53 protein-coding genes (2 of these 53 only partly in view) are annotated in these 56135 nt (G+C 73.2%); 31 read left to right on the plus strand and 22 right to left on the minus strand.

The genetic code is table 11. The features are described 5' to 3' along the window. A protein-coding gene (locus IAG44_RS37260; RefSeq protein ID WP_187751475.1) for an FAD-dependent monooxygenase crosses the window boundary here: on the minus strand, positions 1-90 show its beginning. The gene continues 1056 nt to the left of window position 1, outside the view; only the first 90 of its 1146 coding nucleotides appear in the window; it begins with the start codon at positions 88-90; the stop codon falls past the left edge of the window. Between the two features lie 157 nt (positions 91-247). Here IAG44_RS37260 and IAG44_RS37265 point away from each other — a divergent pair, with 157 nt between their 5' ends. Beyond that, a complete protein-coding gene (locus IAG44_RS37265; RefSeq protein ID WP_187751476.1) occupies positions 248-844 on the plus strand; it encodes a TetR/AcrR family transcriptional regulator in 597 nt (198 codons plus the stop codon). Positions 845-847: 3 nt separating this feature from the next. On the opposite strand, the gene IAG44_RS37270 is transcribed toward IAG44_RS37265, so the two are convergent. Then, positions 848-2083: an MFS transporter gene (locus IAG44_RS37270; protein WP_187751477.1), complete on the minus strand. Its 1236-nt coding sequence runs from the start codon at positions 2081-2083 to the stop codon at positions 848-850. A gap of 161 nt (positions 2084-2244) precedes the next feature. Between IAG44_RS37270 and IAG44_RS37275 the strand changes: the two genes are divergently transcribed. The 3 genes from IAG44_RS37275 (at position 2245) to nicT (ending at position 5054) form a co-directional block, all read left to right on the plus strand. Then, entirely contained in the window at positions 2245-2667 is a 423-nt protein-coding gene (locus IAG44_RS37275) for a YybH family protein (RefSeq protein ID WP_187751478.1), read from the plus strand. Positions 2668-2808: 141 nt separating this feature from the next. Beyond that, positions 2809-3759 carry a lysylphosphatidylglycerol synthase transmembrane domain-containing protein gene (locus tag IAG44_RS37280; RefSeq protein ID WP_187751479.1) on the plus strand — a complete coding sequence of 317 codons (951 nt, stop codon included), beginning with the start codon at positions 2809-2811 and terminating at the stop codon, positions 3757-3759. 143 nt (positions 3760-3902) lie between these two features. Continuing rightward, on the plus strand, positions 3903-5054 hold the full coding sequence (nicT, locus tag IAG44_RS37285; RefSeq protein WP_246562377.1) for a Nickel transporter NicT: 1152 nt from the start codon (positions 3903-3905) through the stop codon (positions 5052-5054). Here the strand turns inward: nicT and IAG44_RS37290 are convergent. The 5 genes from IAG44_RS37290 to IAG44_RS37310 form a co-directional block, all read right to left on the minus strand. After that, entirely contained in the window at positions 5012-5878 is an 867-nt protein-coding gene (locus IAG44_RS37290; protein WP_187751480.1) for an aminoglycoside phosphotransferase family protein, read from the minus strand. The genes nicT and IAG44_RS37290 overlap by 43 nt on opposite strands. 66 nt (positions 5879-5944) lie before the next feature. Beyond that, a complete protein-coding gene (locus IAG44_RS37295; RefSeq protein WP_187751481.1) occupies positions 5945-6904 on the minus strand; it encodes a hypothetical protein in 960 nt (319 codons plus the stop codon). A 214-nt stretch (positions 6905-7118) separates the two neighbouring features. Then, positions 7119-8576, minus strand: coding sequence for an APC family permease (locus tag IAG44_RS37300; protein WP_187751482.1), 1458 nt, complete (start codon positions 8574-8576; stop codon positions 7119-7121). A gap of 306 nt (positions 8577-8882) precedes the next feature. Further along, positions 8883-10286: a Si-specific NAD(P)(+) transhydrogenase gene (gene sthA / locus IAG44_RS37305; RefSeq protein WP_187751483.1), complete on the minus strand. Its 1404-nt coding sequence runs from the start codon at positions 10284-10286 to the stop codon at positions 8883-8885. A 352-nt stretch (positions 10287-10638) separates the two neighbouring features. After that, entirely contained in the window at positions 10639-10824 is a 186-nt protein-coding gene (locus tag IAG44_RS37310; RefSeq protein WP_187751484.1) for a hypothetical protein, read from the minus strand. Between the two features lie 270 nt (positions 10825-11094). Between IAG44_RS37310 and IAG44_RS37315 the strand changes: the two genes are divergently transcribed. From IAG44_RS37315 to IAG44_RS37325, 3 genes are all read left to right on the plus strand, one after another. After that, a complete protein-coding gene (locus tag IAG44_RS37315; RefSeq protein WP_187751485.1) occupies positions 11095-12000 on the plus strand; it encodes a GNAT family N-acetyltransferase in 906 nt (301 codons plus the stop codon). Between the two features lie 41 nt (positions 12001-12041). Further along, positions 12042-12359 carry a hypothetical protein gene (locus tag IAG44_RS37320; RefSeq protein WP_187751486.1) on the plus strand — a complete coding sequence of 106 codons (318 nt, stop codon included), beginning with the start codon at positions 12042-12044 and terminating at the stop codon, positions 12357-12359. A 109-nt stretch (positions 12360-12468) separates the two neighbouring features. Continuing rightward, positions 12469-12942: a carboxymuconolactone decarboxylase family protein gene (locus IAG44_RS37325; protein ID WP_187751487.1), complete on the plus strand. Its 474-nt coding sequence runs from the start codon at positions 12469-12471 to the stop codon at positions 12940-12942. Between the two features lie 93 nt (positions 12943-13035). Here the strand turns inward: IAG44_RS37325 and IAG44_RS37330 are convergent, their stop codons facing one another. Further along, the gene (locus IAG44_RS37330) at positions 13036-13923 is read right to left on the minus strand and encodes a Gfo/Idh/MocA family protein (RefSeq protein WP_187751488.1); all 888 of its coding nucleotides are present in this window, start codon (positions 13921-13923) and stop codon (positions 13036-13038) included. Between the two features lie 146 nt (positions 13924-14069). Between IAG44_RS37330 and IAG44_RS37335 the strand changes: the two genes are divergently transcribed. Further along, positions 14070-14540: a hypothetical protein gene (locus IAG44_RS37335; protein WP_187751489.1), complete on the plus strand. Its 471-nt coding sequence runs from the start codon at positions 14070-14072 to the stop codon at positions 14538-14540. Positions 14541-14554: 14 nt separating this feature from the next. On the opposite strand, the gene tgmB is transcribed toward IAG44_RS37335, so the two are convergent. The 3 genes from tgmB to IAG44_RS37350 form a co-directional block, all read right to left on the minus strand. Further along, a complete protein-coding gene (gene tgmB, locus IAG44_RS37340; RefSeq protein ID WP_187751490.1) occupies positions 14555-15535 on the minus strand; it encodes an ATP-grasp ribosomal peptide maturase in 981 nt (326 codons plus the stop codon). Position 15536: 1 nt separating this feature from the next. Beyond that, positions 15537-15728 carry a putative ATP-grasp-modified RiPP gene (gene tgmA, locus IAG44_RS37345; protein WP_187751491.1) on the minus strand — a complete coding sequence of 64 codons (192 nt, stop codon included), beginning with the start codon at positions 15726-15728 and terminating at the stop codon, positions 15537-15539. A gap of 206 nt (positions 15729-15934) precedes the next feature. Beyond that, on the minus strand, positions 15935-16207 hold the full coding sequence (locus IAG44_RS37350) for a YkvA family protein (protein WP_187751492.1): 273 nt from the start codon (positions 16205-16207) through the stop codon (positions 15935-15937). A 259-nt stretch (positions 16208-16466) separates the two neighbouring features. On the opposite strand from IAG44_RS37350, the gene IAG44_RS37355 reads away from it, so the two are divergent. Beyond that, a complete protein-coding gene (locus tag IAG44_RS37355) occupies positions 16467-17678 on the plus strand; it encodes a hypothetical protein (RefSeq protein WP_187751493.1) in 1212 nt (403 codons plus the stop codon). Positions 17679-17744: 66 nt separating this feature from the next. On the opposite strand, the gene IAG44_RS37360 is transcribed toward IAG44_RS37355, so the two are convergent. Further along, on the minus strand, positions 17745-18851 hold the full coding sequence (locus IAG44_RS37360; RefSeq protein WP_187751494.1) for a hypothetical protein: 1107 nt from the start codon (positions 18849-18851) through the stop codon (positions 17745-17747). A 336-nt stretch (positions 18852-19187) separates the two neighbouring features. After that, positions 19188-19715 carry a hypothetical protein gene (locus IAG44_RS37365; protein ID WP_187751495.1) on the minus strand — a complete coding sequence of 176 codons (528 nt, stop codon included), beginning with the start codon at positions 19713-19715 and terminating at the stop codon, positions 19188-19190. Between the two features lie 271 nt (positions 19716-19986). Here IAG44_RS37365 and IAG44_RS37370 point away from each other — a divergent pair, with 271 nt between their 5' ends. Further along, positions 19987-20349 (plus strand): PadR family transcriptional regulator, encoded by a 363-nt coding sequence (locus IAG44_RS37370; protein WP_187753021.1) that lies wholly within the window; start codon positions 19987-19989, stop codon positions 20347-20349. Next, the gene (locus IAG44_RS37375) at positions 20346-21344 is read left to right on the plus strand and encodes a hypothetical protein (protein ID WP_187751496.1); all 999 of its coding nucleotides are present in this window, start codon (positions 20346-20348) and stop codon (positions 21342-21344) included. Before IAG44_RS37370 ends, IAG44_RS37375 begins: the two co-directional genes overlap by 4 nt. Here the strand turns inward: IAG44_RS37375 and IAG44_RS37380 are convergent. The 3 genes from IAG44_RS37380 to IAG44_RS37390 all read right to left on the minus strand — a co-directional run bounded on the left by IAG44_RS37380 (position 21315) and on the right by IAG44_RS37390 (position 26586). Continuing rightward, complete coding sequence (locus IAG44_RS37380; protein ID WP_187751497.1) at positions 21315-22277, minus strand: DUF1152 domain-containing protein; 963 nt, start codon at positions 22275-22277, stop codon at positions 21315-21317. The two genes, IAG44_RS37375 and IAG44_RS37380, sit on opposite strands and share 30 nt — an antisense overlap. A 73-nt stretch (positions 22278-22350) precedes the next feature. Beyond that, positions 22351-23715, minus strand: coding sequence for an FAD-dependent oxidoreductase (locus IAG44_RS37385; protein ID WP_187751498.1), 1365 nt, complete (start codon positions 23713-23715; stop codon positions 22351-22353). Between the two features lie 141 nt (positions 23716-23856). Continuing rightward, positions 23857-26586, minus strand: coding sequence for a SpoIIE family protein phosphatase (locus IAG44_RS37390; protein ID WP_425508495.1), 2730 nt, complete (start codon positions 26584-26586; stop codon positions 23857-23859). Positions 26587-26932: 346 nt separating this feature from the next. Between IAG44_RS37390 and IAG44_RS37395 the strand changes: the two genes are divergently transcribed. Further along, the gene (locus tag IAG44_RS37395) at positions 26933-28360 is read left to right on the plus strand and encodes an alkaline phosphatase family protein (RefSeq protein ID WP_187751499.1); all 1428 of its coding nucleotides are present in this window, start codon (positions 26933-26935) and stop codon (positions 28358-28360) included. Positions 28361-28825: 465 nt separating this feature from the next. On the opposite strand, the gene IAG44_RS37400 is transcribed toward IAG44_RS37395, so the two are convergent. Continuing rightward, on the minus strand, positions 28826-29497 hold the full coding sequence (locus IAG44_RS37400; protein WP_223006818.1) for a lipoprotein: 672 nt from the start codon (positions 29495-29497) through the stop codon (positions 28826-28828). A 281-nt stretch (positions 29498-29778) separates the two neighbouring features. Here IAG44_RS37400 and IAG44_RS37405 point away from each other — a divergent pair, with 281 nt between their 5' ends. The 5 genes from IAG44_RS37405 to IAG44_RS37425 all read left to right on the plus strand — a co-directional run bounded on the left by IAG44_RS37405 (position 29779) and on the right by IAG44_RS37425 (position 35150). Next, positions 29779-30681 (plus strand): hypothetical protein, encoded by a 903-nt coding sequence (locus tag IAG44_RS37405; protein WP_425508496.1) that lies wholly within the window; start codon positions 29779-29781, stop codon positions 30679-30681. A gap of 184 nt (positions 30682-30865) precedes the next feature. Further along, the gene (locus tag IAG44_RS37410) at positions 30866-32539 is read left to right on the plus strand and encodes a hypothetical protein (RefSeq protein WP_187751500.1); all 1674 of its coding nucleotides are present in this window, start codon (positions 30866-30868) and stop codon (positions 32537-32539) included. Positions 32540-32651: 112 nt separating this feature from the next. Then, on the plus strand, positions 32652-32825 hold the full coding sequence (locus IAG44_RS37415) for a hypothetical protein (RefSeq protein ID WP_187751501.1): 174 nt from the start codon (positions 32652-32654) through the stop codon (positions 32823-32825). 119 nt (positions 32826-32944) lie between these two features. Further along, entirely contained in the window at positions 32945-34318 is a 1374-nt protein-coding gene (locus IAG44_RS37420) for a diacylglycerol/lipid kinase family protein (protein WP_187751502.1), read from the plus strand. Between the two features lie 259 nt (positions 34319-34577). Continuing rightward, positions 34578-35150 carry a phosphatase PAP2 family protein gene (locus tag IAG44_RS37425; protein WP_187751503.1) on the plus strand — a complete coding sequence of 191 codons (573 nt, stop codon included), beginning with the start codon at positions 34578-34580 and terminating at the stop codon, positions 35148-35150. 103 nt (positions 35151-35253) lie between these two features. On the opposite strand, the gene IAG44_RS44600 is transcribed toward IAG44_RS37425, so the two are convergent. Further along, complete coding sequence (locus IAG44_RS44600; protein ID WP_343075758.1) at positions 35254-37761, minus strand: NlpC/P60 family protein; 2508 nt, start codon at positions 37759-37761, stop codon at positions 35254-35256. A gap of 338 nt (positions 37762-38099) precedes the next feature. On the opposite strand from IAG44_RS44600, the gene IAG44_RS37435 reads away from it, so the two are divergent. From IAG44_RS37435 to IAG44_RS37465, 7 genes are all read left to right on the plus strand, one after another. Continuing rightward, on the plus strand, positions 38100-38708 hold the full coding sequence (locus tag IAG44_RS37435) for a flavin reductase family protein (RefSeq protein ID WP_187751504.1): 609 nt from the start codon (positions 38100-38102) through the stop codon (positions 38706-38708). A gap of 46 nt (positions 38709-38754) precedes the next feature. Beyond that, complete coding sequence (locus IAG44_RS37440) at positions 38755-39099, plus strand: hypothetical protein (RefSeq protein WP_187751505.1); 345 nt, start codon at positions 38755-38757, stop codon at positions 39097-39099. Positions 39100-39231: 132 nt separating this feature from the next. Continuing rightward, on the plus strand, positions 39232-39750 hold the full coding sequence (locus tag IAG44_RS37445) for a hypothetical protein (protein ID WP_246562379.1): 519 nt from the start codon (positions 39232-39234) through the stop codon (positions 39748-39750). Then, entirely contained in the window at positions 39717-41153 is a 1437-nt protein-coding gene (locus IAG44_RS37450; protein WP_187751506.1) for a hypothetical protein, read from the plus strand. Before IAG44_RS37445 ends, IAG44_RS37450 begins: the two co-directional genes overlap by 34 nt. Further along, the gene (locus IAG44_RS37455; RefSeq protein ID WP_187751507.1) at positions 41150-42526 is read left to right on the plus strand and encodes a VWA domain-containing protein; all 1377 of its coding nucleotides are present in this window, start codon (positions 41150-41152) and stop codon (positions 42524-42526) included. The genes IAG44_RS37450 and IAG44_RS37455 overlap by 4 nt, the downstream gene beginning before the upstream one ends. A 20-nt stretch (positions 42527-42546) precedes the next feature. Then, the gene (locus tag IAG44_RS37460) at positions 42547-43659 is read left to right on the plus strand and encodes an ATP-binding protein (protein ID WP_187751508.1); all 1113 of its coding nucleotides are present in this window, start codon (positions 42547-42549) and stop codon (positions 43657-43659) included. Beyond that, positions 43656-46838, plus strand: coding sequence for a DUF5682 family protein (locus IAG44_RS37465; RefSeq protein WP_187751509.1), 3183 nt, complete (start codon positions 43656-43658; stop codon positions 46836-46838). Before IAG44_RS37460 ends, IAG44_RS37465 begins: the two co-directional genes overlap by 4 nt. 12 nt (positions 46839-46850) lie before the next feature. On the opposite strand, the gene IAG44_RS37470 is transcribed toward IAG44_RS37465, so the two are convergent. Beyond that, complete coding sequence (locus IAG44_RS37470) at positions 46851-47657, minus strand: alpha/beta fold hydrolase (RefSeq protein ID WP_187751510.1); 807 nt, start codon at positions 47655-47657, stop codon at positions 46851-46853. A 93-nt stretch (positions 47658-47750) separates the two neighbouring features. Here IAG44_RS37470 and IAG44_RS37475 point away from each other — a divergent pair, with 93 nt between their 5' ends. From IAG44_RS37475 to IAG44_RS37485, 3 genes are all read left to right on the plus strand, one after another. Continuing rightward, positions 47751-48857, plus strand: coding sequence for a hypothetical protein (locus IAG44_RS37475; protein ID WP_187751511.1), 1107 nt, complete (start codon positions 47751-47753; stop codon positions 48855-48857). Further along, entirely contained in the window at positions 48850-49503 is a 654-nt protein-coding gene (locus IAG44_RS37480) for a GNAT family N-acetyltransferase (RefSeq protein WP_187751512.1), read from the plus strand. Before IAG44_RS37475 ends, IAG44_RS37480 begins: the two co-directional genes overlap by 8 nt. Before the next feature lie 65 nt (positions 49504-49568). Beyond that, a complete protein-coding gene (locus tag IAG44_RS37485) occupies positions 49569-49907 on the plus strand; it encodes a hypothetical protein (RefSeq protein ID WP_187751513.1) in 339 nt (112 codons plus the stop codon). A gap of 73 nt (positions 49908-49980) precedes the next feature. On the opposite strand, the gene IAG44_RS37490 is transcribed toward IAG44_RS37485, so the two are convergent. Next, a complete protein-coding gene (locus IAG44_RS37490; RefSeq protein ID WP_246562381.1) occupies positions 49981-51255 on the minus strand; it encodes an ArgE/DapE family deacylase in 1275 nt (424 codons plus the stop codon). A 169-nt stretch (positions 51256-51424) separates the two neighbouring features. Here IAG44_RS37490 and IAG44_RS37495 point away from each other — a divergent pair, with 169 nt between their 5' ends. The 4 genes from IAG44_RS37495 to IAG44_RS37510 all read left to right on the plus strand — a co-directional run bounded on the left by IAG44_RS37495 (position 51425) and on the right by IAG44_RS37510 (position 54971). Continuing rightward, positions 51425-51862, plus strand: coding sequence for an Lrp/AsnC family transcriptional regulator (locus tag IAG44_RS37495; RefSeq protein WP_187751514.1), 438 nt, complete (start codon positions 51425-51427; stop codon positions 51860-51862). Between the two features lie 314 nt (positions 51863-52176). Then, positions 52177-53217 (plus strand): FecCD family ABC transporter permease, encoded by a 1041-nt coding sequence (locus tag IAG44_RS37500; RefSeq protein WP_187751515.1) that lies wholly within the window; start codon positions 52177-52179, stop codon positions 53215-53217. A gap of 5 nt (positions 53218-53222) precedes the next feature. After that, a complete protein-coding gene (locus tag IAG44_RS37505; protein WP_187751516.1) occupies positions 53223-53978 on the plus strand; it encodes a heme ABC transporter ATP-binding protein in 756 nt (251 codons plus the stop codon). Between the two features lie 21 nt (positions 53979-53999). Then, positions 54000-54971 carry an ABC transporter substrate-binding protein gene (locus tag IAG44_RS37510; RefSeq protein ID WP_425508548.1) on the plus strand — a complete coding sequence of 324 codons (972 nt, stop codon included), beginning with the start codon at positions 54000-54002 and terminating at the stop codon, positions 54969-54971. Positions 54972-54981: 10 nt separating this feature from the next. On the opposite strand, the gene IAG44_RS37515 is transcribed toward IAG44_RS37510, so the two are convergent. Further along, positions 54982-55857: a peptidoglycan-binding domain-containing protein gene (locus IAG44_RS37515; protein ID WP_187751518.1), complete on the minus strand. Its 876-nt coding sequence runs from the start codon at positions 55855-55857 to the stop codon at positions 54982-54984. Between the two features lie 142 nt (positions 55858-55999). Then, positions 56000-56135: the final stretch of an NmrA family NAD(P)-binding protein gene (locus IAG44_RS37520; RefSeq protein ID WP_187751519.1), read on the minus strand. It continues 698 nt past the right edge of the window; the window shows 136 of its 834 coding nt (coding positions 699-834); its start codon lies off the right edge, out of view; its stop codon occupies positions 56000-56002.

Consider the following 56135-nt stretch of genomic DNA (forward strand, 5'->3'; position numbering starts at 1 on the left):
CTCGACGACGGTGACGGCGTGGCCGCGTCCGCCGAGCTCAAGTGCCGTGGCCAGACCGGCGATTCCGGCTCCGGAGATGAGCAGGTTCACGTGGGTGCTCCAGGGGTCGTGGCGGGTTCGGGTGGACGGCTCCCGCCTTAAAGAAACAAGCCGTCGCTTTTAGCGAGCGTACTGACCATCGGCTTGCATCGCAACGAACCCCCTGGCGACAATCGGCACCCCAGCGCAGAACGTGAGGTGAGAGCCCGTGTCGCAGTCCCGGCCGGCCGCGCGGCGCCCCGGCGGCCGCAACGCGCGGGTACGGGAGCGGATCCTCGCCGCGACCGTCGAACTCGTCGCCCGCGACGGCATCGCGGGGTTCCGGTACGAGGAGGTCGCCGAGTGCGCGGGCGTCCACCGCACGAGCGTGTACCGCAACTGGCCCGACCGCGACGACCTGGTCGTCGAGGCGCTGCTGCACTACGTCGAGGACCTGGCCTCCGTCGCCGACACCGGCGATCTCCAGCGCGACCTCGTCGACTTCCTGCTCGCGCTCGCCGCCGTCCTGGACACCCCCTTCGGGCAGTCCCTGGAGCAGGCCATCCACTCCGCCCGCCAGACCGAGGCCGTCCAAGCGCTCACCAAGGTCCTCGACCAGCGCGTCGCCGCCATGCGCCGCCGGGTGGACTCGGCCGTCGAACGCGGTGAACTCCCGCCCGTCGACAGCGGGTTCCTCGGCGAGATGATCTCCGGGCCCGTCCATCTCATCGTCAACCGCGGCGTGCGTCCCTTCGCGCGCGCGGACGCGGAACGCATCGTCTCCGTGATCCTCGCCGGAATCCGGGCCACGGCGCCGGAGGGCTGAGGTTCAGTCCGGCGGACGGTCGTCGGACCGGGTACGCGTACGGCGTTCCGTCGCCAGGCACAGCAGCGCCGCCCCCGTCGTCGCGAGCCCGCCCAGCCACAGGCCCGAGCGCGCGCCGAGCACCCCGGCGAGGCCGCCGACCAGCAACGAGCCCAAGGGCGTGGTCCCTTGGAGGATCAGTGTGTAGAGGGCCATCACCCGGCCCCGGTAGGCGGGGTCGCTGCCGAGCTGGATGCGGTGGTTGGCGGCCTGCGCGAAGTACGTGGAGGCGAGACCGGTGAGGAACAGCGCCACCATGGCGAGCCCCAGCGTCGGAGCCCACCCGGCGACGGTCTCCAGCACCCCGAACCCGAGCGCCGACCCGGCGACCAGCCGTCCGGACGGCCGCTCGCGGCGTGCCGTCCCCGCGAGCGCGGCCAGGAGCGAGCCGGCGGCCAGCGCGGTCGTCAGCAGCCCGAAGGTCCTCGCGTCGGCGTCGAACACCGTACGGGCGATCAGCGGCAGCGTGACCTGGAAGTTCAGCCCGAACAGGCCGACGGCCGCCACCAGCGCCAGCGGTAGCGTGAGATCCCGCCGGGACGCGACGTGCCGCAGCGCGTCCACCACCCGGTGCGGACCGCGCCCCGGCGCGCCGCGCAGCAGCTCACCCGGCCGCATCAGCAGCAGCCCGGCCACCGGGGCGACGTAACTGACCGCGTTGACCAGCATGACCGGCCCGGTGCCCAGCCACGCGATGAGCGCCCCCGAGGCCGCCGGGCCCACCACGCGCGACACGCTGAAGTAACTCACGCTGAGCGCCGAGGCGTTGGGCAGCAGCGCGGGGCCCACCAGCTCGCTGACGAACGAGATCCGCGTCGGCGTCTCGACCGCGTTCACCGTCCCGAGGCACAGCGCGAAGAAACAGAGGTGACCGAGCCGGACCGTCCCGGTGAGCGTCAGCAGCGCCAGCAGCAGCGCGAGTACCCCGGCCGTCAGGTTCGCCCCCAGCAGCAGGACCCGCTTGTCGTACCGGTCCGCGAGCCGCCCGCCGTACAGCGTGAGCAGCAGCATCGGCGTGAACTGGAGCGCCGTCACCAGCCCCAGCGCGCTGCCCGAACCGTCCGTCAGGGACAGCACCAGCCAGTCCTGCGCGGTGATCATCATCCAGGTGCCGGTCACCGACACGACCTGGCCCGCCGCGAAGAGCCGGAAGTTGCGGATCGCCAGGGAACGGAAGGGGGACGCGAGGGCCGAGGTCACCCCGCATTTCTCTCACGCCCTCCTTGGGCCGGGCCTTGGCACGGCTTGAGAAGCCTCTGTGACGCACCCTACTCAGACCGGCGTTATCGGAAGGGAACGGACGTGCGGGAGCGAATCGTTGGAAGAGGTGCGCCAACGTGAGAGAAAAGGGAGCGTCCGCCGTGAGCCCGAGCCAGGTCTTCGCCGCCGTCGACGACGACGAGGCACACATCCGCGCGCTGATCGCCCGCTGGGCCCGGTCCGTGCACCGGGGCGACATCGACGGAGTGCTCGCCGGACACGCCGAGAAGCTGACGATGTTCAACGTCGCCCCGCCCTACGAGGGCATCCGCTCACGCGCCGCCTACCGTGTCATCTGGCCGCCCCTGTTCGCCTGGCAGGCCCTTGGCGCCCGCTTCGACATCGAGTCCCTCGACGTGACGGCGGGTACGGACGTCGCCTACGCGCACGCGCTGGTGCGCTGCGGCACCCCGGGGGAGCTGGCCGAACGGCCCGAACTGCGACTGCGGCTGACATTCGGGCTGGTCAAGGAGGACGGCGAGTGGGTGATCGCCCACGAACACCACTCGTTCCCGCACGACTGAGCCGTCTGCCGCGTTCTGGCGTGAACCCGCCTCCGCCGCCTGGGGGAACCGGAGACGCCGGATCGCCCCACCGCGGGTTACGTTGACGAGGGTTTCCGCACCCTCAGTGACAGTCGCCGGCCAGGGAGAGGTGCAGCGCGCATGACGTCCGAGCCGTGTGCCGTGGCCGCGACTCCCACCGCGCCCGTCCGCCGCCGGGTCCCCTGGTCGCTGCTGGGCTCGTTCGCCGTCCTGTTCGGCGTCGGCTGGCTGGCGCGGCGGCACTGGTCGGTGGTGTCGGACGGCGCAGGACGGCTCGCCGTCGCGGACCAGGGCTGGCTGCTGTGCGGCGCGTTCGCGACCGTCGGCACCTGGGGCTGCGCGGCGCTGGCCCAGCAGGGCGCCGCCGCGCCGAGCCTGCCGCGCGGGCGGCTGGTCGCGGCGCAGTTCGCCGCCTCCGCCGCCAACCATCTGCTCCCGGCGGGCCTCGGCGCGAGCGCGGTGAACCTGCGGTTCCTGATGCGTTGCGGCCTGTCCGCGCCCCGCTCCGCGACCGCCCTCGGCGTGAAGGCGACGGCCTCCTGCGTCGCCAGGATCACCCTGATCGCCGTCCTCGCGCCGCTCGCCCCCGGGGTGCTGCGCGTGCCCGAGGTCCCGGCGCCGGTCGCCCTGGCCGTCGTCGCCGTCGTCCTCCCGCTTCCGGCGCTGCTGCTGTGGGCGCGCTGCCGCCGGGCCCTGTCGGCGGTCGCCGCCGACATCCGCGACGTCCACGCGCGCCCGTGCCGGGCGGCGGCGCTGTGGGGCGGGTCGTTCGCGTTCGCCACGCTGCACGCGTGCGTGCTGATCGCCGTCACCCGCGCGATCGGCCTCACGCTCTCGCCGGTCCACGTCGCGCTGGTCTACCTCGCCGCGAGCAGCGCCGCCGCCCTGCTGCCGACGCCGGGCGGCATCGGCTCGCTCGACGCGGTGCTGGCGCTGTCGCTGGCCGCGACGGGCGCGCCGGCCGTCGAGGCGACGTCGGCGGTGCTGGGGTACCGGCTGCTGACGGTGTGGCTGCCGCTGCTGCCGGGGCTGCTGGTGCTGGGGGTGCTGGTCAGACGGCGGGCGCTGTAAGCGGGTCGGCTTCGTCACCCCCTTGGCCAAGGCATGGCGAAGATCTGTCGCGGGCTTTACTGCACATGATGTGCAACTGGGAGAGCATGGCGAATGCTGGCCCCACCGGGTCACGCGCCGCTCGCGACGGAAGGCACCACCCGATGACGATGACCCGGCGGGAATGGACCCGCCTCGCCGGAATGGCCGCGTTCATCGTCGCCCTGCACGTCGTCGGCTGGTTCACCCTCGTCGCGATCGTCGCCCCGCACCACTACAGCATCGGCGAGAAGACCTTCGGCATCGGCATCGGCGTCACCGCCTACACCCTCGGCATGCGCCACGCCTTCGACGCCGACCACATCGCCGCGATCGACAACACCACCCGCAAGCTGATGGGCGAGGGCCAGCGGCCCCTGTCCGTCGGGTTCTGGTTCTCCCTCGGCCACTCCAGCGTCGTCTTCGCCCTCGCCCTCCTGCTCTCCTTCGGCGTCAAGACCCTCGCCGGGCCCCTGCGCGACGACGACTCCAGCCTCCACGACGTCACCGGCCTGATCGGGACGGCCGTCTCGGGCACGTTCCTGTACGTCATCGCCGTCCTCAACCTGGTGATCCTCGCCGGGATCTGGAAGGTGTTCCGGCGCATGCGCACGGGCGAGTTCGACGAGGCCGAACTGGAGGAGCACCTGAACAACCGGGGCTTCATGAACCGGCTCCTCGGGCGGGTCATGAACGCCATCACCAAGCCCTGGCAGATGTACCCCCTCGGCCTCCTCTTCGGCCTCGGCTTCGACACGGCCACCGAGGTCGCGCTGCTCGTCCTCGCCGGGTCCGGTGCCGCCTCGGGGCTGCCCTGGTACGCGATCCTGTGCCTGCCGGTGCTCTTCGCGGCCGGGATGTCCCTGCTCGACACCATCGACGGCTCGTTCATGAACTTCGCGTACGGGTGGGCGTTCTCGCAGCCCGTCCGCAAGGTCTACTACAACCTCACGGTGACCGGTCTCTCCGTCGCCGTCGCCCTCCTCATCGGCACCGCCGAACTCCTCGGCCTCGCCGCCGAGAAGCTGTCCCTGCACGGCGCGTTCTGGGACTGGGTGGCGGGGCTCGACCTCAACACCCTGGGGTTCGTGGTGACGGGGATGTTTGTCGCGGCGTGGGCGATCGCCCTGGTGGTGTGGAAGGTGGGGCGGATCGAGGAGAAGTGGAGCGTGCGGCCGGCCCAGAACAGCGCCGCCGCCCAGCCCGACCCCGCCGCCCAGCCCGACCCCGCCGCTCAGACCGGCTCCGCCAGCACCCTCTCCAGCACCAGCCGCTGAGCCCCGTCCACGTCCGGACTCGACAACCCCGCCAGCACCACCAGCGCCTTCCACAACGCCCACCCCCGCGCCCGCCGCCACACCTCGTCCGGCAGCCCCACGGCCTCCCGGAACACCTTCCGCTCGGCCCCCTCGAAGTACGTCCACGCGATGACGAGGTCGCACGCCGGATCACCCGTCCCGCACGTCCCGAAGTCGATGACGGCCGACAGCCTCCCGTCCTCGACGAGGAGGTTGCCCGCCGACACGTCCCCGTGGAACCACACCGGCGCCGACGGCCACACCGACACCAGCGCCTCGCCCCACACCCGGCGGCACGCGGCCACGTCCACGACGTCCGCCAGCGTCACCAGCGACTCGGCGGCCTGGTCCCCGTACACGCTCGGATGGCACCCCCGGTACCAGGAGTGCAGCCCCGCCACCGGCCCGCCGTCCGCCGGGACTTCACGCAGCCGGCGCAGGAACTCGCCCAGATCCCGGGCGAGTCGGAGCCGGTCGACGGCGCCGGAATCGACGCTCTCGCCGGGCAGCCAGCGCCGCACCGACCAGGGGAACGGGTACCCGGACGCCGGGCGTCCGACGGCGACCGGCGCGGGCACCGGCGTCGTCAACTCCCGTGCCAGGAACGGCAGCCAGCGGTCCTCCTTGGCGACCGCCGCGACGTACCCCGCCGCGCTCGGCAGCCGCACGGACAGCTCCTCGCCGAGCCGGAACGTCCGGTTGTCCCAGCCCTGGCGCTCCACCGGCCGCACCGGCAGCCCGGCCCACTCGGGGAACTGCCCGGCGATCAGGTCCCGGACGAGGCCGGCGTCGATGTCGGTCATGGGGGCAGTCTGCGCGAACGCGGACCGGGGTGTCCTCACCTTTTCGCTCCTCCCCTTTTCCGGTCCTCACCTTCTCGCGAGGTCCGCCCGGCACCGGACGATCTGCCGCGCCGGGTCCCCCGTGTACAGCCACGGCGCCGGTGTCGCCCGCCGCCCCATCAGGTCCAGCAGCACCCCGGCGATCTCCGCCTCCCCCGCCTTGCAGGCCGCGTGCGCGAGATGGCTGACGTCCCTGAGCTCGGCGGGGGAGACGGCCGGCCCGACCGGACGCCCGGCGAGCCAGCGGTCCCAGGTGCGGCGGACGTCGCTGACGGCGCCGTCGTCCGTCCAGTGCTGGGCGATGCCGACGGCCGTGGGGCGGTCGCGGGTGAGGTCCAGGGTGTAGCGGTACTCCTCCACGCGCGCGTACTGCACGAGCACCGGCAGCGGGCAGCCCGGCGGGGCGACGCCGGCGGCGTCGCGGGCGAAGTCGTACATCAGGCCGTGGGTGCCGTGCCAGCGGGCCGAGTAGTAGTGCAGGACCTGGAGGTGGCCCTCCATGCTGTACGGGTCGCGCTGGTGCAACTCGTCCCACCAGCGGGCGAGTTCCGGCCGGCGCACGCCCGCTGGGTACAGCCGCGCCACCGAGATCAGCGACACCCACGGCGTCGGGTCCGCCGGGTACGCCTCGCTCGCCGCGCGGCACGCCAGCACCGCCGCGTCCACCCGCCGGGGGTCGATCGGCGCGCCCCGGCCCGCCTCGATCGCCAGGTTGAACGCCCGTGCCGTCTCCGTCGCCGCCCGCAGCACCCGGGCGTCCGCGCTGGACGGCTCCGCCGCGAGCCACGTCTCCACCGTCGACCCGCCCGCGCACACCTGCGCCAGCCGCCGCACCCGGTGCCCGCGCGCCGCCCAGTCCCGGCCGGTCGCCCCCAGCAGATCTCTGAGGCCGTGCCATCTCCCGATCACCACGTCCGGCCGCGTCGCGGTCAGCTCCTCGTCACCGCAGTCGGGATCGAAGTCGGGCGAGAAACGGTCGCGCGCCATGGGGGCCTGCCTCGGGTCGGTGCGATGCGGTGGGGAGGGGGCGGGGAGCGGGCTCGGGCGGAGGGCGAGTACGGGGTCGACGGGAGGGGAGCGGGTCGTGGGGTGTTACCGGTGGGGGTCTGCGGGGCGGCCGGTGGAGGGGCCGGGGCGGAAGACCCGGACCGGCCGCTCCCAGAGCCGTCCGGGAGCCTCGTCCGCCGGGGAGGGGCGTCGCTCAGAAGTCCGTCGGTACGCCCTCGTACGCGCCTCTGTGTCCCGGTACCGCGTGCGCGGTGATCGTGCGGGAGGCGTCGAGGCGGGGCGGGTGGTAGTAGTCGCTGCCCTTGGCGCGGTACCGGAGGAGGGGGACGAGGCCGAGGGCGAGGCCGCCGAGACCGATGGCCACCGCGGCCCCGCTCAGCTCGCCGAGGGATTCCGCGAAGATCCAGAACATGAAGAGCGCGCCGCACAGCGGCCAGACGCCGCCGAGGAGGAAGGTCACCGGCGAGGACAGCAGCAGACGGCGGTAGGCGACGACGGCGGCGAGGCCGGTGAGACCGTAGTACAGGGCGATCTGGAGGCCGATCGCGGAGATCGCGTCAGCCAGGATCTCCCCGACCGAGCCGAGCGCGTTGGCGGCGACGAGCAGCGTGAGCGCGACCGCGCCGACGGCGGCGACGGCGACCCAGGGCGTGTTCCAGCGCCGGTGGACGCGGCCGAGCGCGGCCGGCATCGTCCCGTCGCGGCCCATCGAGAACAGCGTGCGCGTGACCTGGATGAGGGTGGTCTCCAGCGTCGCGATCGTGGACAGCATCACCGCCACCACCAACAGTTTCCCGCCCCACCCGGGCCACACGGCCTGCCCCAGCGCGCCGAGCACGTTCGCCGCGTTCCGCTCGACCTGGTCCTCGGTCAGCACCACGTTCACGGTGACCGTGTAGACCTCGAACAGCAGGAAGACGACGCCGAGCCCGATCAGCCCCGCGAGCCCGGTCGTACGGCGGCTGTCGCGGGTCTCCTCGCTGAGGTTGCTGGTGACGTCCCAGCCCCAGTAGCAGAACGCGGCGACCAGCGCCCCCGACGCGAACCCGGCGACCCCGTCGAACTGCCCGGGGGAGAACCAGGACCAGTCGAAGGCCCGCGCGCTCCCCACATGCCGGAACGCCAGCACGGCGAACAGCACGAGGATCGCCAACTCGACGCCGGACATGACCAGTTGCGCCCGCACGGTGAGCCGCGCCCCGCCGAGGACGACGCCCAGCATGAGCAGGAACCAGCCCGCGCCGACCGCCGTCGACCAGGCCGTGCTGTCCGCGAGCCCGTCGTCGAGGAGCGCGAGGGTCAGCGAACCGGCCGGCAGGGACCCGGCGACCATGAACAGCGTCGTCGAGACCACCAGCGCCCAGCCGCTGAGGAACCCCAGGAACGGGTGGAGCGTGCGCCCCACCCACGAGTACGCGGCGCCCGCGTTGACGTCGATCCGGTTGAGGTGGCTGAACGCGAGCGCGATGCCCAGCATCGGCAGCGCGCAGTACAGCAGGGCCGCGGGGCTCGCCAGGCCCACCGCGCCCACCAGGACGGCCGTCGTCGCGGCGATCGAGTACGCGGGGGCGGTACCCGCGATCGCCATCACCGCCGTGTCGAACGTGCCGAGGACGTTCGCCTGGAGCCCTCGACCACTGTTGTCGCTCATGGTGCGCTGCTTTCCGTCGTGCACACCGCGCGGCGGGAACTGCCCGGCGGCGCGTGGGGGGAGTGGGGGGTGGCACCGCCGGACGTCCACGGGGGTGGCCCTGGACGGTGGCGGAAGGAGTCGAGCGGAAACGTGACTGTCGAACGGAAACCGGCATGCGGAACGGGGCGTGCCATCGCTCCGTCGATGGCCGGTCACACCGAGTGTGCGAGTGATGATAGTCGGAACGATTTACCTTTCAAGATTGACCGTCCGGTAACCTCTCGACGCGCGTACGTCCCGAACTCCCGTACGGGACGGGGCGGTTCAGTCGCCGAGCCGGTCCAGGCTGCGCAGCCGGTTCGTCGCGTCCAGCGCCGCGACCTTGTAGGACTCCGCCAGCGTCGGGTAGTTGAACACCGCGTCGACCAGGTAGTCGACCGTGCCTCCGCACCCCATCACCGACTGGCCGATGTGGATCAGCTCCGTCGCCCCGCTCCCGAAGCAGTGCACCCCGAGGAGGCGCCGGTCGTCCGGCGACACCAGCAGCTTCAGCATGCCGTGCGCGTCCCCGATGATCTGACCCCGCGCCAGCTCCCGGTACCGGGCCACCCCCACCTCGAACGGCACGCGCTCCTCGGTGAGTCGGTCCTCCGTGCGGCCGACGAAACTGATCTCCGGGATCGTGTAGATGCCGATCGGCTGGAGGTCGTGCGTCCGCCCCACGGGCTCCCCGAACGCGTGATAGGCCGCCGCCCGGCCCTGCTCCATCGACGTCGCCGCGAGCGCCGGGTACCCGATCACGTCACCGACCGCGTAGATGTGCGGGACCTGCGTACGGTAGTGCTCGTCCACCGCGATCCGGCCCCGCGCGTCCGCCGTCAACCCCGCCTGTTCCAGGGCCAGTTCATCGGTCAGGCCCTGTCTGCCCGCCGAGTACATCACCGCGTCCGCCGGGATCTTCTTGCCGCTCTCCAGCACCGTCAGCGCGGTGTGCCCGTGCTGCTCGACCGCCGCGACCGTCTCCCCGAACCGGAACGTCACGGCCAGGTCCCGCAGGTGGTACTTGAGCGCTTCGACGATCTCGACGTCGCACATGTCCAGCATCGCCGGACGCCGTTCGACGACGGTCACCTTGCTGCCGAGCGCCGCGAACATGCTGGCGTACTCCATCCCGATCACCCCGGCGCCCACGATCACCATCGAACGCGGGACCCGCTCGATGGTGAGCACATTGTCCGAGTCCAGGATCGTCCGCCCGTCGAACTCCACGCTCGGCGGGCGCGCGGGCCGGGTGCCGGTCGCGATGACGACGTACTCGGCCGTCAGCACCCGCTCGTGCCCGGTGACGTCGCGCAGGGCGACCGTGTGCGGGTCGAGGAAGCGTCCGGTGCCGGCGAACAGGGGGACCCGGTTGCGGGCCAACTGGCTGCGGATCACCTCGACTTCACGGCTGACGACATGCTGGGTGCGCGCGGTCAGGTCGGCGACGGTGATGTTCTCCTTGAGCCGGTAGCTCTGCCCGTACAGATCCCGCTGGGTGAGCCCGGTCAGATACAGCACCGCCTCCCGCAGCGTCTTGGACGGGATCGTGCCGGTGTGCAGCGAGACCCCGCCGACCATGTCCGCACGGTCGACGACGGCGACTTCGCGGCCGAGTTTGGCCGCGGCGATGGCGGCCTTCTGGCCACCGGGACCGGATCCGAGCACGAGCATGTCGACATCGGGCACGGGGGGAGTGTGACAGCGGGGCGGGCTCGGGGGAAGGGCGCGTGGGCCTCACGGCGACGGCCGCCGGGCACGGCTCTGACGGGCGGGGCCGCTCGGGTCGCGCCTGACGGGCAGGCGGCGCGGGGCCGGTCCGGGGCGCGGCGTCGGCGCGGGTTTCCCGGTGCCGGTGTGCCGACGGGAGCTCGTCGGTGCCGGCGGGGTTTGTCGGGGCCGGCGTGGTGGTGCGGGCTTGTCGGCACAGGATCGACGGTGGAGGGCGCGGTGCCGTCCGGCAGCGGGGCTTTGCCGACGCGGCCCGGTGGCAGGGGAGGCCGGTGCCGTCCGGCGCGGCGGGAACGTCCCCGCGTCGGCCCTACGGCAGCAGTTTCTCGATGGCCGCCGGGCCTTCCTCGGCCAGCTTGCGCCGTGCCCACTCCAGGGTGGCCGGCGTGATGTCGCGGCCGGCCGCGAGGACAAGGTCCTCGGGGGTCACCTCGGTTCCGGTGCGCGTGTGCAGCAGGGCGTCGGGGGTGGCACGGTCCTCGGAGGGGTTCGTCATGGCCAGGACTCCTCGTTGTGCGGTCGTCGCATCCACTATCACCACTCATCGCGCGGCCCGCATGTGCGCGTGCCCGCGCCGGGCGCCGGAAAACTCTTGGACATCGACGCGGTCGCTGTCATATGGTCTGACCGCACGCCCGAGACGAACGGAAGGAGGCGAGTGCCATGCAGTCCCAGAAGACCCCGCGCTCCCTCCCCGCCGCCGTCGCGTGCCGCGTCTGACCTGCCCGGGAGCGCTGAACAAGAGTTCCGCTACCTGGAGGATTCCGTGACCGCCCCGGTCATCCGCGTGCTCGACGAGAGCGACGCACACCTTTTCGACACCCTGCCCGACCCCCTGCGCGCCGGCGAGATCCTGCGCGCGGCCGCCGACCGCCCCGGCTGGAAGCGCGTCGCCCTGCGCGACGGCCGCGTCGTGGCCCGCGCCTCCTGGTGGGGCGGCCCCGACGACGCCGAGCCCCTGACCGTCGAACGCTTCGACGTCGCCGACGGCGAGGAGGACGCCGGCGCGGCCCTGCTGCGCTCCGCCCCCTGGAAGGTCGGCCTGGAGCTGAACCTGCCCGGCGGCTGGCGCGACGACCCCGTCCTGAAGGACGCCGCCGAGGCCCGCTTCGAGGCGGCACGCCGTGCCGGACAGCACCTCCTCGTCGAGCGGTACGTCTACCGCTGGACCCCCGAGTGCGGGCTCCCGGACCGGCCCGGCCGGCTGGAGTTCGCGCCCGAGCCCGACGACGCCGTCTTCTTCGACGCCCTGCGTCGCATCCACTCCGTCACCCTCGACGCGCACGCGCGCAAGGCGATCGAGGAGGGCGGCCTCGACCAGGCCGCGCAGGAGGAGATCGACTTCTTCCGCTGGTGCCCGTCCCCGCGCGCGTGGTGGCAGGTCGCCCGCACGCCCGCCGGGGAACTCGCCGGCATCCACATCCCGGCCCACAACCCGAGCGGGCCCTGCGTCGGCTTCATCGGCGTGGTGCCGGAACAGCGCGGCCACGGGTACGCGTACGACCTCCTCGCCGAGTGCACGCACTACCTCGTCGAACAGGGTGCGGAGTTCATCGCCGCGGCGACCGACCAGGGGAACTTCCCCATGGCCGCGCACTTCGCGAAGGCCGGGTATCCCGTGGCGCGCGAGCGCGTGCACTTCGAGTACCCGGGCGTTGTCGGTGGCGGGTGACAAGCTGGGGTGAGACCGGCTGACTGAGAGGAGCGGGGCCCATGGGGTTCGACGGTGAGGTGTGGCGGGTGGCGTGCGGCGCGGAGGAGGTCGGGACGATCGCGATCGACGACGGCGACTTCCCCTGGCTCTCCGGCCGCTTCACGCCCGGCCCGGCGTACGCGGCCGTCGAGCCCCTGTTCACGCGCGAGCTGGCGCTGCTGAACGAGGGGTGGACGCAGGAGTGGGAGGCGGTCTACGACGAGATCACGCGCCGCGTCTCCCTCGCGTCCCCCGAGGGCCCCGTTCCCGAGTTCCTGCTGCACATCGAGGGGGAGCGGGCCTGGTTCCGCTGGAGCGACGAACCCTTCGAGGAGTAGGCGAACCCTTCGAGGAGTAGGTGACGCGGGTCACATCCAGGGCTGTCACACTTCCGTGCCGTGCGCTGTCTAAGGGGTGTACCCAACGGCAACGGCACAGGAGAACGCCATGGAAGCCCGCCTCAACCTCTTCGGCAGCCCCCTCTTCGGCAAGGTCCTGCGGCACGTCAACTCCGCGGGCAAGGCCGTCTCCGACTCCCCCCTCCCCGCGGCCACCCAGGAACTCGTCAAGATCCGCGCCAGCCAGATCAACGGCTGCGGTTTCTGCACCGACATGCACACCAAGGACGCCACCGCCGCCGGTGAGGACGCCACCCGGCTCCACCTGATCGCGGCCTGGCGCGAGGCCACGGTCTTCACCGACGCCGAGCGCGCCGCCCTCGCCCTCACCGAGGAGGGCACCCGCATCGCCGACGCCCATGGCGGCGTCTCCGACGAGACCTGGGACAACGCGGCCAAGCACTACGACGAGGAGCAGCTTGCCGCCCTCGTCTCCCTGATCGCGCTGATCAACGCCTACAACCGGGCCAACGTGATCGTCCGCCAGCCGGCGGGCGACTACCGGCCGGGGATGTTCGGCTGAGGGCAGCGGCGCGGTTGTGAGGGGGCGGGGCTGGGCCGGGTCTCCTGTGGGAGGGCGGTGTCCTGCCACAGCGGACCCGCCCCCGCCGGGCAACTAGACCCCCGCCCCCAACACCCCCTCCGCCGCCTCCAGAACCTCGGTCACCCGCAGGGCGAACCCCGCGTCACAGGCGTGCGGCCGTCCGGAGGCCGCGGCCTCCAGCAACGCGTCGGCCGCGTTGGTCAACGCCGCCACCGCATCACCCATCCCCTTGGGAAGCACGGCGACCCCCGCCTCCCCCCGAAGCTCCACCGTGCTCCCCGACGCGGCCGGCGGAGCCGTGAGGCTCAGCGTCACCGTGCTGGACGCCCCGCTCGCATGCTCAAGGACGAGATGCACCGTGTCCCCGGGCCCGTGCCCGGCCGCCTGTACCGCGCTCACATCACCCAGCACCGGCAGCAGAACCGACAACGCGTGCGGCCCCACATCCCACAGCGCTCCCCGCTCCCGCCGCCACGGCGACTCCGCGAACGCACTCCCGGCGGACGTGAACACCGCGCCCAGCCACTCGGCCCGAGCGGTGAACCACCCGTCCAGCGCGGCCTGTTCTTGGATCCAGCCGGACACCATGGAATCGAACCGGGCGGTGAAGAACACCACCGACGCGACCCCGCTCTCCCGGGCCGCCTCCACCAGCCCCCGCCCCTCGGCGGAGGACAGTGCGAGCGGCTTGTCGAGCAGCAGATGCCGCCCCGCACGGGCGGCCCGCGTCGCCAACTCGGCCTGGACATCGGGCGGCAGGGCGACGGCCACGGCGTCCACGTCGGAGAGGAGCGCGTCGACGTCGTCGTACGCCCGCACCCCGTACTCCTCGGCCAGCGTCTTCGCCGCGTCGGCCCGCCGCCCCCAGACCCCGACGAAGTCGAGGGAGGGGTGCGCCGCGAGGGTGGGAGCGTGGGCGAGCCGGGCCCAGGGTCCGGTGCCGAGCAGTCCGATACGCATGACGTCCGCCTCTCCAGAAGGGTCCGGCCGAGCCTGACACACGCCCGGGGCATACGCGCAAGCCCCGGGTACGACGATCTCACCCGCCGGACAGCGCGTATACGGCACCGCATGCGGGGCAGGTGGCCTGAGAAGGGGGGACCCGCATGGCCGTCGAGGCATGGCACGACTACCTCACCCGTCAACTCCGCCCCGTACTTGAGGTGTTGACCGCAAGACCCGTCCAGCACCGGAAGGAGGGAACCCCAGCCGCCGTCCCCGTCCCCGGCACCCTGGAGTGGACACTTCCCTGGCCCATGGACGACGGCAACGGCCTCGTCCGCGTCACCGTGTTCACCGAAATCGTCCCGCCGCCCCACGGACGCCGCGTCCGCGTCGTCGTGGCCGCCGTCGCCAGGGGCTTCCTCGAAGACGGCGGCCGCCTGACCCTGCCCCGCTACTGGCCCACCGACCCGCCGCCCACACCCACCCCCGAAGTCTCCACCCCTGACCGGGAGTTGACGTGGAGCATGGCGGCACACCTGTGCCGGACCCTGGACGGCCTCCCCGAGACCCTGACCGAGGAACCCACCGGCGAGGCGGGCTTCTCCCTGCGGCCACCGGAGACGCCACTCTGACCGCGCCGGTGAGGTCAGGGTGGGGACACCGTGGAGTCGGTTCCCTCCGTTTCCGCTGGGGCGGGGGTGGAGAGCCAGTCGGCGATGGTTCGGGCGATGGGCTGACCGGTTTCCACTTCCACGAAGCCGAACTGGCCTGACTGGTTGCACTCCAGGAACCACCAGGTGCCGTCCGCGTCCTCCGCGAAGTCGAAGGCGCCGTAGGCGAGTTCGGCGGTGCGGAGGTAGGCGAGGACGCCTTCGGCGGTGCGGGGCGGGACGTCGACGGGGGTCCAGGGCATGGCGGGGGAGGCGAAGCGGACGTCGATGTCGGCGGGGTCGGCGTCGGGGGAGACCTCTTTGCGGGCGGCCAGGAGGCGGTCGCCCACGACGGTGAGGCGGACGTCCGCGCGTTTGGCGACCCGGCGTTGCAGGAGGGTCGGGCCGAAGGCGACCGCGGAGAAGTCGGCGTCCGGGGCGACCCGGCTGGTGGGGACCGCGCGGGGCGGTTCCTGCGGATGCGCTCCCGAGACCGGCTTGACGACCAGATCGGGGAACCGGTCCGCGAACTCCCGCGCGGCCTGCGGGAACGTGGTGATCAGCGTGGCCGGCACGGGCAGCCCGCACTGCTGGGCGACCCGCAGCTGCCACGGCTTGTGCCGCGCCCGCACGGCCGCGTCCGGATGGTTCATCCAGCGCGCGCCCGTCGAGCGCAGCATCCCGTACAGCGCCTGCGAGGACTCCTCCGTCAGCCACTCGGACGGCTCGGCGACACGCGTCGCCGGCACACCGGGCCGGCGCACCCACACCGACCGCAGCCCGTCCATGCTGAGCAGCCGCCCGGCGGACCAGAGGTGCCCGCGGAAGCCGCCGCGCACGTACTCGCCGGAGAGCGCGACCCCGCCCGTCAGGTCGGCGGGGTCGAGCCGGACCACGGGCACCCCGGCCGCGTTGAGGTGCACGACGACCATGTCGGCCGTCACGTCCTCCTCGCAGGTGAGGATCAGGACCGTCATCTCAGTCGTCGAAGTGCGTCTTGGAGCCCGCCGTCGACGTCGTCGTGCCGAGTTCCCTGAGCAGGGTGAGGTCCGCCGCGGCGATCCTGCCGTCCGAAGTGACGTTCAACTGCAGTCCTGGGTCGTAGGCGTACGGAGTGGTGGTCACCAACTCCGCAGCCGGGCGTGCGTAGTTGAGCGCGAACGGTTGCATCGTCTCTCCTCTTCCGTGCTGCGCCGACCAAGCCGTCGTTGCCGCGTCGTCGCGTCGCCCAGTGGGTCCCTTGGGCTTTCATTGACTTATACGAATCGAACGGGTGATTGGTTTCCTCACGGTGCGTGATCGCAGGGCGTCCGGCGCTCAGCACGTGAGACCGCGCGAGGGGGCGAAAGGTTGATCCGGTCCAGCGGGATTCGTGGTCAGACAGCGTCTTTGGACGATGTCCGCAGGGAGCGGAGCGCGAGGAGCAGCACTCCGATGTCGTCCAGGTACACCGGGTCGGGCAGCAGGTCGGTCGGCAGCACGAAGTAGAGGACCGCGCCCCAGAAGATCCAGCGCGGCCCGGTCGGCAGTCCGGCCCGCCGCAGCTCCCGCCGGGTCCGCACCAGACGGACGGCCACGGCGACGGCGGCGGCGAGCACGGCGGTCGCGAGGAGGGCGGCGACGACGATCACCGTCGTGGTCGTGTCCACGTCCCCTCCCGGAGGTCCAGGGGCGCCGCGGGCGTGCGGCTCCCATCTTTCGGAGTACCCCGGCGGGGCCCTCGTATCGCCCCGCGCGCCTGTGAACGCCCGCCGGGGCGTGGACGACGGGGAGGTTTGGAGAGGCTTGGCTCACTCCACCGGCTCACCCGAGTGGCGCGAAGCCGTACGGGTGTCCCTAATGAGCAGGGTAGCCGCGTGCCGCACTCGGGGGCGCAGAGGCGGCCGCACCCATTTCATGGAGAACAGCATGACCACCCGCTCTCCGTCCGTCCGTCCGAACCCGACCGCCATACCCGGGGGTGAGGTGCCCCGCACCGCCCCCGCCCTCCCCGACGGCGCCCCGCACGGCGCCGCCGTCGACGGCCTCGTCCGAGCCGCCGTCGCCGACCGGCCCCTGGAGGAGCTGGCCGAACTCATCACCCTCCTGGAGCAGTCCCCCTCGTCGGTCCACGCCGCCTCCGACGCCCTGCGCGCCGCCGGTGTCGACCGCTCCGTGGAGGACGTCACCCGCCTCGTCACCCTCCTCACCCGCCCGCCCCGCCCCGCCGAGGGCGCCGACGAGATCATCCGCGCGGCGGCCGAGGGCCGTCCCGTCGAGGACGTCAGCCGGCTGATGGCCCTCATGCACCGCACCCCCCTCGAACCCCACTGCGAGGAGGAGGCCCTGCGCACCGCCGCGACCCGCCGCCCCGTCGGGGAACTCGCCCAGCTCATCGGCAGGTTGAGCGAGGAGGAACGGGCGGCGCGGGAGGCCCCGGACCGCACGGTCGTCACGGCACCGCCGTCGACGCCGCCGGAACCGTCCGCCCCCGGGCCCGTCCCGCAGCCCCCCGCACACCGGGCACCCCGCCCCGACACCCCGGCGGCCGAGGAGGCCGCCACCCACCGCCCCCGCCGCTGGAAGCGCGGGAGCACCGGACCGGCGCGCGACGAGGACACGCGCCCCACCAAGCCCCTGCGCGCCCTGGCCGTCCGCGGCGAGGTCCCCCGGGGCACGGCCGTCGGCAGCTCCCGCGCGGGCACCGCGTACGACGACGAGGCGAGCGACCGCCTCGCCGCCGCCCGCGCCCGCAGTGCCCCCGACCGCACCACACGCCGGGCGGGCCGCTTCACCGCGCTCCTGCTCCTCGCGACCGGCGCGGCGACCCTCCCCCTCCACCGGGCCGGCGAGGCGGCCCAGATCTACGGCCTGACGCTGGGCGCGGCCCTGCTCTGCACGGTCCTGGGCGTCCTGCTCACGATCCGCCCGGCGGTCCCGCTCCTGGCCCTCGCCCTGCTCCTGCCCGCGGCCCTGGCAGCCGGCCAGCTGCTGCGCGGACGGATGGGCCCGGCCTCCCTCACGAGAGCGCTGGACCTGACGGCGGCCCCGGGCTGGCTGGCGGGCGGCCTCGCGGCCCTGGCGGCGCTGTCCGCCCTGACCACGCTGCTGCTGGCGGCGCAGCCGACCCAGGGAAGGTGACCGCAGGCTGAGTGACACGTGGCCCGCACCGGTGATCCGGTGCGGGCCACCCGCTTACTCCCGGGCTCAACTCCCGGGTTTCTTCGGCAGCTTGAACCGCTCGAACGTCCGCGTGAGCTGCTGGAGGGGTGAGACGGCGGGCGCGGGCCGGGCCGGCGTCGGCTCGGACACGCTGTCGACGGCCCCCGCGGACTCCCGGTACACCTCCAGCGCCTCGTGCGCCCGCTCGGCCGCCTCCCGGTACAGGTCCCGGGACCTGGTCATCGCGTCCAGCGCCTCCGCGTACATCGCGACGAGCTGCCGTTCGCGGTCCAACTCCTCCTGGAGCGTGAGGAGATGCCAGTCCTCCCGCAGCGACGTCAGCAACGCGTCGGCCCCGTCGGGGAGCGGCTGCGGCACGGTGGCGAACCGATTCACCGCCTCGACGAGTTCGGCCGGCTCGGAGCCGTCCAGGAAGACCGTGCGGACGGCGTAGTCGGCGGGGTCGATGTCGCCCCGGGGCAGGATCACCGCGCCGCCGCGCGGCAGTTCGACCCGGGCCTCCTTCAACGCCCAGTTCACCGCCCGCAGTTGCTGCGGCGCCGCCCGGTGCTCGACGACCCGGTCCCGCAGCCCGTCCGTGAGGAACCGGGTCAGGGGCTCACGCCCGCGCGCGTCCGGCGTCATGGCCTCGTGGACGACGACGTGGACCGACCAGTCGTCGCGCGCCGCGCTCCTGAGGACGCGGCGCAGCTCCTTGTCGTCCGAGGGCAGCGCGTTGGCCGCGCGGAACCGCAGTCCGGCGAGCTGCGAGTGGTCCCACTGGCCGTCGATCTCCCAGGGCTCCTCGGGCCACAGCCGGGTCGCGGGGGAGGGCCAGCGCCGGTTCCAGGGCGCCTCGGCCTCGGCGATCAGCGCCCACGCGCGCGTCTGCTCCCGGTCCGCGTCCTCGTCGAGTTCGAGCCGGGCCCGCACGGTCACCTCGTCCGGCACGGACCAGCGCGCCTCGAACACCAGCTTGCCGGCGGGCCGCGCGTCCTCGGGCAGCTCCAGGAAGTCGGTGATCTCGCCGGTCTCCTTGAACCGCTGCAACTGGCCGCGCAGCACCTCCCCGGGCGCGGAGCCGGTGTGGCGCCCCCGGGTCAGCCACACGGTGGACGGGGTCGAAGGGTGGGCTGCGCTGGAGGTCGGCATGGATCCATCTGTGGAGCGGTGGACGATATGGGCTTCCCAGTATCGTCGCTCATCCCCGTGCGTGATCAAGAGGGGGGCGCCCGGAAGTCCTCGTCGCGCCCCCGCACACCCCCGTACGCGGCGTGCACCCAGGGTGCGCGCGCCGCACCACAGGCGGCCCCGCACACTCGTACCCCGGGCGACCTGGCCCGGCGAGAATCGTGGGGGCGGACAGGGCCGGCCCATCATCCGCGTCGGGGCGGGCCCTGTCCGGCACGGGAACGCGTCCCTCGCGAGCCCCCGTGCGCACTCGCGCCCCCGTCCACGCGCGCCTGCCTCCCGGCCCCCGTCCGCCGTTCAGGAACGGCCACCGCCTCCCTGCCGTCCCCGCCGCCTGCGGGGCACCTCCTCCTGGAGGTCGCCGGGCTCGCGCGGGGGCGCGCTGAAGCCGCCGGGGACGGCGCGCGCGGCCTGGGCCTGGGCCGGGGGAGCGGGGGCGGTCTGCGGGGCCGTCCGGTCGGCCGGCGGGGCGTCGCCGCCCTGGCGCGCGCGGGGCGCCGCGCGGGCGACCACGCGCGTGTGGGACATGTGCGGGGCGCAGGCCGAGCAGACCTCCATGAGGGTCCAGACCTGGCCGACGGCCGGATCGTGGCGCAGGGCCAGCACGACGCCGCCCGCGCAGGAGACCCGCGTGCCCTCGTGGGCCGCGCACTTGAGCTGGCGGCAGCCGCAGGAGGCGTCGGGCCGTACGGTCGCGGCACGCGCGTGTGCGGCGGCGTGCGCTTCGGCGAAGCGGCGCAGGGCCGCGACGTCACGGGAGCGGGCGGGCATCCGGCAGCCGGAGGAGCAGGTGACGGACGCGGTCCGGTCACGATGCCCGGTCACGCGGATCGTCCACGACCGTCCCGGGCGACGAGTTGATGGTGCGTCAGGGTACGCGAGAGCCAAGGCCATGTGTCCTTATGTCGTCGAGAGTGCTGCGCGGAGGTGCGCACAGGGAGATCTACCCGGGTCGAGGGCGGTTCACAGCATGCCGAAGCGTTCTCCTTCGGCCGGTGTCCGCGGCGTCGTGGCGCGCGCGTGTCCGCACGATGGGTGTCTCCGCGTGCGATATATATCGGCATCCGATATATTCGGTTCCATGGGAACGAAGTCCATGACGCAGGCCGCGTTCTTCGTGCTGACGGCACTCGCCGACCAGCCACGGCACGGCTACGGCATCCTGCGCGAGGTCGAGGACCTGTCCGACGGCGAGGTCCAACTGCGGGTCGGCACGCTCTACGGCGTCCTCGACCGGCTCACGGCGGACGGCCTGATCGTCCTGGACCGCGAGGAGGTCCAGCAGGGCAGGCTGCGCCGCTACTACCGCCTCACCGACGAGGGCGTCGCCGCCCTGGACGCCGAGGCGGAGCGCATGGCGGCCGGCGCGAGCGCGGCCAAACGGCGCATCGCGGAAAGCGGCCGTGCCCCCGTCGTACCGCCCGTCACGGGCCCCGGACTCGCCGGAGGACTGGCATGACGACCCTGCTCGAAGCCCGCTACCGCACGGCCCTGCGCCTGCTGCCCGCCTACTACCGGCGCGAGCGCGAGGAGGAGATGGTCGAGACGTACCTGTGGGGCGTCGACCGCGACACCCAGGACCAGAGCCGCCCCACCGCCGGGGAGGTCGCCAGCATCGTCGCCCTCGCCGTCCGCACCCGCCTCGGCGCCGCCGGGGCACCCCGCCGCTACGCCCTCCTCGGCGCGTCCGCACGGCGGTTCGCCCTGTTCGCCGTCCTCCTCCAGGCCGCCTCCGCCGTCGTCGACCGCGTCCTGGAGCTGACCTGGGGGACGACGCACGGCCCCGCGCAGTGGGACTTGTTCCTGACGCGTTTCAACGGGCACGGGCCGGGCAACAGCGTGCCCGTGGCCGTCCTGGAGTGGACGCTGCCGCTGCTGTGGACGGTCGCCTACGCGGCCCTCCTGCGCGACCGCAGGGGCCTCGCCGGGACGGCGGCGGCGCTGGCCGCGCTGCCCGAACTCTGGGTGTTCGCCGCGCCGTTCGTCACCGACGCCTACCCGCCCGACCTCGCCTACGCCACCGCCAACGGGCTGCTCGCCTGGCTGACCGTCCTCGCGCTGTGCGCCGCCTACCACCGTGACGCCCCGCCCGCCGCGCTCCCCGCCGGCACGCCGGGCCTCGTCTACCTCGCCGCCTGCGTCGTCATGGGCGCCTCCCAGGTGGCCCTGCCGCCGCTCAGCGACTCGGTGTGGGCGCCGGCCACCGCCGTCCTCCTGGCCGGCCTCGCCTGGCTGCTCCGGCGCCCCCGCACCCCGGACACCGCCTTCGCGCTGGCGGCCCTGGGCGCCTTGGTGCTGGCGCTGCGGGTGACGACCCTCTCCCACTGGTTCGGCGTCCTGCCGGCGGTCGTCCGCTTCGGCTCGGTGGTCCAGGCGGCGGTCCTGCTGCTGCTCACCGCCGCCCTCACCGTCGTCGCGGGGCGCTCAGTGCGGGAACGCGCGGGGCGCGCGTAGGCGGGGCAGCTCGTCGCGGAACTCCTCGATCCGTGAGCTGATCTGACGCATCAGCACCGTCTCCGCCAGCCGGTCCAGGTAGAGGTTGCGCCGGGCCAGCGCCGGGACGTCCACGCAGAAGTACACCGCCATCAGCGGGTTCACGAACAGCTCGCCCCCCTTGGTCCGCTCCGTGAACCGCACGTCCCCGAACTGCCCGCGCACGGCGGCGGCGACCGACCCCTGCACGATGCTCGGGTGACTCGCCGTCGCCTCCTGCGCGTGCGCGACGGCGTCCAGGTACGCGGCGCCCTCCGCGCTCCGCCGGGGCACCGAGAACGCGCCCAGATAGCCGTCCTCGCGGTCCAGCGCGGCCAGGTTCTCCAGCACCAGCGCGTGGTTGACGCCGTGGTACGCGTCCACCCCGAACCCCAGGCACACCACCAGCCGCTCGGGAACGTCCAGCGCGGCCACGGCGGCCAGGCTCGCCATGTCCTCTTCCGGCGTGCCCAGGCCGTGCTCGTCGCCGCGCATCAGGATGTCGGTGCCCCCGTCGACCAGGACGACCGCGTCGACGCCGCCCAGGTGGCCGACGAGCGCCCGGTAAGCCTCCCGCAGCGGCGCGACGCCGGTGCGCGCGAACGCGTACACCGTCGAGGGCAGCCCCTGGCCGTCGAGCCACCGTGCGAGCGCGTGCTCCGGGAAGTAGTCCCCGCGCGCGGGCGTACCGGGGCCGATCGCCGCGACGTCCGGCGCCACCCACACCTCGGCGGGCAGCCCGTACAGGTCGGCGAACGACAGGTTCGCCAGGTGCACCTCCTTGCCGGCCGCCCGCAGCGCGAACGCCAGCGGCAGCCCGGTGTACACGTCGAAGCCGCCGCCCGCGCCGGCGATCAGGACACGCCGCGCGTCGCGCAGGCGCGTGAACAGGGGAGGTTCGGTGAGGGTGAACATCGCAGGACCTTAACAACGACGCGGGGCGGTCCGTACCCGGATACCGGTACGGCCCACCCCGCGCGCGGGCGTGTCAGGCGCCGCTCTCGCGCAGCATGTCCTCACGCTCGACGATCTTCACGCGCTCGCGGCCCTGGGGCTCGCCCAGCGCCTTCTCGGCGGCGTCGAGCTTGTACCAGCCCTCCCACGTGGTGAAGCGGACCTCGCGCTCCGTGAGGAACGCGTCGACCGACTCCGGGGTGGGCGAGGAGGGCTCCTGCAGACGGCCGTTCGCGTGGTCGTCCAGGAGGTTGGCGACCGTCTCGTTCGCGTCGCCCTTGGTGTGGCCGATCAGACCGATCGGGCCACGCCGGATCCAGCCGGTCACGTACACGGACTGGAGGTGGCTGCCGCTCTCCTCGATGACCCGGCCGCCCTCGTCCGGGACGGTGCCCGAGGCGAGGTCCCAGGGGAGCTTGGGCAGCTTCTCGGAGAGGTAGCCGACCGCGCGGTAGACGGCGCCGAGCTCCCAGTCCGTGAACTTGCCGGTGCCCTTGACGTTGCCCGTGCCGTCCAGCTCGGTGCGCTCGGTGCGCAGGCCGGTGACCTTGCCGTCCTCGCCGAGGATCTCGGTGGGCGACTCGAAGAAGTGCAGGAACAGCTTGTGCGGGCGCTCGCCGACGTCGCGGATCGCCCAGTTCTCCAGGGTCTTGGCGACCATGTCGGCCTGCTTGTTGCCGCGCCGGGTCGCGATCGAGCCCTCGTCGTAGTCGATGTCCTCGGGGTCGACGATGACCTCGATGTTGGGGGAGTGGTCCAGCTCCCGCAGCTCCATCGGGGAGAACTTGGCCTGCGCGGGGCCCCGGCGCCCGAAGACGTGGACCTCCAGCGCCTTGTTGGCCTTCAGGCCGTCGTAGACGTTGGCCGGGATCTCCGTCGGCAGCAGCTCGTCGGCCGTCTTCGCCAGGATGCGGGCGACGTCCAGGGCGACGTTGCCGACGCCCAGGACGGCGACCTTCTCGGCCTCCAGGGGCCAGGTGCGCGGGACGTCCGGGTGGCCGTCGTACCAGGAGACGAAGTCGGCGGCGCCGTAGGAGCCGTCCAGGTCGATGCCCGGGATCGCGAGTTCGCGGTCGGCCATCGCGCCGGTCGAGAAGATCACCGCGTCGTAGAAGGCGCGCAGGTCGTCGAGGCTGATGTCCGCCGGGTAGTCGACGTTGCCGAAGAGGCGGACCTGGGGCTTGTCGAGGACCTGGTGCAGGGCGGTGATGATGCCCTTGATGCGGGGGTGGTCGGGGGCAACGCCGTACCGGATCAGTCCGAACGGGGCCGGCATCCGCTCGAAGATGTCGACGGAGACACCGGGACCGGCGGCCACATCGGACTTGAGCAGCGCGTCGGCGGCGTAGATCCCGGCGGGGCCGGCTCCGACGATGGCTACCCGCAGAGGGCGGGGCATGATCAGGTTCCCTTCGAGCGGCGGTAGATCGACTCGACGGGAAGCCTAAACTAAGGCAAGCCTAACCCGGTATGCGGGTCCGGTCTATGAGCCCATAAACCGGTGTTATGAGTTCTCCCGCCGACGGGTACGACCAGCAGTTTATCGGTCCACCGGTAGTGACCGGTCCGCCGGCAGCGGCTGCTGCGCCCAGATCACCTTGCCCGTCGACGAGTACCGCGTCCCCCAGCGCTCCGCGATCTGCGCGACCAGGAACAGCCCCCGCCCGCCCTCGTCGGTCATCGCCGCGTACCGCAGGTGCGGCGAGGTGCTGCTCGCGTCGGACACCTCGCAGATCAGCGTCCGGTCGCGCAACAGGCGCACGCGCACCGGGGCGCCACCGTAGCGGATCGCGTTGGTGACCAGCTCGCTCAGGATCAGCTCCGTCGTGAACGACAGCTCCTCCAGGTCCCACTCCGTAAGGCGCCGGGCGACGGCGGCCCGGACCCGGCCGACCTCCGCCGGGTCCATCGGCACCTCCCACTCCGCGACCCGGTCCGCACCCAGCGCGCGCGTGCGCGCGACGATCAGCGCGATGTCGTCGTTCTGGCGGGCCGGCAGCAGCGACTCCAGGACCGACCGGCAGGTCGGCTCAGGACCGGCGTCCGCGCGCGCCAGCGCCTCGGCCAGCAGATCGAGACCGCTGTCGATGTCCCGGTCACGGGACTCCACCAGACCGTCCGTGTAGAGCACCAGCCGGCTGCCCTCCGGCAGCTCCAGCTCCACCGTCTCGAACGGCAGCCCGCCCAGGCCCAGCGGCAGCCCCGGCGGCACCTCCGCGAACTCCACCCGCCCGTCGGGGTGCACGATCGCCGGCGGCGGATGGCCCGCGCGCGCCATCGTGCAGCGCCGCGACACCGGGTCGTAGATCGCGTACAGACACGTCGCCCCGGTCACCGGGGCCGCCGACTCGTCCTCCTGGTCGATCCGGTTCACCAACTCGTCCAGCAGCCCGAGCAGTTCCTCCGGCGCCAGATCGAGCGCCGCGAAGTTGTGGACGGCCGTGCGCAGCCGGCCCATCGTCGCCGCCGCGAGCAGCCCGTGCCCGACGACGTCACCGACCACCAGCGCGACGCGCGCGCCGGACAGCGGCAGGACGTCGAACCAGTCGCCGCCCACCCCGGCCTGCGCGGGCAGGTAGCGGTAGGCGATGTCCAGGGCGCTCTGCGCGGGCAGCGTGCGCGGCAGCAGACTGCGCTGAAGCGTTTCCGCCATGCTGTGCTCGCGCGTGAAGCGGCGCGCGTTGTCGATCGTGACCGCCGCCCGCGCCACCAGCTCCTCCGCCAGCGCCACCTCGTCCGCGTCGAACGGCTCCGGCCGCTCCGAACGCCAGAAACTCACCACGCCCAGCACCAGCGCGCCCGCGCGCACGGGGACCGTGATCAGCGAGTGGATGCCGAACTCGACGACCTGCTCGGTCCGCTCCAGGTCCTGTGCCCGCCACCCCGGTGACTCCTTCAGCCGCGCTTCGAGGACCGCCCGCCCCTCGGCGAGGCTGCGGGCCTGCGGCGCCGAGTCCACGAACTTCAGCGGCTCGCCCACCGCGTACAGCGGGGCGCCCTTGCGCACCCCCGTCGACGCCGTGCGCCGCAGCGCCGAACCCGGCTCCGGCTCCTCGCCCTTGACCACCGAGTCGAACAGGTCGACGGACACGAAGTCCGCGAACCGGGGCACCGCCAGCTCGGTCAGCTCCTCCGCCGTCCGCGTCACGTCCAGGCTCGTCCCGATGCCCACGCCGGCCGCGTACAGGATGTCCAGCCGCTCGCGGGCCTGCTCCGCGCGCCCGGACAGCGCCCGCAGCTCCGTCGAGTCCCGCAGCGTCGCCACGCTCCCCGAGGGGCCGCCGGCGACCTCGGTGGGCCGCTGGTTGACCGCGAGCAGCTTGTCGCCGACCAGGTGCACCTCGTCCGTCACGACCCGGCCCGACGCCAGCAGGCCGGCCGTCGCCGCGTCCAGGCCGAGGCCCGTGACGTACCGGCCCTCCGCGTCGTCCGGGAGGTCCAGCAGGCGGTGCGCCTCGTCGTTGGCGAGCATCAGACGGCCGTCGCCGTCGACGATCAGGACGCCCTCGCGCACCGCGTGCAGGACCGCGTCGTGGTGCTCGTACATCCGCGTCATCTCGCGCGGGCCCAGACCGTGCGTCTGCCGCAGCAGCCGCCTGCTGACCAGCGCCGTGCCGCCCGTCGCCAGCAGCAGCGCCGCGCCCGCCGTCACCAGGACCAGCGGGAGCTGCCGGTCGACCGTCCCGCCGACGCTCTCCGTCGTGATCCCCGCCGACACCAGGCCGACGACCCGGCCGTCCGCGCTCTTCACCGGGACGACGGCCTGCACCAGCCGCCCGATCGTCCCGTCGATGTCCTCGACGACCCGGCCGCCTTGCTGCGCGGGCGCGATCGTCCCGACGAACCGTTTCCCGATGCGGTCCGGCCTCGGGTGCGTGTAGCGGATGCCGTCCGGGCTCATGACGACGATGAAGTCCATGTCCGCCGCCTTGCGGGCGGCCTCCGCGCGCGGCTGGAGCACCGCCGTCGGATCCGGCGACGCGAGCGCGTCCGCCGTCCCCGGCGCGTTCGCGAACGACTCCGCGACCGCGAGCGAACGGTTGCGGGCCTCCTCCGTGCCGTCGTGCCGGACCTGGAGCACCAGCGCGACCACCGCCGCGACGACCAGCAGCAGCACGACGACGACCTGGAGCACGAACACCTGGGTGGCCAGACTCCGCCGGCCCAGCGCTCGGCGCGGCGCGACGCCGTACGGGATCCGCCGCTCCCGTGCGCGGCGGGCTGTGACGGACGGACGCGGTTCGTGTGGTCCACGGGGACGACGGGCCATGGGGCATGTCTACACTGCCGCGCCCCGGGAGGCGAGAGGCGTCACAGAGGGTGAGCTGTCGCACGCGGGAGCGGGGGCGGGCCGACGGAGGGCGATCGTCCGGCGGGCGCGGGCATCCGCAGGAGGCGGGCGCGCGCGTATGCGGGACACGATCCGGCGAAACGTCGGATTCCGTGGGGAAGTTCACACGCCGGGAAAGGGCGGACGACCGGGGGATGACGGACGTCATGGCTTGGCCAACTCACCCCTGCGCGTTGGAGTGGATTTCACCGGCTGTCCCTGATGCCCCGATCGCCCCGCGAGGAGAGTGGGCGGCGACCTGGCCGTCACTCACCAAGGGGCATTCATGGCCGAGTTGACCCGTCGCAGACTCCTGGGGACCGCCGCCGGCACGCTGGGCGGCGCCGCGGCGCTCTCCCTCCTCCCGCCGAGCGTCCAGAAGGCCGTCGCCGCCGGGCCGCCGGAGCGCGGCTCCCTGCGGGACATCGAGCACGTCGTGATGCTGATGCAGGAGAACCGGTCCTTCGACCACTACTTCGGCACCCTCAGGGGCGTCCGCGGGTTCTCCGACCCCGACGCGCAGATCCTCGACACCGGCCGCTCCGTCTTCTACCAGCCGGACGCCGAGAACCCCAAGGGCTACCTGCTGCCCTTCCACCTCGACACCCACGCCTCCAGCGCCCAGGCCATCCCGTCCACCAGCCACGCCTGGTCGGTGCAGCACGAAGCCTGGAACAACGGCCGCATGGACCGCTGGCTGCCCGCGCACCGCAAGGCCGACGGCGTCAACGGGCCCTACGTCATGGGCTACTACACGCGCCGGGACATCCCGTTCCAGTTCGCGCTGGCGGAGACGTTCACCATCTGCGACAACTACTTCTGCTCGGTCTTCGGGCCCACCTGGCCCAACCGGCTGATGTGGATGACCGGCTCGATCGACCCCGAGGGCACCCACGGCGGCCCGATCACCAGCAACGTCGCGCCCAAGCCCTACACCTGGACGACCTACGCGGAGCGCCTTCAGACCGCCGGGGTGAGCTGGAAGGTGTACCAGGAGGACGACAACTACGGCTGCAACATGCTGGAGCAGTTCGCCGCCTTCAAGAACGCCGCGCCCGGGTCCGACCTCTACGAGCGCGGGGTGCGCCGCCGGCCCGCGGGGACGTTCGAGGACGACGCCCGCAACGACCGGCTCCCCGCCGTCTCCTGGATCATGCCGACGAGCTACCAGTCCGAGCACCCCGACTACCTGCCCGCCGCCGGCGCGGACTTCGTCGCCTCCAAGATCGAGGCGATCGCCGCGAACCCCAAGGTCTGGCGCAAGACCGCGTTCATCCTCAACTACGACGAGAACGACGGCCTCTTCGACCACGTCACCCCGCCCACTCCGCCCGCCGGCACCCCCGGCGAGTTCATCAAGGGCCTCCCGATCGGCGCCGGCTTCCGCGTCCCGGCGATCGTCATCTCGCCGTGGACCGTGGGCGGTTGGGTCGCCACGGAAGCCTTCGACCACACCTCCGCGCTGCGCTTCCTGGAGCGGTTCACGGGCGTCGCGGAGCCGAACGTCACCGACTGGCGCCGCGAGACGTTCGGGGACCTCACGTCCGCGTTCCGCTTCGCGCATTCCCGGCCCCGGGCACCTCGCCTGCCCGATGACACGGCGGAGCAGTTGGAGCGGGCGAAGGAGGAGGTGGCGACGCTGCCCAAGCCGACGTTGCCGGGGGCTGAGCAGAGGTTTCCTCGGCAGGAGCGGGGGTGGAGGCCGCAGGTTTGAGGGGTGGGGGGCAGGGGATTCGCCGGGTGCCGGGGGCGGAACGGGGCTGCTGGGGCGAGCCTGCCGGTGGCCCGGCCCGGCCCGGCGCCCGGTGCCCCTGCATGACCGGCGCGCAGGCGTGCCGCGTGGTCTGCCGTGACGGGTGCGTCGCCGGGCGGCTGAGTCTCGCCGGGCGACGCGTCCGTGGTCGGGGCCCGGGGGGCGTGGGGGAGGCCGGTGGTTCGGAGGCGGGGGAGCGGTCGAGCCTGCTGTCCGGCCCTGCGTGGCGGGTGGCCTGTGTGCCTGGTCGCCCAGGTGCCCCCACCGGGCCCCTCAGGGCCCCAGCCGTTCCCCGCCGGAGCCTGCGGGGCCGCCCAGTCCACCGGGCCACCGGCACGCCGCCCCCAGTGGCGCCGGCCGCCACCCCAGGACGCCCGGACCGGCGGGTGTGGGTGCGTGTCGTCGTCCGGGGTTTGCCGAGGGGGCTCAGGCGGTGACGCGGAGCGTTCGCTTGGCGAGGTCGAAGGCGGGGAGCATGGCGGTGTGTTCGGCGTCGTCGAGGCCGCCGAGGTGGATGACGACGGGGCCGGAGGGGGTGGAGACGGCGAGGGCGTGTTCGGTCTTGACCTCGTCGAGGAGTTCGACCTTGACGCGGTAGGAGACCTCGACGGCGGTCGCGGTGCCCGCGGTGAACGTCTGGTACTTCTCCTCGCTGACGTTCTTCTCGGCGGCGACGAAGTCCCGGAGGACCGCGCGCGCGTCGGCGTTGCCGGGCTTGCCCTGGTAGACGCGGATGAAGCCGACGTGACCCGCGGGCTTCGCGTCGATCTCGCAGACGCCGGTGACGGGGCCCTGGGTCAGGAGCCCGGCGAGCGAGGCGTCGGCGCCCGCGGGCGTCTCGATGGACTCGGCCTTCCACTTCGCGGCCGTCTCGAAGGTCACCGGCAGCGCGCAGGCGGACCCCTTCGCCCCGAGCGCGCCGCCCGAGGCCGCCGCGGGGGCGGAGGCCGACGGCGTGGCCTTCGCGTCGCCCTTCGCCGCACTCTCCCCGGAACTCTTCCCCGTGCTCTTCCCGGTGTCCTTCCCCGCGTCGTCCCCGGACGACCCGCAGCCGGCCAGCACCCCCGCCACCAGCACCGCGGTCAGCCCCCGTCGCATGTTCCCCACCCTGAGTTCCCCTCTCGAACGTACTGACAACGGACTGTAACCGAGCCCACTGACAACGCCCCCGGCAGGGTGTGGTGATCGTCACTTCGGACACCCGCCGACTGAACCTCGGGCCGCGAACCTCCGTCGTTCGGAGTGAGTGGGCCGTGTTGTCGGTTACGTATGACCCGCGCATCTGTTACCGAAATCAACCTGAATGTCGATTCCGGGCGTCTCAGGGGTTAGATTCGATCTTTTCCGAATGTGTGTGCGGATGACCAGTGGGGACGACGGTGGGGCGAGAAGCGGACGAGAAGACGGGGGCGCGGCGGAGATCCCCGCTGTACCGGGGTGTCGCGTTCATAGGGCGCACCCTGTGGGGCGAGCTGCAGGGCATCGTCGTCGACCCGGTGCGCGAACTGTGGCGCAGGGGCCCCTCCGCGCTGTCCCTCGCCGTCATCGCCTGCGCGGGCGTGATCTTCTTCCACGCGATCGCCCAGAACCCGACCGGCGAGAAGATCGTCCGTGAGGTCGGCGGCGTCCAGGGCGACCTCCCGCTGTGGCAGGCCCTGCTGCGTACGCCGATCTCGCTGTACGTCCCGGCGCTCGACCTGCCGGTGTGGGCGGGCATCACCCAGCTGTTCCTGGCCTTCGCCCTCGCGGAGGTCGCCCTGGGCCGCGCGCGGACCCTGTTCATCGCCTACGCGTCCACCCTGTCCGGCACGCTCACCGTCCGCGTGATGCTCGCGCTGGGCCCCGACCACTGGGGCGGGCTCCCGCCCGAGACCGGGCAGGTGCTCGACACGGGCCCCTCGGCGGCCGTCGTCGGCCTGTTCACGTACATGTCGGTCATCCGGCGCGCGCCGATCGTCTTCACCCTCACCGGCGGCTCGATGGTCGTGGAGTCGATCGCCAAGCCCAACCTCGCGGGCCGCGAACACCTCATCGCCGTCGCGGCGGCCCTCGTCATGGGCCTGTTGCACGGCCGGGGCGAACGCTGGCGCGCGCGGGCACGCGCGGCACTGCCGCAGTGGGCACGGTGGCCCAGCGCGACGCACCGCCCGATGATGACGCGCCGGGCGGAGGAAGCGGCGGAAGTGGCGGAAGCGGAGAAGGCGGCACCCTCGGAGCCGGTCGAGAGCCCGCAGGTGCGCGTGCGGGACGAGCCGGCGCCGGAGCGCGAGCGCGTGAGATGACGCGCGGCGGCCTGTAGGGGCGCCGGTTCCGGGGCGCGTTCCGGCCGCGTGGGGCGGCGATCCGACCGGATCAGGCTCGTTCGGGTGCTCCCCCGCGCGAGCGGCCCCCAGAGCGCCCGGCCGAGCGGTATACGTCGCTCACGGGCCGCCGTCCAGGGCCGGCCGCGCGAGCAGGGGAGCGCTCATGGAGTACTACGACCTCGGAAGCCACGGCCGGATCGTCACCACCACGTCCGCCGAGGCGCAGACGTGGTTCGACCGGGGCCTGGTGTGGACGTACGCGTTCCACCACGAGGAGGCCGTCGCCTGCTTCGAGGAGGCCGCCCGCGCCGACCCGGAGTGCGCGATGGCCCACTGGGGCGTCGCCTACGCGCTCGGCCCGAACTACAACAAGCCGTGGGAGTTCTTCGACGACAAGGACCTCGCGCGGACCGTGGAGCGCACCCACGAGGCCGTCGAACGCGCCCAGGAGCGCGCCGCGCGGGCCAGGCCCGTCGAGCGGGCCCTGATCGCCGCCCTGCGGACCCGCTACCCGCGCGCGCAGGCCGCCGAGGACTGCTCGGTGTGGAACCACGCGTACGCGGACGCCATGGCCGCCGTGTACGACCTCGCGCCGGACGACCTGGACGTCGCGGCCCTGTACGCCGAAGCCCTCATGAACCTCACCCCCTGGCAGCTGTGGGACCTGGGCACGGGCGAGCCCGCCGCCGGAGCCCGCACCCTGGAGGCCAAGGAGGTCCTGGAACGGGCCCTGGCCGCCGACACCGGGGGCACCCACCCCGGCCTGCCCCACCTGTACGTCCACCTGATGGAGATGTCGCCCACCCCGGAGGCCGCCCTCACGGTCGCCGACCGGCTGCGCGGCCTCGTCCCCGACGCCGGGCACCTGCTGCACATGCCCTCGCACCTGGAGGTCCTGTGCGGCGACTACCGCAGGGTCGTCGCCGACAACACCGCCGCGATCGCCGCCGACGAGAAGGCACGCGCGCGCGGGGGAGCGATGAACTTCTACACGCTCTACCGCGCGCACAACCACCACTTCAGGATCTACGGCGCGATGTTCCTGGGTGCCTGTGAGGTCGCCCTGGAGGCCGCCCGGCGCCTGGAGGAGACGATCCCCGAGGAACTGCTGAGGGTCGAGAGCCCGCCCATGGCCGACTGGCTCGAAGGGTTCCTCGCGATGCGCGTCCACGTCCTGATCCGGTTCGGGCGCTGGGCCGACGTCCTCGCCCTGCCCCGCCCGGCCGACCCGGACCTGTACTGCGTGACGACCGCGATGCATCACTACGCGCGCGGGGTCGCGTACTCCGCCACCGGCCGGGTGCCCGAGGCGGAGGCCGAGCGCGTCCTGTTCCGGGCCGCCGTCGCGCGCGTGCCCGAGTCCCGGACGCTGTTCAACAACACCTGCCAGGACGTCCTGGCGATCGCCGCCGCGATGCTCGACGGCGAACTGGAGTACCGCAAGGGCCGCTTCGACCTCGCCTTCGCCGCCCTGGAGCGCTCCGTCGAGCTGAGCGACAGCCTGCCGTACGACGAACCGTGGGGCTGGATGCAGCCCACCCGGCACGCGTACGGGGCGCTCCTGCTCGAACAGGGCCGTGTCGCCGAGGCCGAGGCCGTCTACCGTGCCGACCTCGGCCTTGACCCCACGCTGCCCCGCGCGGTCCAGCACCCCGACAACGTGTGGGCCCTGCACGGTCTGCACGAGTGCCTGGTCCGGCTCGGCAAGGACGCGGAGGCCGCGCTGATCGCCCAACGGCTCACGCTGGCGCGCGCGTTGGCCGACGTGCCGGTCACCTCGTCGTGCTTCTGTCGGAGAGGGAGCGCAGGTCAGGGCTGCTGTGACGAAGCAGTCTGAAAACCTGACTTTCCGCTACCGGAAGTAACATGATCCACTCTGACTTTAAGTGGAGCTTACAAGCACTACGGTGTCCGGCTCACCCCCCACCCCTTCCCGTCGGAGGACCGTCATGCCCTTTTCCGAGGACACACTCCAGCAGACCCGCGCCGCCTACGAGGAGCACGCGCGCACGTGCCGGCAGTGCCACTTCGACACGATGCCCTGCGCCGTCTCCAAACACCTCATGCGCGCCTACAACAACGCCCGCCGAGAACAGGCCCGCGCCAACTCGGCGTCCCGCTGAGCCCGTTACGGGCCCCGGGTACCGTTGCTGACCACCGTGGTACGCCACGATGTGGTAATCACGATCATGGCAACGAGACCCGGGACCCGAGGGGGACCACACACCATGGCGGGCAGACGGTGAACGACACGCGCGCGCGAGGCGCCCTGGCACAGGACTACGACGCCCGGCGGGCCCGCGACTGGGCCCGGCTCGCCCTGGTGCTGGCCGCCTGCTCCGTCTTCACGGTCGTCGCGGGCGCCGGATCGGACGGCTGGCTCGTCCTGCTGACCGGCGTGGGAGGGCTCTCGCTGGCCGGAGCGGGCCTGTGGTGGGCGCTGGCACACCGAGGCTGGCCCCGGCTCCTCGGAGCCCTCCTGGCCCTCCTCGTGCCCCTCGGCGTCCTCGGCCTCTACGCCTCCTCCGGCCTGTGGGTCGTTGCCGTCTGCGCGATCGGCCTGTGGACCGCCGCCCTCGCCAGCGCCAGGGCCGCCCTGCGCAGCGTCCGCCGGCCGCACGGCAAACGCCGCAGACGGGGCCGCAAGACGCCGCCGCCCAGCAAGCCGGTGTTCATCATGAACCCCCGCTCCGGCGGCGGGAAGGTCGAGCGCTTCGACCTCGCCCGCCGCGCCGAAGCCCTCGGCGCCCGCGTGATCCTCATCGCCCCCGACGGCACCACCGACCCCGAGGCCGAGGCCCGCCGCGCGCTCGCCGAGGGCGCCGACCTCCTCGGCGTCGCGGGCGGCGACGGCACCCAGGCGCTGGTCGCCGCCGTCGCCGCCGAACACGACGTGCCCTTCGTCGTCATCACCGCCGGCACCCGCAACCACTTCGCCATGGACCTCGGGCTCGACCGCACCGACCCCGTCACCTCCCTCGAAGCCCTCACCGACGGCGTCGAGTTCCGCATCGACCTCGGGGACGTCGACGGGCGCGCCTTCGTCAACACCGTCTCCTTCGGCGCGTACGCGGAGATAGTCCAGAGCCCCGAGTACCGCGACGCCAAGGCGTTCACCGCGCTCGACCTCCTCCCCGACCTCCTCATGGGCGACGCCGGCGCCACCCTCGGCGTCCGCGCCGACGCCACGCACCTGCACGCCCCGCAGGCCGTCCTCGTCAGCAACAACCCCTACGCGCGCGCCGACCCCTTCGGCGGCGGCCGGCGCCCCCGACTCGACTCGGGGAAGCTCGGGGTCATCGGCATCAAGGTCGAAGGCGCCGCCCAGGCCGCCGAGGTCGTCCTGCGCGGCGAACGCGCCGGGGGCATCACCTCCGTGAAGTCCACCCGCGTCGAGGTCACGGCCGACCGCCCGCACATCCCCGTCGCCGTCGACGGCGAAGCCCTCGTCCTGCCCGTCCCGGTCGTCTGCACCCTCCGTCCGGGCGCCCTGCGCGTACGCGTGCCGCGCCGCCGCCCCGGAGCGACATACTCGCCGCCGAACGTCGACTGGCGGCGGATCGTACGGCTCGCCCTGGACCGGCCGGTGGGGGACCTGGGGGAGGCGGACGAGTGAGACGGCGCGCGCGTGCGCGTGTACGCGCGGGGCGGTCCGGCCGGTGTCGTGGCGTCACGCGTGCGTGCGGGCCGCGGCTCGCGGCTCACGCGCGCGTACCCGTCGTCGCTTCCCCGGAGTCCTTCGGGAACCCGGGAGTTCGACAGTCCAGGAATCCGGGAACCCAGGAGGCCGCCCCACTTCCACCCTCGTCCGCGCCCCGGCGCTCGCCCGCGCGTGTGCCGTCGGCCTCAGAACCCGCCGTCCGGAGAAAACGACCATGCCCCACCCCCGCAGCAGCCTCAACAGCCTCAGCCTGGTGCGCGATCTCGCGGCCCTCGACCAGGCCCTGTACGAGGCCGTGACCGTCACCAAGACGCCCACCCTGGACACGGCGCTGCGCCGGCTGTCCACGGCCGCCAACCACTCGAAGATCTCCTTCGCGGCGGCGGCCCTGCTCGCCCTGCGCCCCGGCAAGACGCGCCGCGCGGCCCTGCTGGGCGTCGCGGCGGTGGGTGTCGCCTCGGCCACCGCCAACCTCGCGGGCAAGAAGCTCGTGCGCCGCCCCCGTCCGCACCGCGCGGAGGACTCGCCGTTCCCCGGCCGCCACGTCCCCATGCCCGACTCGGCGTCCTTCCCCTCCGGGCACACCGCGTCCGCCGTCGCCTTCGCCGCCGCGGTCAGCACGGCGCTGCCCGTGACGACCGTCCCGCTCGGCCTGCTGGCCTGCGCCGTCGGCTACTCGCGCGTGCACACGGGCGTCCACTACCCGGGCGACGTCATCGCCGGAGCCGTCCTGGGGACCAGCGCGGCGGCGACGGTGCTCGCCGTCGCGGGGGCGCGGCAGAAGTGAACGGGGCGGGGCCGGGGGACGGTTGACGTCTCCCGGCCCCACCACTCGCTGCTTGCCCGGGAGCCCGGCAGGGCTCCTGCTCAGCCCGTGACGCGTGTCAGTGTCACGCGGGGCGGATCGCGCCGCGCAGGGCCGTCTCGCCCGCGTGGAAGATCGACTCCTCGCGGACGAACGCGCCGGGGCCCGGGGCGTGGATCATCATGCCGTTACCCGTGTAGACACCCGTGTGGTTCAGGCCGTCGAAGAAGAAGACCAGGTCACCGGGTTGGAGCGCGGTGACGTCGACGGCCGTGCCGATCTGGGCCTGTTCGGCGGCCGTGCGGGGCAGCGGGACGCCGGCCGCTGTCCACGACGCCTGCGTGAGCCCCGCGTTGTCGTACGAGCCCGGCCCCTTCGCGCCCCACACACAGGGCTTGCCGATCTGCGCGCGCGCGAAGGCGACCGCCTTCTCGGCCTTCGCCGTGGGGGTGCCGGCGAGGGCCTGCGGGGGGAGCGGGGCGCCGGCCGAGGCGGTGGGCGCCGCCGGGGCGGCGGGTGTGGCGGGGGCCGGGGCGGCGTACGCGGACGTGTCCACGGCGGGGGGCGCCTGCATCGCCGTCGCGGGGGGCATTGGGGCGGCGACGGGCTGTGCGGGCGTCTGCGGGGCCATCTGAGGCTGCGGGGTCATCGGCATCGCGGGGGCCGCTGCGGTGGGCTGTGGCGGCGTGTACACGGGCGCCTGGGGCGCCATGACGGCTGCCGCCGGGGGTGCCATGAGCGTGGCGGTGAAGCCGGGGTCGACCGGTGCCGCCGGGGCGGGCGTCTGCTGGGCCGCAGGGGGCGCCATCAGGGTGGCGGTCAGGCCGGGTTCGGGGGCGGGAGCCGGGGTCGGCGCGGGCGCAGGCGCGGCGTACGCGGGGGCCGGGGCCGCCGTGGGGGCGGGCGGGGCCATGACCGTCGACGTGTACGCCGGCTGGGTCGGGACGGCCGGTGCGGAAGGGGACATGACCGCCGATGTGAAGCCCTGGTCGGCGGGGGCCGGGGGCGTCATCACGGCCGTGGCGTAGGCCGGTTGGGGTGCCGTGGGGCTCATGACCGTGGCCGTCAGGGCAGGTTCGGGGGCCGACGGGGTCATCACCGTGGCTGTCAGGGCCGGTTCGGGCGCCGGCGACACGGGCGCGGACGGTGCCATGACGGTCGACGTGTACGCGGGCGCGGGGGCCGGTGCGGCGGAGGGGGGCGCCATCACGGTGGACGTGTAGGCCGGTTCGGCGGGCGCGGAGGGGGACATGACGGCCGAGGTGAAGCCCTGCTCGGACGCCGCTCCGGGCGTCATGACCGCGGAGGTGAAGCCCTGTTCGGCGGGGGTCGCGGGACTCATCACCGGTGAAGCCATGGGCGGTTCGGGCGCCGGGGGTGTCATCACCGTTGCGGCGAGGGCCGGTTCCGGCGCCGACGGGGTCATGACCGTCGAGGTGAACTCCGGCTCCAGGGGCGCCTGTTGGGCCTGTTGTGCTTGCCAGGTCGACGTCCCCGAGGGGTCGTAGGCGGCGAAGGCGCCCGTCTCCCACGTCGGAACCGACGGGAACGGGCCCGTGTCCTGAGCGGAGTCGGTGGGGTTGTACATCGGCAGGGAGCCGGTGTTCCAGGCCGCTGACGCGGGTGCGGGCGGCGTGGCGGCACCGGTCGCCGGGAACGCGCCGCCGGGCTGTGCGGCGGGGGACGCGTACGCGGGGAACGTGCCGGTTTCCCAGGACGGGACGGAAGGGAGGGCACCGGTGTCACGTGTCGGGTCGTACATCGGCAGCGAGCCGGAGTCCCAACTCTGCGGCGCGGGACGGGAGTCGGGTGCCTGGACGACGGGGATCCGCCCCGTGCCCGCCGGATCGGCGGGCATCTGCGCGACCGGTATCGGCCCGGTCGACGTCGGGGACGCGGGCATCTGCACGACCGGGATCTGGCCGGTGGCCGTCGGGTCGGGCGACATCTGGGCGGCGACGGTCGGCAGGACGGCCGTCTGCGGGAGGGCGGACGGGACGACGGGGATCGGCCCCGTCGAGGTGGCCGTCGCGGGCATCTGGACGGACCCGGGGGGCAGTGCGGCGGGCGCGGACGGCGGGAGGGCCGCAGCGGGGGCCGGAGGGAGCGCGAGGGCGCCCTGGTCGGACTGGCCCGGGGGCAGCGCGGGGGCCGAGCGGCCCGCTTCGCGTTCCTGCTTGCGCTCCAGGGCCGCTTCGAGTTCCTTGAGCGTCGGCATGCCGTCCGGCTTGCCCCCGCGCGCGGGGCGGGCGCCGGACGCGCGGTCGCGCGGGAGGACGGCGGGGCTGGTCGGGCCGAGGGAGTTGCGGGCGACGTCGAAGAGCTGGCGCGCGGCCGAGTCCGCGTCGGCGGCGGAGGGGCGGCGCGCGCCGCCGCCGCGCGGCGCGCTGGAGGGGCCGCGGCCGGTGCGCAGCGACATCGCGCGGGTCGCGTTGAAGGTGCCGCTGTCGGTCTCGGCGCGGTTGTACAGCGAGGTGACGGCCTGTTGGATCTCCGACCTGCTGGGCTCGGGGCCGTCTCCGAGGCGGGGGGAGTCCGTGCGTTGTCCCGGAAGACCTGCTCCTGCGGGGCCCTTGCCTCGGTCCGTCGCCATGGAGGACGCACTCCTTCCGCGCACCGCCTGCCGCGTCGGCGGCCGGGTCCTGTCCGCCTCGACGGCGATCGGGCCCCACCCTGCGAGGTCGCCACGGGCTCGGCGGAGGCCGCGCGGCCCGGCGGTTCGCCGGAGTCGGTCGTGCGGCCCGGCGTCAACTTAGCCAACTTGTGTGGCTGGCGTGAAGATTGAAGCGTTAAATGTCCGATACGTAGTCGTGACCTTCGTCTCTTTCGAGGCTGTGACCGGCGGTAACACCCCCGTGTGGGGAATGAGGTGCCGACTCTTGGGGAACAGGATGCGCGCTTCCCGATGCTTGCGGGATACAACTTGCTGTCATGCGTGTCGACTACTCGCCCGACTCCCTGGGCACCGCGGCCTTCTACCGGCTGCTCACCGCCGTCGTCGTCCCCCGGCCGATCGCCTGGGTCTCCACCCTGACGGCGGACGGGACGACGGCCAACCTGGCCCCGCACTCGTTCTTCAGTGTCGCCTCCACCGACCCGCCGGTCGTCCAGTTCACCTCCGTGGGCCGCAAGGACACCCTGCGCAACGTCGAGGCGACCCGCGAGTTCGTCGTCAACCTCGCGCCCGAACCGCTCTTCGAGCAGATCAACCTGACCGCGACCGACTTCCCCTCAGGCGAGGGCGAGTTCGACGCGGTCGGCATCGCCCGCGAGCCCTCCCTGAAGGTCAAGGCGCCCCGCGTCGCCGCCTCCCCCGTCGCCCTGGAGTGCCGTCTGCACTCCACCCTCGGCATCGGCAACTCCACGCTCGTCCTCGGCGAGGTGATCCACGCGGTCGTCGACGAGGAGGCGCTGGTCGACGGCCACCCCGACATCCACCGACTCCGCCCCCTGGCCCGTCTCGGCCGCAACGAATGGGGCCTCCTGGGCGAGATCCGGGACCTGCCCCGCGTCCCGTACCGGGACTGGCCCAGGAGCTGAGCGCGAAGCACCGTCCCGGGGCCGGTTCCTTTGACAGGATCGCCTCATGACGACCCATGACCAGCAAGGCGGCTCCTGGTACTCGCTGCGCTCGAAGAACTCGGTCCTGTCGATCGGCTCGGCGAACTCGTTCCTGTCCGTCGGGTCCGTGGGCAGCGCGCTGTCCATCGGGTCCGTCGGGAGTTTCCTGTCGATCGGCTCCATCGGCTCCGCCGCGTCCGTGCTGTCCTCCGGCTCCTGGATGAGCGTCGGATCGGCGCTGTCCGCGAACTCCACGGGCGAGGTGCTGGCGTGGCGTTCGCAGCGGTGCACGGCCGTCGGCGCGGCCGTGGCCGTTCTCGCTCTGGCGGGGCTCTGGGCGGCCCGCGCGAAACCCTCGACGCGCGGCTGACGGCCGACCCGCGCAAGCTCCTGACCTGCGACGCCCCCTGTTTCAGGGGGCGTTGTCAGTGGTGGGCGATAGCTTGATCGATGTCGCGCCGATCTGGCGGAAGACATCCCTTTGAGCTGTGAAGGAGCGGGTGTGTCGGCTGATGTGGAGAAGATCCCGGAATGGGAGAGGTCGAGTGTCGCCCGGGTGCTCGCGCCCGCCCGGCCCCGCAAGCTCGCCAAGGTCCCGTTCGTCGAACTCGCCGACGGACGCCTGCAGGGCGTCGTCTCCAGCGGATCGGACATCGGGCGGGTGTACGTCTCGTCGATCGCGGCGGGGACGTACGCGTACGCGTGCAGCACCAACAACAACCGCCCCTGCGGCGGCGCCCGGGGCTCGTTCTGCAACCACCTCCGCGCGCTGGTGACCGAGGCGGTGCTCCAGTACGGCGCCGAACGCGTCGCCCGCTACCTGCGCGTGGACGCCGAGCCGGACGCGGGCGCCCTGACGGCCACGATGACCGGCACCAACCCCGCGCCGGACCCGGGCAAGGCGTCCGCGGCCGTCTTCAGCCGCTTCCTGCGCCACCTCGCCTACCTCGAACTCGCCCCGACGACAGCCCCGTTGCCGGAGATGCAGTGGTTCCCGCCGACCAGGGCGGAGGCCGCCTGATGCGCACCGACACCCTGACGGAACCGGTCGAGGGCCTGGACGACGCGCTCGCCGCCGTCGACGCCCTGGACCGCGCCCTCACCGCCGGCCTCCTGCGCCCCCGCCCCGACCGGGCCGCCGACCTGACCGCCCTCGCGGACGCGCTCGCCGCGAGCCCGCTGGCCGCGCGCGTCACCGAGGCCGCCGAGAAGGCCGCCGCAGGCACGGCCGCCGAGGACCACTTCGTCTCCCTCGCGGCAGCCCGAACGGCCCTGCTGGGCGCGGCACACGACGCGCTGGCCCAGCGGATCGCCGACGCGGTGGGACGGCCCACCGGCGCGAGCGCCGACGCCGACGCGGCGCAACCGGCCCACACCCCGGACGACACCGCCAACCTCCGCGCCGCCGCCCGCACCTGGCTCACCGACCTCGCCCGCGCCGGCTGGCAGGGCATCGACCACGACCTGATCGCGGGCGCCGCACCGGTCGTCACCGCGCTCCTCGCCGAACCCTCCGCACGGCGGCCGGCCGCCCTCCTGGACGGCTTCGCCGCCGAACTCGCCGCCTCCTGCCCCGGAACGGCCCTGGAACGGGTCCCGGCGCGCCGCTGGGGCGACCTGTGGGCGCGCGGCATGCTCCTCACCGTGCCGGGCGCGGACGCCGCACCCGCGCCCGGCACGGCCACCGGCCGCCTGCTGCCCCTCGGCGTCGACCTCCACGAACACGCCACCGCCGCACAGGCACAGGTCCACGCGGTGCTCGAACCGGCCGACGGCACGACACCCCGGCTGGTGCGGGCGAGCGTGTCGGCGCCGAAACCGGACACGGTCGTCGGCGCCGGCGTATGGCAGTTGCTCCGGCCGCACATGGCGCTGCTGGCCGCACTCGGCGAGGGCCGGGCGATGGAACTGGACGGGATGCCGGTCACCGCCGGGGGCGACCTCCTCTGGGACGACGCCCACGCGCGCACGGGCGAACCGGCCGACGCGTTCACCACCGCGCGCGTAGCCCTGCCCACCGCCGTCACCGCCCCGACGGCACCCCTGGACCGCCACCCCGCCCGTATCGCCGTCCCCGTGCTCCTGGAGGGCTACACGGCCCACCAGGGCGACGACGGCCTGACGTTCACCGTCGCCGGGCAGCCGCTGGCCGTCGACACCGACCGCGTCCCCGTCGCGGGACCGCTCACGCCGGACGCCGTCGCCGCGTCGGGCGCGTGCATAGGGCTGCTGCGCTGGGACGGCGGACGGTTCGCCGTGCAGCCGCTGGCCGTCGAGACCGTCGTGCGCAAGAAGCCGGTCGCGCTGCACGCGGGCGCGTGGGCCGGGGGGACCACCGACAAGGCGGGCGTGAAGGCGGAGAAGGCGGCGACCGACGCCGTGGCCGCCCTGCGCGAGCGCGCGGGAAGGCTGCTGCGGAAATGACCGGAGAACTCACCGACGACGCGTACGACAACCGCAGGCAGGTCCTGTACTGGCGGCTCCTCGCCCGCCTCTTCGACCCCGAGGAGCGGCCCGCGCTGGAGTCCGCGAGCCTCGCCGTCGTCGAGGACATCGGGCTGCCGCCCGCGCTGCTCGACCCGCAGGCGTCCGTCGACTCGGTCGTCCAGCGCCACCCCGCGCTCGCGGAGGAGTTCGACGGGCTGATGGTCGCCGAGGAGACCGGTGGCGAACGCGACCGGGCCGCCGAGGTGCGGCGCGCGGCGCTGGTGTCGAAGGTGCTGCTGAACGTGTTCGCGACCGGCTCCGGAGCCGTCGGCGCCGGACAGCTCGCACGCTGGCAGGCGGACGCCGGATGGCTGGAACGGGCGCTGGGCCGCGCCCCCGGGCACCTGCGCGGCGGCCGGGCAGCCGCCCCGACCGGGACCGGCGTCGGCGGCCCCACGCCCGACCTGAGCCGGCTGATCCCGCCCATCGGGCCCGAACTCGGCGCCATCGAGGCCGACCTGGTCAGCCGCATGCACCTGCGGGAAGTCCTCGCCGACCCCCAGCTCGCCGCCCGGCTCACCCCCAGCATGTCCCTGATCGAACAGCTCCTGCGCGACAAGAACAACCTCGACGGCGTCGCCCTCGCCAACGCGAAGGCGCTCATCCGCAGGTTCGTCGACGAGGTCGCCGAGGTGCTGCGCACGCAGGTCGAGAAGGCGACCGTCGGCGCGATCGACCGCTCGGTCCCGCCCAAACGGGTCTTCCGCAACCTCGACCTCGACCGCACGATCTGGAAGAACCTCACCAACTACAGCCCCGAGGAGGAACGGCTCTACGTCGACCGCCTCTACTACCGGCACACCGCCCGCAAGACCACGCCGCAGCGCCTGATCGTCGTCGTGGACCAGTCGGGCTCCATGGTCGACTCGATGGTCAACTGCACCATCCTCGCCTCGATCTTCGCCGGGCTGCCCAAGGTGGACGTCCACCTCATCGCCTACGACACACAGGCCCTCGACCTGACCCCGTGGGTGCACGACCCGTTCGAGACGCTGCTGCGCACCAAACTCGGCGGCGGCACTGACGGCACCGTCGCCATGGCGCTCGCGCAGCCGAAGGTCGCCGAGCCCCGCAACACGGTCGTCGTGTGGATCTCCGACTTCTACGAATGGCACGAGGCGCCCCTGTTCGACAGCATGGCCGCCCTCCACCGCTCGGGCGTCAAGTTCATCCCCGTCGGCTCGGTGACCAGCTCCGGGCGCGGCAGCGTCAACCCCTGGTTCCGCGAGCGGTTCAAGGACCAGGGCACGCCGGTGATCTCCGGGCACATACGCAAGCTCGTCCACGAGCTGAAGAACTTCCTCACCTGACCAGCCAGAAAGGCCCTCACATGTCCGACCTGCTGCGCGCCCCCGCCGAACTCAAGTACGCCGAAGAGCTGGACTGGCTGGAGTCCGTCGACGACAGCCCCAAGCCGTTCACCTGGCGCCTGTCGCCCAAGATGATCCGCCTGTTCGTCCTCGGCTCCGAGCGGGCCGACGGCCTGGAGCGGGAGATCTCCCAGAAGTGGTTCGGCGACCGCGCCATCGTCGAGCGGGCGATCGTCACCCTCGCCTCCGACCGCGGGCTCCTGCTCATCGGCGACCCCGGCACCGGCAAGAGCTGGCTCGCCGAACTCCTGGCCGCCGCGATCTGCCGTACCTCCACCCTCGTCGTCCAGGGCACCGCCGGAACGACCGAGGACCACATCAAGTACTCCTGGAACGTCTCCCAGGTCATCGCCAAGGGCCAGTCCCGCGAGTCGATGATCCCCTCGCCGATCATGACCGCGATGGAGAGCGGCGCGATCGGGCGCGTGGAGGAACTGACCCGCTCCACCAGCGACGTCCAGGACGCGCTGATCTCGATCCTCTCCGAGAAGTACATCTCCGTCCCCGAACTCGACAGCGACAACATCGTGTTCGCCAAGCCCGGCTTCTCCGTCATCGCCACCGCCAACAGCCGCGACCGGGGCGTCAACGACCTCTCCTCCGCGCTCAAGCGGCGCTTCAACTTCGTCCGCATCCCCGTCGTCACGAACAAGAAGAGCGAGGCCGAGATCGTCCGCTTCCGCACGGAAGAACTCCTGCGGCGCCACCAGATCGAACTCGACGTCCCGCCGACCCTGCTGGACGTCCTGCTGCAGAGCTTCGCCGACCTGCGCGCGTCCTCGGCCGCCGCCGGCAGCGACGACGAGAAGCTGGAGTCCGCGCTGTCCACCGCCGAGCAGATCGGCGTCCTGGAGGACGCGATCCTGCACAGCAACTTCTTCGGCGAGCGCGCCCTCACCGCGCGCACGCTGGCGTCCTCCCTCGTCGGCTCCCTCGCCCGGCGCGCGCCCGAGGACCTGGCCATCCTCAACAAGTACCTGCACGGCGTCGTCGAGCCGCGCGGCAAGGACGAGGGCGGCTCCTGGCCCGAATTCCTCGAAGGCGGGCGCGACGCGATCGCGACCCTGTCGTGAACGGCACCTTCGGCGCGCTGCGCGCCCAGCTCGACGAGGCCGCCCACACGTTCGCCGACGGGCCGGACGCCCTGGAGGGCATCCTGCGGGGCATCGTCGACGACGTCGACCGCGCGCTGCGCGAACCCCTGGAGATCTTCCCCGTCTGCCACCACTCACCGGCCTCCGCGCTCGCCATGGCCCGCCGCCTGCGCGAGAAGCGGCCCCGGGTGATCTACCTGGAGCTGTGCGAGGACATGGCGCCGCTCCTCACCGAGCTGCGCAACTGCCGCCTCCCGGTCGCCGTCCAGGCGTTCGCCGGCGAGGTCGAGGGCTTCCCCGCCGACTGGGCGCCCCTGTCGGTCGTCGCCCCGATCACCGAGGCGTCCGCCGAGTACCAGGCCATCGCCTACGCCCTCGACACACCCGGCGTCGAACTCGTCCTCGTCGACCGCTCCGCCGACCACGTCTTCCAGTGGGAGACCCCACGCGAGGCTTCGGCCGAGACCGAGGGCGACGAGGACAGCGCCCTGCACGGCGACGCCGTGGGCGTCGAGATCGGTGATCTGCGGCCCCGGTTCGCCGAGCTGGAGGAACACCTTCTGCGGCACGGGCGCGTGCGGCACTGGTCCGAGTGGTGGCACCAGTACGTCGAGGTGCCCCTCGGGGACGGCGACCACGACACCTACCGCCAGGTCATGCTCCTCATCGGCAGCCTCTTCCGCCGCCTCGCCCCCGGCGACACGCGGCGCGTGCGGATCGACGAGGACCGCGAGCGGTACATGTGGACGCGGATGCGTCAACACCTCGCCGCGAGCGGCGCCGACCCCGCCGACTGCCTGTACGTGTGCGGCGCGTTCCACGCGGCCAGCCGCGTCGCCGAGTTCGGCGTCGCCGGCACCGACACGTTCACCATCACCCCGGCCGGCGGCACGAAATGGCGGCACGGCCTGATCCCGTCCAGCAACACGGCCATCGAGGCACAGTTCGGCCTCGCCTCCGGGTCGGTGTCCATCGCGGCCACCGAGTGGGCCAAGAACCTCAAACGCAGCCGCGTGAAGCCGTTCCGCCTGGAGGGACAGGCGGGGACGAAGCGGGGGCGGGGGAAGCAGACGGGGGCTTCGGGGACGGCGGACAGCTTGGGCGCGCCCGCGAGTGCTTCGGGACCGGCGTCCGGGGCGACGGGCGCGCCGGCCGGTGGGCCGGGAGCGGCGTCGGTGCCCGGGGTGGTCGTGCGGGGCGTGCCGGTGGGGGCGGCGGGGACTGCGGCAGCCGCGTCGGTGCCGGGCGCGCGGTCGGAGGACTTGGCGCCTGCGGCGGGGGTGACGGCTCTGCCGGGCGGGGTGTTGCCGGAGGGTGAGGGCGTGGCGCCGGAAGGCTCGGCCCTGGCCCCGGGCGCCACGGGGGCAGCCGGAGGTGCCGGGGCCGCACAGGGGGCGGATGTTGCGCCGAGTGCGCCGGGGAGCGCGGCGGTCGTTCCCGCGCCCGCGTCCGCCCCCGTCACGCGGCCCGCCGCCGGCGTACCTGCCGGCCTGCCCGCCCCTCCCACTTCTCCCACCTCTCCCGTCCCTCCCGCCCCCGACCGGCTCACCGGCTTTCTCCAGCGGCCCCCGGTGCTCGACTCGCTCGATGAGGCCGAGTTGCTGGGCTGGTCCGTGGAGATCGTGCGGGCGGCTCGGCGGAACGGGTATCTCGCGTCGACCGCGGACGCGATCGCCGTGTTCGAGACGTCGATCCTGCTCGCGGGGGCGCGGGACCGGACGAAGCCGACGCCGTACGACTTCCAGGACGCGGCGGTGACGTGCATCGAGAAGGACGCGGTGCCGGGGCGGCGGGACATCGGCAGACTCGTCGAGATCATGATGGGCGGGGACCGGATCGGGCGGGTCGGGTACGAGGCGCTGCCGCCGCTCGCGCGGGACGTGCACGACCGGCTGGCGCCGCTGAACCTGAAGCTCCAGCAACGCGGCGTGCAGCGCGCCCTGCTGGACATCGCGGGCCGGCCGGAACTGGCCGCCTGTTCGGACGTCCTGTGGATCCTGCGCAGGCTGCTGCCGCGGGGCGCCGCGCGGCCGATCATGGGGGAGCGCACGCTCGGGGAGCGGTCGATCCAGGAGTCGTGGGACCTCGCACTCGGCACGCACCAGCGCGAGCTGATCGAGCTGGGCTACGAGGGCGTCAGCGTCGAACAGGTCCTGGAACAGCGCCTGCGCCGGGCCGCGTACGGGCCGAAGGCGACCGCCGCGACCGTCCTGGAGGCCGTCGAGGACGCCACGCTGTACCTGCGCAGCCCCCGTCTCGCCGACGAACTCGGCACCCACGCCCTGGACGTCCTCGCCCGGGAGCGGGGCGTCGACGGCGCGCCGGAGGTGCTGCGCAGGGTGCGCCGCCTGCTCGCGTACTACCGGACCAGCGCGCCGCGACTGCCGCAGTGGATCGAGTCGTTCGCGAAGACCGGCTACGCCCACTACTGCACGCTGCTGCCGACCGCGTTCGCCGACGAGGACGCGACCGTGCGGCAGGTCGCCGCGATGCTGGGCTTCCTGTTCAGCATGGAGAGCCTGGCCCTCTCCCTCGGCTGCGACCGCGCGCAGCTCGAACTCGCCGTCGCCCAGTCGCACCCCGAGGACACCGCGAAGACGGCCCTGCTGTGGGCGGCGCAGACCCACCTCGGCACCCTGCCGCGCGCCGAACTCAGCGCCCGCTGCGACGCGTTGCTGGCCAGCCCGCTGGTGGTGCCGGCCTACCCGCGCTACCTCAGCGGCTTCCTGCACGCCCTCGAACCGGTGCCGCAGCTCGCGGACTTCGTCGTCGAGGCCGTGTCCAACGCGTTCGGCACGCTCCCCGACTCGGTGCTCCTGCCGTGGCTGCCGACGCTGGTGACGACCCTGCGCGCGAGCGGCGCCGAACTGGCCCCGCTGCTCATCCGCGAGGCCGACCGGCTCTTCCCGGCGCGGCTGCCGGCGCTGGACGCGTGGACGCCGCCGTGGCGCGAGGAGGTCCCGGAGCCGGGCGTGCCGGTGACGCGGGCGGCGACCTCCACGCTCCTCGCCGCGCACCCGCAGACGTGCGACGCGCTGGCCGCGCTGCTGGGCTGCGACGACGTCGGCTGGGGTGCCGTGGCGGACGTGCCGGGGGTCGCTCTGCTGGAGCAACACCCGGAGACAGCAAGGGAGTTGGCGGTGCTGCTCAGCCGGTGAGGTGCGCGGGCCTCAGCCGGCCGGCTCCGCGAAGACCGACCGCAGCCGGTCCGCGAACTCCCGTGGATACCTTGCGTATCCGGCGTGGCCGCCCGGGAACTCGACCAGTTTCAGGCCGAGTCGGGCGGCGAGTTCCAGGGCCGGGCGGTGGATGGTCTGGTCGCGGGAACCCTCGCCGCCCGCGACGGCCAGGCGGCCGGTGAGCGGGGCGGCGGCGGTGAGGTCGGGGAGATGGGTGGCGGAGGGGCGGAGCATGTGGGCGAGGAAGAAACGCGTGTTGTCGTGGGCCTCCGGGAGGTCGGGGGCCGGGCGTCCGCCGAACAGCGCCGACAGCGCGTCCATCGCGGCGGCTTCGCCCTCCCGCTCCAGCGTCACGCCCACCCTCTCCACGAGCGCCAGATGCTCGTCCGCGTCGGGTAACAGGCCGAACGAGGGCGGCTCGTGGACGATCAGGGCGGCGACGCGCTCCGGGTGCGCGGACGCGAAGTGCAGGGCGGCCAGGGAGCCCGAGCAACTGCCGAAGATCCGCACCGGTTCGCCGTCCGGGACGAGGTGGTCGAGGAGACGGCCGATGTCGTCGCCGTGCTCCTCGATCCGCTGGTCGGCCGGGGGGCCGGTGAGGGCGCTGCGTGAATTGCCGCGCGGGTCGCAGGAGATGACCCGGTGGTCGGTCGCCAGCGCGTTTGCGAGGGCGGTGAAGACCGCCGCGTCCGAGTTGCCGCCCGCGAGCAGGAGGGCGGGCGGGCCGGCGCCGCGTACCTCGTAGTGGAGGGTCGCGCCCGGGACCGGGAGCGTGCCCTCGCGCGCGGGTGAATTCATCTCGTCTCCCGGTGAAGTGCGGGGTTCCCACGTACAGTTACTATGCGCGCACTCAGCGTACGGGTGGCGTGTGAGGTGAGGGAAGGGGGCCTGATGGGGCCGCGCATTCTGCTCAACGCCGAGGCGTTCGGGTTCGGGCCGGCCGCCGCCGCGGCGGTGCTCGCCGACGAACTCGCCGCGTCCGGGGCCGAGGTGGGGTACCTCGGCGGCGGGCACACGCTCGACCTGCAACACCGGCCGCCGTACGCGGCCGTCCATGACGTCACGGGGCTCTCCGAGGCCGCCTGCCTCGACCGGCTGCGCGTCCTCGCCGGGGAGTACGACGCGTTCCTCACGTCCATGGACTTCGCGCTCGGACTGGCGGCCCGTCAGGCCGGGTTCCGGGTGGCCGTGTACGACGCGCTCGCCTGGTTCTGGCCGGGGGCCTGGCCTGTCGTCCGGGACGAGAGCGTGCTGTATGTCGCGCAGGAGTTCTTCGGCGTGCGTGAACGGGTCGCCTCGGACGCGGAGTTGGCCGGGCGGACGGTGCTGGTGCCGCCGCTCGTCTCGCCGGGGGGCGGGTGGCGCGGGGGCGGGCGTCAAGTCGTTGTCAATCTCGGGGGGTTGTGCAATCCGTTCTGGGCACCCGGCGAGGTCGAGACGTACGCGCGGATCGTCGTCTCCGGGGTGCGCGCGGGGGTGCCCTCCTCGTGTTCCGTGCTGGTCGCCACCAGCGAGGCCATCGCGCGGGCGCTGGGGGACTCGGTGCGCGGGGTGACCGTCGGCACGTACCGGCGGGACCAGGTGCTCGACCTCCTGCGCGCCGCGCCGTACGCCTTCATGACCCCCGGGCTCGGCAACCTCTACGACGCGGCCGCCGTCGGCGTCCCTACGGTTCTGCTGCCCGCGACCAACACAACCCAGGCCCGGCAAGCCGACGTTGTCGCCGCGCAGGGCTACTGCGACGCCCGCGTCGACTGGGCCGACTTCGGCCTCGCCGTCGACTTCGGGGACGGTGACCCGGAGATGACGGGCGTACTCACCGCCGCGCTGCGGGAGTTGGGGGCGGAGGGGGACGGGCGGTTCGGTGAACGGGTTGCGGCGTCGGTGCGCGAGATGGGGCACGGACGGGCTTCGGGGCTGCTGGAGCGGTTCGGGGTCGGTGGGGGTCGGGTCGCTGCGGGGGCTGTGCTCAAGTGGGTACAGTCCGGGGGTGGTTGAGGGCGAGGTGCCGGCGCGGGTTCGGGGTGTGTGGGAGCGGCTTGCGGGCGCGGAGTTCCCCGATGCCGGTGAGACGCGCGTCGTCGTGTCGCCCGGCTCGCGGCTCTGTCCGCCGTCCTGGACGGGGGCCGTCCGCATCGGCGACGCGGTTCTGATCATCGTCCCTTCCGCGCGCGTGGCGCGGCGTCTGCCCCTGGACTTCGACACGCTCCGGTCGGCCCCCGAGGTGCTGGGCCCGGCGATCCTCAGCTACCTCCCCCACGCCACCACCCCTCCCACGACAGCCACCCCCCACGGCGACCTCCGCACCCTCCTGTCCGCCGCAAGCCCCCGAGACATCGCCGAGAGCTGCATCACCGACGTCGACTCACCCCTCTTCGCCGTCCACGACGGCCCCCGCGTCCTCGCCGCCGCCGGTTACGCGACCTGGCCCGCCTCCACGGCCCACCTCTGCGTCCTGACGGCCCCGGCCGCCCGAGGCCGGGGCCTGGCCGGTGAAGTCGCCTTGGTCGCCGTCGAACACGCCCTGCGGGCAGGGTTGTTGCCGCAGTGGCGGGCGCGGCTCCAGGCGTCCCGGAGGGTGGCGGTGAAGCTGGGGTTCAGGGAGGTGGGGGAGCAGGTGAGTGCGCGGCTGGGGGAGGGGTGAGGTGAATGCGGGGACGCGCCGGCTTCGGGGTCGGTAGGGTGCTGACGTCGATCGAGGGGGACAGGATGGCTGACGAGGTCACAAGTGCGGTGACAGAGGCTCGCGTTCGGCTGAAGGACGGCGGCCATGGTGTGCTTACGCTGGCGGATGTCGCGCTGGCCGCCCTTTCGACCCCCGAAGACGTGATGACGCACGACGTGTTCGCCGTCGTCGCCGGGCGGAACCTCCCCGCGGTCACCCTCGTGCGCAACGCCCTCGACGGGCGCGACCCGTGGAACACCCACGCCGCCGAAATCGCCCTGCATGAACTGGGGTTCAGCATCATGGTGCGCCGCCGGTACGACAAGTCGTCCGGGAAGCCCGTGGTGTTGAAGAACGAGCAGCGCAACGGCTCCGCGGTCTGACGCGAGGGTCTGCTGACTTCCTCGGGGTGTTGTCGAGGGTTGCCGTGTGGTCGGAACCGTCGCCAGGGGGCTGCTACTTGGTGCCGACCGTGCGCAGGGTGGCGAGCACCAGTGTTCGGGTGACGGTGGCGATGTCGCTCACGCGGACCTGTTCCTGGGGGCCGTGGGCGAGGCGTACGTCGCCGGGGCCGTATTGCAGTGTGGGGATGCCCGCTCCGGAGTACAGGCGTAGGTCGCTGCCGTAGGGGGCGCCGCGTTCGGGAGGGCGGGGGCCGCCGGTGACGTCGGTGTGGGCGTCGGTGATCTGGGCCGCGAGGGGGTGTCCGGCCGGGAGTCGGCCGCTGGCGAACTGGCCGCCGGGCCATGTCACGGTGGCGGGGTGGGAGCGCAGCCAGGGGTCGGCCGCGCAGGCTTCGGCCACGCACGTCTCCAGTTCGGTGCGTGCGTGGGCGGGGTCCTCGCCGAGGCGGACGCCGAGTCTTCCCTCGGCCACCAGGAGGTCGGGCACGCTGCTGGCCCAGTCGCCGGAGTGGACGGTGCCGACGGACAGCGGGTAGGGGATGGGGTATTCGGACATGAGCGGGTCGGCGCCGACGTTGCGGCGGGCTTCCAGACGGGCGAGCGCGCGGTGGATGGGCAGGTAGGCGTCGATGGCGCTCACGCCCGCGTATCGGGTGCTGCCGTGGGTGGCTTGGCCGGGTACGTCGATGCGGAAGGTCAGGGCGCCGGCGTTCGCGGTCATGACCGCGCCGCTGGTCGGTTCGGTGATGACGCAGGCGTCGCCGGTGTGACCGCGCTGGAGGGTGCCGAACGCCCCGAGTCCGCCGTCCTCCTCGCTGACCACGAAATGCGCGGACACCCGGCCGCGCAACCTCGCGCCCGCCTCCCGTATCGCGGCCAGGGCGGCGAGGATCGCCACCACCCCCGCCTTCATGTCGCACGCCCCTCGCGCGTGCACCACGTCCCCGGTGACCCGGGGGCGGAAGGGGTCGCCCTCCCAGCGCGCCAGGTCTCCGGGAGGGACGACGTCGACGTGCCCCTGGAGGATCAGGGTCGGCCCGTCGTCCTGGGGCACCGTGCCGCCCACCAGGCCCCACGCCTCGGTGCGCGGGGCCTCGCTGCCGGGAAAACGGGGATGATCACGCAGCTCGGGCAGGTTCATGGACCACAGGTCGACATCGAGGTCCATCCGCTTCAGATGCCGGGCCAGGATGTGCTGGACCTCGGACTCCGCGGCGCTCCCCGTCACGCTCGGCACAGCGAGGAGTTCCAGCAGCAGCCGGGCGATGGCCGCCTCGTCCACCGCGGCCAGGGCCGAGGCTTCCACACCGCTCAGGCTTGCTGTCATCTCGACACCGCTCCCCGCACGTGACATCAGGACAAGCCGGAGACTATGTTCGGCCGACAGCGCAAACAATCGCCATTTGCTGCTGCCTGCCATCGCTTTCTTGCAATGTCAGCGGGACCATGGCGATTTCTTGCGCCGGGCCGCAGGCACTGACGTCTGGAATGAGGGCATGGACGCCATCGATCAAGCGATCATCCGGCACGTACTGCACGACGCGCGGGCCACGTACGCCCAGATCGGCAAGGCGTCCGGGCTGTCCGCGCCCGCCGCCAAACGGCGTCTCGACCGCCTCGTGGCCACCGGAGCGATCCGCGGTTTCACCGCTCTCGTCGATCCTCAGGCGCTGGCCTGGCACACCGAGGCTTTCGTCGAGGTCTACTGCGCCGGCAACCCCACCCCCGCCGAACTGCGCCAAGCCCTGGAGGGCATCCCCGAGGTCGTCGAAGCCTGCACCGTCTCGGGGGCCGCCGACGCGGTCGTCCACCTGCTCGCCCAAGACATCCCCCATCTGGAACAGGCCATCCAACGCGTGCGCGCGACCGCTCCTGTGCAACGGACCGAGAGCGCCATCGTGCTCTCCCGGCTGGTGAACCGGCCTCGCGTGTGATCGACACCGTGGGACCACCGCGAGTTCCCTGGACACCGCCCTTGCGGACGGCTCCGGCACCTCGGTGCGGAGATCGGCAGCCCCTTACGAACCCGGCGAAACGGTTTGTTAGGCTCCGTTCGCCTCCCGCGGGGGAAGACCGGTGAGACTCCGGCGCTGACCCGCAACGGTGTGCGCGGAAACGCTTCCGCGCGAGCCCGATCGCCCACGGCCGGCACGCGACCCGTACGACCGCTCGCCGTGGACTGCGAGAGGGGACCGCAAGGTGCCTTCCGTGCTCCGTCCTTCCGGCGGCCTCAACCGAAGGACCGCCGGTGCGCCGAACTCCCCTCGCCCTGCTGACCGTTGCCCTCGCCCTCCTGCTGGCGCTGTCCCTGCTCGCCGGGGTCGTGCTCGGCGCCGCAGGCATCGGCGTCGGTGACTCGCTGCGCCTGCTGTGGGCCGGCCTGACCGGCGGAACCGTTTCCGCGCGGGACGCCGCCGACTACACCATCGTCTGGGAGATACGCCTGCCGAGGGTCGTCCTCGGCGCGGTCGCCGGCGCCGGGCTCGCCTCCGTCGGCGTCGCCGTCCAGGCCATGGTCCGCAACGCCCTCGCCGACCCTTTCGTCCTCGGGATCTCCTCCGGCGCGGCCGTCGGCGCGAACGCGGTCATCCTGATGGGCGCCTTCGCCTCGCTCGGCGTGTGGGCGCTGTCCGTCTCCGCGTTCGGCTCGGCGCTCGCGGCGACGGCCCTCGTCTACGCCGTCGCCCGCACCCCGCGCGGCCTCACCCCGCTGCGCCTGATCCTGACGGGGACGGCGCTGGCGTACGGGTTCGAGGCGATCACGACCGTGATGGTGTTCAGCGCGGCCCGGGGCGAGGCGGCGCGCTCGGCGATGATGTGGCTGCTCGGCAGCCTCGGCGGGGCGACCTGGGCGCAGGTGCCGATCGCCGCCGTCACCGTCGCCGCCGGGTGGGCGTGGCTGCGCAGGCGCGCCGGGGCGCTGAACGCGATCGCGATGGGCGACGAGACGGCGGCCGCGCTCGGGGTGCGGCCGGAGCGGCTGCGGCGGGAGCTGTTCGTGGTGACGGCCGCCGTGACCGGGACCCTCGTCGCCGTCAGCGGCGCGATCGGGTTCGTCGGGCTGATGGTGCCGCACCTCGTGCGGATGGCCGTCGGCGCCGACCACCGCCGCGTCCTGGTCCTCGCGCCGCTCGCCGGGGCGGTCCTCCTGGTCTGGGCGGACGTCCTGTCCCGGCTCCTGCTCGCCCCCGCCGAACTCCCGGTCGGCGTGATCACGGCCGTCGTCGGGGTGCCCGCGTTCCTGCTGCTGATGCGGCGCGGCGGCCACGCGTTCGGCGGAAGGTGGTGACCGGCATGCGGCTCGGCCTGGACGGCGTGACCGTCACGGCGGCGGGCGCACGGCTCGTCGACGACATCCGGCTCGACGTGGCACCCGGCACCGTCGTCGGCCTCGTCGGCCCCAACGGCAGTGGGAAGTCAACCCTGTTGAGGTGCGTCTACCAGGCCCTGCGCCCCGCCGCGGGCACGGTCCGCCTCGACGGCGAGGACGTCCGGACGATGGCCCCGCGCGCCGCTGCCCGGGTGCTGGCCGCGCTGCCGCAGGAGTCCGGCGCCGAGTTCGACTTCACCGTCACCGAGGTCGTCGCCATGGGCCGCCTGCCGCACGAACGGCTCGGCCGCGCCGAGGAGTCGAGGATCCGCGCCGAGGCCATGGCGGCGACCGGCGTCGGCCACCTCGCCGACCGGGGCTTCCTCGCCCTGTCCGGCGGTGAACGCCAACGCGTCCTGATCGCACGGGCGTTGGCCCAGCAGCCCCGGGTCCTGGTCCTCGACGAACCCACCAACCACCTCGACATCACCCACCAGTTGGAGGTCCTGTCCCTCGTCCGGGACGCCGGCCTCACCGTCCTCGCGGCCCTGCACGACCTCAACCTGGCCGCCGCGTACTGCGACCGGCTGTACGTGCTCGCGGACGGTCGTGTCGTCGCCTCCGGCACACCCGAGGACGTCCTTCAACCTGCCCTGCTCGCCGAGGTGTTCGGCGTCCGTGCCCATCCCGTGCGCCACCCCGTCACCGGCGCCGTGCAACTCCTCTTCGACCGCCTCTAAGGAACCCTCCTCATGCCCTCCCTGCGTCAACTCGCCGCCGTCGCCCTGTGCTTGACCGTCACCGGGTGCGGGGCCTCCGTGGAGAAGACCTCGTCCCCCGCGTCCGGGGCCGTCACGATCACCAACTGCGGCAAGAAGGTCACCTACGACCACGTCCCCGAACGCGTCGTCACCAACGACGTCGGCATCACCGAGCTGATGTTCGCGCTCGGCCTGGAGGACCGCATGGCCGGGTTCGCGATGCCGGACGACAAGGGGGACCTGACGAACGTGCCCTGGAAGGACGGCTATCGGAAGGTCAAGTGGCTCTCCAAGGACCAGTTGACGAAGGAGAACGTCCTCGACGCACGCGCCGACCTCGTCTTCGCCGGCTGGAACTACGGCTTCCGCGAGGACAGCGGCTTCACGCCCGACGCCCTCGCGAAAATCGGGGTGCCGTCGTACATCCTCACCGAGTCGTGTCGCAACGGCCGCACCGACACCTCGCGCGGCATCATGCCGCCCCTCGACGCGCTCTACACCGACCTCACCAACCTGGGGAAGCTCTTCGGCGTCGAGCAGCGCGCGGCCACCCTGATCGCCTCCTTCAAGAAGGAGATCGCCCAGGTCAAGGCGCCTGCGAAGCGGCCCAGGGTGTTCCTCTACGACAGCGGCCAGGATGCGCCGTTCACCTCCGGACGGTACGCCGCGCCCGACCAGATCATCAGCGCGGCCGGCGGCGAGAACGTCACGCACGACGTCGACGACTCCTGGACGACGGTCGGCTGGGAGACCGTCGTCGCCCGCGACCCCGACGTCATCGTCATCTGCGACTACGGGAACGTCAGCGCCGAGCAGAAGCGTCAGTTCCTGCTGTCCTACGCGCCGTTGAGGAACGTGTCCGCCGTCAGGAACAAGCGGATCTTCGTCCTCGACTACGTCGACCTCGTCGAGAGCCCCCGCAACCCGTCCGCGATCGCGCGGCTGGCGGCCTACCTCAACACCGTCTCCTAGCTGCCGTCCGTCAGGGGTTCCGCGTCTCCGACTCCAGGGACTCGCGGGTCGCCGCGCCGTACACGCCGGACTCGTCCGAGAGGATCAGCCGGGTGAACTGGTAGGTGCGGACGGCGCTTTGGACGCTCTCGTCGTACACGCCGGTCGCCTCGCCGTCGTAGCGGCCGATCTCCTTGAGGCGGAGCTGAAGCTCCCTGACCTGGGGGCCGGTGTCGCCGAGGCGCAGGACACGCGGGGCCTCGGCGCCGCCCCCCGAGGGCGGGGTGGGGTCCGGGGCGCTCGTGGGGGAGGCGGTCGGGGTCGCTGTAGGGGACACGGACGGGGACGCCGTCGGCGAGGTGCTGGTGGACTCCGACGCCGACGCGGAGGCCGACGAGGACGGGCTCGCGGACGTGCCGGAGGCGCTGGGCGAGGCCGATCCCGTCGCCTCCGCGCTCGTCGAGACCTGGTCGGGGACGCCCGCGCGCAGGTCGTCCTGGACGCTGTCGCTACGGGACGGCGTCTGGTACAGCGAGACGCCGAGGAGGACGCCCGCCGTGACGGCGAAGGTGGCGGCGCCGACGGTGATCAGGGCGATGCGGCTGCGCTTGGCGGGCGGCTTCCCGTCGAGATCGAGGCCGGGGTCGAGACCAGGGCCGGCGTCCGGGTCGGACTCAGGGTCGGCCCGGGGGTCGGGCTCCGGGAAGAATCCGGGGCCGGATCCGGGGCCGGGCTCGGGGAGGAAGCTGTACCCCGGGTTCGGGTCGGGTCGCGGGACGGCGGCGGCCGGGTCCGGGACGAGACCCGAGGGGTACTCCAGGGTGGTCTCCTCGGCGGACTCCGGGACAGGTCCCCGGGCCGCCTCGTGCTCGCCCCCGAACGCCGGCTTGCCGCTGTGTTCACTCACGCCTGATCCCTCTCCATGAGATCTCCGATCCTATGCGGAAGTCCCACTTTCAATCTTCACGGATCTCCACAAGTGGAGGGCCATGGAGGGGAGTTGGGATTGGCGGCACCCGCCATACCCGGTCGGCGCGGGCCGCGCCCTGCTAGCTCCAGGCGCCCGACGCCGCCGCCTTCGCGGCGTACTCGGCGAACGGGACCGGCTCCCGCCCCAGGATCCGCGCCACCGTGTCGACCGGCGCGGCCGAACCACCGTCCCGCATCACCGCGAACAACGCGTCC

Source organism: Streptomyces roseirectus (assembly GCF_014489635.1).
Lineage (GTDB): Bacteria > Actinomycetota > Actinomycetes > Streptomycetales > Streptomycetaceae > Streptomyces > Streptomyces roseirectus.

What these genes read in the sequence shown, in the direction of transcription:
- IAG44_RS37415 (WP_187751501.1), top strand. Translation starts at nt 32,652, where the DNA reads ATGCCCTTTTCCGAGGACACACTCCAGCAGACCCGCGCCGCCTACGAG.
- IAG44_RS37330 (WP_187751488.1), bottom strand. Translation starts at nt 13,923, where the DNA reads ATGCGTATCGGACTGCTCGGCACCGGACCCTGGGCCCGGCTCGCCCAC.
- IAG44_RS37335 (WP_187751489.1), top strand. Translation starts at nt 14,070, where the DNA reads ATGGCCGTCGAGGCATGGCACGACTACCTCACCCGTCAACTCCGCCCC.
- IAG44_RS37300 (WP_187751482.1), bottom strand. Translation starts at nt 8,576, where the DNA reads ATGAGCGACAACAGTGGTCGAGGGCTCCAGGCGAACGTCCTCGGCACG.
- IAG44_RS37410 (WP_187751500.1), top strand. Translation starts at nt 30,866, where the DNA reads ATGGAGTACTACGACCTCGGAAGCCACGGCCGGATCGTCACCACCACG.
- IAG44_RS37435 (WP_187751504.1), top strand. Translation starts at nt 38,100, where the DNA reads ATGCGTGTCGACTACTCGCCCGACTCCCTGGGCACCGCGGCCTTCTAC.
- IAG44_RS37360 (WP_187751494.1), bottom strand. Translation starts at nt 18,851, where the DNA reads ATGCCGACCTCCAGCGCAGCCCACCCTTCGACCCCGTCCACCGTGTGG.
- IAG44_RS37495 (WP_187751514.1), top strand. Translation starts at nt 51,425, where the DNA reads ATGGACGCCATCGATCAAGCGATCATCCGGCACGTACTGCACGACGCG.
- IAG44_RS37490 (WP_246562381.1), bottom strand. Translation starts at nt 51,255, where the DNA reads ATGACAGCAAGCCTGAGCGGTGTGGAAGCCTCGGCCCTGGCCGCGGTG.
- IAG44_RS44600 (WP_343075758.1), bottom strand. Translation starts at nt 37,761, where the DNA reads ATGGCGACGGACCGAGGCAAGGGCCCCGCAGGAGCAGGTCTTCCGGGA.
- IAG44_RS37355 (WP_187751493.1), top strand. Translation starts at nt 16,467, where the DNA reads ATGACCACCCGCTCTCCGTCCGTCCGTCCGAACCCGACCGCCATACCC.
- IAG44_RS37505 (WP_187751516.1), top strand. Translation starts at nt 53,223, where the DNA reads ATGCGGCTCGGCCTGGACGGCGTGACCGTCACGGCGGCGGGCGCACGG.
- tgmA (WP_187751491.1), bottom strand. Translation starts at nt 15,728, where the DNA reads ATGCAACCGTTCGCGCTCAACTACGCACGCCCGGCTGCGGAGTTGGTG.
- IAG44_RS37425 (WP_187751503.1), top strand. Translation starts at nt 34,578, where the DNA reads ATGCCCCACCCCCGCAGCAGCCTCAACAGCCTCAGCCTGGTGCGCGAT.
- IAG44_RS37460 (WP_187751508.1), top strand. Translation starts at nt 42,547, where the DNA reads ATGTCCGACCTGCTGCGCGCCCCCGCCGAACTCAAGTACGCCGAAGAG.
- IAG44_RS37485 (WP_187751513.1), top strand. Translation starts at nt 49,569, where the DNA reads ATGGCTGACGAGGTCACAAGTGCGGTGACAGAGGCTCGCGTTCGGCTG.
- IAG44_RS37475 (WP_187751511.1), top strand. Translation starts at nt 47,751, where the DNA reads ATGGGGCCGCGCATTCTGCTCAACGCCGAGGCGTTCGGGTTCGGGCCG.
- IAG44_RS37310 (WP_187751484.1), bottom strand. Translation starts at nt 10,824, where the DNA reads ATGACGAACCCCTCCGAGGACCGTGCCACCCCCGACGCCCTGCTGCAC.
- IAG44_RS37455 (WP_187751507.1), top strand. Translation starts at nt 41,150, where the DNA reads ATGACCGGAGAACTCACCGACGACGCGTACGACAACCGCAGGCAGGTC.
- IAG44_RS37395 (WP_187751499.1), top strand. Translation starts at nt 26,933, where the DNA reads ATGGCCGAGTTGACCCGTCGCAGACTCCTGGGGACCGCCGCCGGCACG.
- IAG44_RS37325 (WP_187751487.1), top strand. Translation starts at nt 12,469, where the DNA reads ATGGAAGCCCGCCTCAACCTCTTCGGCAGCCCCCTCTTCGGCAAGGTC.
- IAG44_RS37370 (WP_187753021.1), top strand. Translation starts at nt 19,987, where the DNA reads ATGACGCAGGCCGCGTTCTTCGTGCTGACGGCACTCGCCGACCAGCCA.
- IAG44_RS37280 (WP_187751479.1), top strand. Translation starts at nt 2,809, where the DNA reads ATGACGTCCGAGCCGTGTGCCGTGGCCGCGACTCCCACCGCGCCCGTC.
- tgmB (WP_187751490.1), bottom strand. Translation starts at nt 15,535, where the DNA reads ATGACGGTCCTGATCCTCACCTGCGAGGAGGACGTGACGGCCGACATG.
- IAG44_RS37400 (WP_223006818.1), bottom strand. Translation starts at nt 29,497, where the DNA reads ATGCGACGGGGGCTGACCGCGGTGCTGGTGGCGGGGGTGCTGGCCGGC.
- IAG44_RS37390 (WP_425508495.1), bottom strand. Translation starts at nt 26,586, where the DNA reads ATGGCCCGTCGTCCCCGTGGACCACACGAACCGCGTCCGTCCGTCACA.
- IAG44_RS37380 (WP_187751497.1), bottom strand. Translation starts at nt 22,277, where the DNA reads ATGTTCACCCTCACCGAACCTCCCCTGTTCACGCGCCTGCGCGACGCG.
- nicT (WP_246562377.1), top strand. Translation starts at nt 3,903, where the DNA reads ATGACGATGACCCGGCGGGAATGGACCCGCCTCGCCGGAATGGCCGCG.
- IAG44_RS37470 (WP_187751510.1), bottom strand. Translation starts at nt 47,657, where the DNA reads ATGAATTCACCCGCGCGCGAGGGCACGCTCCCGGTCCCGGGCGCGACC.
- IAG44_RS37375 (WP_187751496.1), top strand. Translation starts at nt 20,346, where the DNA reads ATGACGACCCTGCTCGAAGCCCGCTACCGCACGGCCCTGCGCCTGCTG.
- IAG44_RS37385 (WP_187751498.1), bottom strand. Translation starts at nt 23,715, where the DNA reads ATGCCCCGCCCTCTGCGGGTAGCCATCGTCGGAGCCGGCCCCGCCGGG.
- IAG44_RS37295 (WP_187751481.1), bottom strand. Translation starts at nt 6,904, where the DNA reads ATGGCGCGCGACCGTTTCTCGCCCGACTTCGATCCCGACTGCGGTGAC.
- IAG44_RS37440 (WP_187751505.1), top strand. Translation starts at nt 38,755, where the DNA reads ATGACGACCCATGACCAGCAAGGCGGCTCCTGGTACTCGCTGCGCTCG.
- IAG44_RS37320 (WP_187751486.1), top strand. Translation starts at nt 12,042, where the DNA reads ATGGGGTTCGACGGTGAGGTGTGGCGGGTGGCGTGCGGCGCGGAGGAG.
- IAG44_RS37290 (WP_187751480.1), bottom strand. Translation starts at nt 5,878, where the DNA reads ATGACCGACATCGACGCCGGCCTCGTCCGGGACCTGATCGCCGGGCAG.